The 41,508-nt window shown below is 76.0% G+C and carries 37 protein-coding genes, 1 pseudogene and 1 riboswitch (1 of these 39 cut by a window edge); of the genes and pseudogenes, 19 read left to right on the plus strand and 19 right to left on the minus strand.

Annotated features, from left to right (window positions below; genetic code table 11):
- The 5 genes from ftsR to gcvP all read left to right on the plus strand — a co-directional run.
- On the plus strand, positions 1 to 646 hold the 3' portion of the coding sequence (gene ftsR / locus IEY75_RS16135; RefSeq protein ID WP_189115227.1) for a transcriptional regulator FtsR. The gene continues 20 nt to the left of window position 1, outside the view; the window shows 646 of its 666 coding nt (coding positions 21–666); its start codon lies off the left edge, out of view; its stop codon occupies positions 644 to 646.
- Positions 647 to 883: 237 nt separating this feature from the next.
- Positions 884 to 1,348, plus strand: coding sequence for a bifunctional nuclease family protein (locus tag IEY75_RS16140; RefSeq protein WP_189115193.1), 465 nt, complete (start codon positions 884 to 886; stop codon positions 1,346 to 1,348).
- A 132-nt stretch (positions 1,349 to 1,480) separates the two neighbouring features.
- Positions 1,481 to 2,092 carry a MerR family transcriptional regulator gene (locus IEY75_RS16145; RefSeq protein WP_229789766.1) on the plus strand — a complete coding sequence of 204 codons (612 nt, stop codon included), beginning with the start codon at positions 1,481 to 1,483 and terminating at the stop codon, positions 2,090 to 2,092.
- A 126-nt stretch (positions 2,093 to 2,218) separates the two neighbouring features.
- Complete coding sequence (locus tag IEY75_RS16150) at positions 2,219 to 2,947, plus strand: SanA/YdcF family protein (protein ID WP_229789767.1); 729 nt, start codon at positions 2,219 to 2,221, stop codon at positions 2,945 to 2,947.
- 169 nt (positions 2,948 to 3,116) lie between these two features.
- Positions 3,117 to 3,194, plus strand: a riboswitch (glycine riboswitch).
- Positions 3,195 to 3,296: 102 nt separating this feature from the next.
- On the plus strand, positions 3,297 to 6,128 hold the full coding sequence (gcvP, locus tag IEY75_RS16155; RefSeq protein ID WP_189115194.1) for an aminomethyl-transferring glycine dehydrogenase: 2,832 nt from the start codon (positions 3,297 to 3,299) through the stop codon (positions 6,126 to 6,128).
- Between the two features lie 61 nt (positions 6,129 to 6,189).
- On the opposite strand, the gene IEY75_RS16160 is transcribed toward gcvP, so the two are convergent.
- Entirely contained in the window at positions 6,190 to 6,390 is a 201-nt protein-coding gene (locus tag IEY75_RS16160; RefSeq protein WP_189115195.1) for a DUF5999 family protein, read from the minus strand.
- Between the two features lie 156 nt (positions 6,391 to 6,546).
- On the opposite strand from IEY75_RS16160, the gene IEY75_RS16165 reads away from it, so the two are divergent.
- Positions 6,547 to 7,731 (plus strand): chorismate-binding protein, encoded by a 1,185-nt coding sequence (locus tag IEY75_RS16165; RefSeq protein ID WP_373290281.1) that lies wholly within the window; start codon positions 6,547 to 6,549, stop codon positions 7,729 to 7,731.
- Between the two features lie 51 nt (positions 7,732 to 7,782).
- Here the strand turns inward: IEY75_RS16165 and IEY75_RS16170 are convergent, their stop codons facing one another.
- From IEY75_RS16170 to IEY75_RS16190, 5 genes are read right to left on the minus strand one after another with little or no spacing between them, the layout of a single operon-like run.
- Positions 7,783 to 8,406: an alpha-ketoglutarate-dependent dioxygenase AlkB gene (locus IEY75_RS16170; protein WP_189115197.1), complete on the minus strand. Its 624-nt coding sequence runs from the start codon at positions 8,404 to 8,406 to the stop codon at positions 7,783 to 7,785.
- 46 nt (positions 8,407 to 8,452) lie between these two features.
- Complete coding sequence (locus IEY75_RS16175) at positions 8,453 to 9,700, minus strand: alanine racemase (protein WP_229789769.1); 1,248 nt, start codon at positions 9,698 to 9,700, stop codon at positions 8,453 to 8,455.
- Positions 9,697 to 11,271: an IucA/IucC family protein gene (locus tag IEY75_RS16180; protein ID WP_229789771.1), complete on the minus strand. Its 1,575-nt coding sequence runs from the start codon at positions 11,269 to 11,271 to the stop codon at positions 9,697 to 9,699. Before IEY75_RS16180 ends, IEY75_RS16175 begins: the two co-directional genes overlap by 4 nt.
- Positions 11,268 to 12,827: an IucA/IucC family protein gene (locus tag IEY75_RS16185; RefSeq protein ID WP_189115199.1), complete on the minus strand. Its 1,560-nt coding sequence runs from the start codon at positions 12,825 to 12,827 to the stop codon at positions 11,268 to 11,270. Before IEY75_RS16185 ends, IEY75_RS16180 begins: the two co-directional genes overlap by 4 nt.
- Positions 12,828 to 13,508 (minus strand): SDR family oxidoreductase, encoded by a 681-nt coding sequence (locus IEY75_RS16190; RefSeq protein WP_189115200.1) that lies wholly within the window; start codon positions 13,506 to 13,508, stop codon positions 12,828 to 12,830.
- A 186-nt stretch (positions 13,509 to 13,694) separates the two neighbouring features.
- Here IEY75_RS16190 and IEY75_RS16195 point away from each other — a divergent pair, with 186 nt between their 5' ends.
- From IEY75_RS16195 to IEY75_RS16215, 5 genes are all read left to right on the plus strand, one after another.
- Positions 13,695 to 15,242 carry a sensor histidine kinase gene (locus IEY75_RS16195; RefSeq protein WP_189115201.1) on the plus strand — a complete coding sequence of 516 codons (1,548 nt, stop codon included), beginning with the start codon at positions 13,695 to 13,697 and terminating at the stop codon, positions 15,240 to 15,242.
- Between the two features lie 304 nt (positions 15,243 to 15,546).
- Positions 15,547 to 16,233 (plus strand): hypothetical protein, encoded by a 687-nt coding sequence (locus IEY75_RS16200; RefSeq protein WP_189115202.1) that lies wholly within the window; start codon positions 15,547 to 15,549, stop codon positions 16,231 to 16,233.
- Positions 16,230 to 17,009 carry a lysophospholipid acyltransferase family protein gene (locus IEY75_RS16205; protein ID WP_189115203.1) on the plus strand — a complete coding sequence of 260 codons (780 nt, stop codon included), beginning with the start codon at positions 16,230 to 16,232 and terminating at the stop codon, positions 17,007 to 17,009. The genes IEY75_RS16200 and IEY75_RS16205 overlap by 4 nt, the downstream gene beginning before the upstream one ends.
- 41 nt (positions 17,010 to 17,050) lie before the next feature.
- Entirely contained in the window at positions 17,051 to 17,830 is a 780-nt protein-coding gene (locus IEY75_RS16210) for a glycerophosphodiester phosphodiesterase family protein (RefSeq protein WP_189115204.1), read from the plus strand.
- 2 nt (positions 17,831 to 17,832) lie between these two features.
- The gene (locus IEY75_RS16215; RefSeq protein WP_229789772.1) at positions 17,833 to 19,176 is read left to right on the plus strand and encodes an MFS transporter; all 1,344 of its coding nucleotides are present in this window, start codon (positions 17,833 to 17,835) and stop codon (positions 19,174 to 19,176) included.
- Between the two features lie 10 nt (positions 19,177 to 19,186).
- On the opposite strand, the gene IEY75_RS16220 is transcribed toward IEY75_RS16215, so the two are convergent.
- Positions 19,187 to 20,110, minus strand: coding sequence for a tyrosine-type recombinase/integrase (locus IEY75_RS16220; protein ID WP_373290282.1), 924 nt, complete (start codon positions 20,108 to 20,110; stop codon positions 19,187 to 19,189).
- Between the two features lie 112 nt (positions 20,111 to 20,222).
- Positions 20,223 to 21,830 (minus strand): GGDEF domain-containing protein, encoded by a 1,608-nt coding sequence (locus tag IEY75_RS21320; RefSeq protein WP_189115206.1) that lies wholly within the window; start codon positions 21,828 to 21,830, stop codon positions 20,223 to 20,225.
- Between the two features lie 549 nt (positions 21,831 to 22,379).
- Between IEY75_RS21320 and IEY75_RS16230 the strand changes: the two genes are divergently transcribed.
- On the plus strand, positions 22,380 to 23,423 hold the full coding sequence (locus IEY75_RS16230; RefSeq protein WP_189115207.1) for a hypothetical protein: 1,044 nt from the start codon (positions 22,380 to 22,382) through the stop codon (positions 23,421 to 23,423).
- A 292-nt stretch (positions 23,424 to 23,715) separates the two neighbouring features.
- Here the strand turns inward: IEY75_RS16230 and IEY75_RS16235 are convergent, their stop codons facing one another.
- Together IEY75_RS16235 and IEY75_RS16240 are read right to left on the minus strand one after the other, a co-directional pair.
- Complete coding sequence (locus IEY75_RS16235) at positions 23,716 to 25,899, minus strand: MMPL family transporter (RefSeq protein WP_189115208.1); 2,184 nt, start codon at positions 25,897 to 25,899, stop codon at positions 23,716 to 23,718.
- 22 nt (positions 25,900 to 25,921) lie between these two features.
- On the minus strand, positions 25,922 to 26,494 hold the full coding sequence (locus tag IEY75_RS16240) for a TetR/AcrR family transcriptional regulator (protein WP_189115209.1): 573 nt from the start codon (positions 26,492 to 26,494) through the stop codon (positions 25,922 to 25,924).
- Between the two features lie 184 nt (positions 26,495 to 26,678).
- Between IEY75_RS16240 and IEY75_RS16245 the strand changes: the two genes are divergently transcribed.
- From IEY75_RS16245 to IEY75_RS16255, 3 genes are all read left to right on the plus strand, one after another.
- Complete coding sequence (locus tag IEY75_RS16245) at positions 26,679 to 27,599, plus strand: alcohol dehydrogenase catalytic domain-containing protein (RefSeq protein ID WP_189115210.1); 921 nt, start codon at positions 26,679 to 26,681, stop codon at positions 27,597 to 27,599.
- Between the two features lie 273 nt (positions 27,600 to 27,872).
- Entirely contained in the window at positions 27,873 to 28,439 is a 567-nt protein-coding gene (locus tag IEY75_RS16250) for a GNAT family N-acetyltransferase (protein ID WP_189115211.1), read from the plus strand.
- Positions 28,440 to 28,478: 39 nt separating this feature from the next.
- Complete coding sequence (locus tag IEY75_RS16255) at positions 28,479 to 29,549, plus strand: winged helix DNA-binding domain-containing protein (RefSeq protein ID WP_229789773.1); 1,071 nt, start codon at positions 28,479 to 28,481, stop codon at positions 29,547 to 29,549.
- Positions 29,550 to 29,647: 98 nt separating this feature from the next.
- Here IEY75_RS16255 and IEY75_RS16260 read toward each other — a convergent pair whose 3' ends face one another.
- From IEY75_RS16260 to IEY75_RS16275, 4 genes are all read right to left on the minus strand, one after another.
- Entirely contained in the window at positions 29,648 to 30,403 is a 756-nt protein-coding gene (locus IEY75_RS16260; protein ID WP_189115212.1) for a MerR family transcriptional regulator, read from the minus strand.
- A gap of 104 nt (positions 30,404 to 30,507) precedes the next feature.
- Positions 30,508 to 31,272 (minus strand): putative protein N(5)-glutamine methyltransferase, encoded by a 765-nt coding sequence (locus tag IEY75_RS16265; protein WP_229789774.1) that lies wholly within the window; start codon positions 31,270 to 31,272, stop codon positions 30,508 to 30,510.
- A 208-nt stretch (positions 31,273 to 31,480) separates the two neighbouring features.
- The gene (locus tag IEY75_RS16270; protein WP_189115214.1) at positions 31,481 to 32,287 is read right to left on the minus strand and encodes a GNAT family N-acetyltransferase; all 807 of its coding nucleotides are present in this window, start codon (positions 32,285 to 32,287) and stop codon (positions 31,481 to 31,483) included.
- 132 nt (positions 32,288 to 32,419) lie between these two features.
- Positions 32,420 to 33,394 carry a hypothetical protein gene (locus IEY75_RS16275; protein WP_189115215.1) on the minus strand — a complete coding sequence of 325 codons (975 nt, stop codon included), beginning with the start codon at positions 33,392 to 33,394 and terminating at the stop codon, positions 32,420 to 32,422.
- Positions 33,395 to 33,510: 116 nt separating this feature from the next.
- On the opposite strand from IEY75_RS16275, the gene IEY75_RS16280 reads away from it, so the two are divergent.
- Both IEY75_RS16280 and IEY75_RS16285 read left to right on the plus strand, forming a co-directional pair.
- Positions 33,511 to 34,677 (plus strand): serine/threonine protein kinase, encoded by a 1,167-nt coding sequence (locus tag IEY75_RS16280; RefSeq protein WP_189115216.1) that lies wholly within the window; start codon positions 33,511 to 33,513, stop codon positions 34,675 to 34,677.
- A 152-nt stretch (positions 34,678 to 34,829) separates the two neighbouring features.
- The gene (locus tag IEY75_RS16285; protein ID WP_189115217.1) at positions 34,830 to 35,171 is read left to right on the plus strand and encodes an RNA polymerase-binding protein RbpA; all 342 of its coding nucleotides are present in this window, start codon (positions 34,830 to 34,832) and stop codon (positions 35,169 to 35,171) included.
- A 3-nt stretch (positions 35,172 to 35,174) separates the two neighbouring features.
- On the opposite strand, the gene IEY75_RS16290 is transcribed toward IEY75_RS16285, so the two are convergent.
- From IEY75_RS16290 to IEY75_RS16305, 4 genes are all read right to left on the minus strand, one after another.
- A complete protein-coding gene (locus IEY75_RS16290) occupies positions 35,175 to 35,666 on the minus strand; it encodes an FxsA family protein (RefSeq protein ID WP_189115218.1) in 492 nt (163 codons plus the stop codon).
- 13 nt (positions 35,667 to 35,679) lie between these two features.
- On the minus strand, positions 35,680 to 36,435 hold the full coding sequence (locus tag IEY75_RS16295; RefSeq protein ID WP_229789775.1) for a polyprenol monophosphomannose synthase: 756 nt from the start codon (positions 36,433 to 36,435) through the stop codon (positions 35,680 to 35,682).
- Positions 36,432 to 38,057 (minus strand): apolipoprotein N-acyltransferase, encoded by a 1,626-nt coding sequence (gene lnt / locus IEY75_RS16300; RefSeq protein ID WP_229789776.1) that lies wholly within the window; start codon positions 38,055 to 38,057, stop codon positions 36,432 to 36,434. Before lnt ends, IEY75_RS16295 begins: the two co-directional genes overlap by 4 nt.
- Positions 38,058 to 38,462: 405 nt before the next feature.
- Positions 38,463 to 39,029, minus strand: coding sequence for a GNAT family N-acetyltransferase (locus IEY75_RS16305; RefSeq protein ID WP_189115219.1), 567 nt, complete (start codon positions 39,027 to 39,029; stop codon positions 38,463 to 38,465).
- Here IEY75_RS16305 and IEY75_RS16310 point away from each other — a divergent pair.
- Positions 39,028 to 39,429 (plus strand): DUF3224 domain-containing protein, encoded by a 402-nt coding sequence (locus tag IEY75_RS16310; protein ID WP_189115220.1) that lies wholly within the window; start codon positions 39,028 to 39,030, stop codon positions 39,427 to 39,429. The two genes, IEY75_RS16305 and IEY75_RS16310, sit on opposite strands and share 2 nt — an antisense overlap.
- On the opposite strand, the gene IEY75_RS16315 is transcribed toward IEY75_RS16310, so the two are convergent.
- Entirely contained in the window at positions 39,417 to 40,967 is a 1,551-nt protein-coding gene (locus tag IEY75_RS16315) for an amidohydrolase (RefSeq protein WP_189115221.1), read from the minus strand. The genes IEY75_RS16310 and IEY75_RS16315 overlap by 13 nt on opposite strands.
- Positions 40,968 to 41,148: 181 nt before the next feature.
- Here IEY75_RS16315 and IEY75_RS16320 point away from each other — a divergent pair.
- A pseudogene (locus IEY75_RS16320) lies at positions 41,149 to 41,508 on the plus strand (lysine 2,3-aminomutase); the annotation flags it as partial.

A 41,508-nucleotide genomic window follows, 5' to 3' on the forward strand; every position in this document is an offset into this window, starting at 1 on the left:
GTCGGCGCTGCGCGCGGAGTTCCCCGACGCGACGATCTCCAAGCTGCGGTTCCTGGAGGCCGAGGGCCTGGTGGAGCCGCAGCGGTCGGCGTCGGGGTACCGCAAGTACACCGCCGCCGACGTGGAGCGGCTGCGCTTTGTCCTCACCGCGCAGCGTGAGCACTACCTGCCGCTGCGGGTGATCCGCGAGCAGTTGGCGGCGGCGGACCGCGGCGCGCCGCCGGTGGTGCGCCCCCGCCCGGCCCTGGCGTCGGTGGACGGCCGCCCCGCAGCGCCGGACCGCGCCGACCGCGCGACGCTGCTCCAGCGCTGCGGCCTGGCCGAGCGCGTCCTGCGCCAGTTGGAGGCCGACGGGCTGGTGGTCCCCGGGCCCGGGGGCTGGTACGACGCGGACGCCCTGGCGGTGGCCCAGGCGGCGGCGGAGCTGGGTCGGTACGGCATCGAGCCGCGGCACCTGCGCGCCTACCGCGCGGCGGCGGACCGCGAGGTGGGCCTCTACGCCCAGCTCGTCACGCCGCTGCTGCGCCAGGCGGACCCGTCGGCGCGGGCGCGGGCGGACGAGGTGGTGCGGGAGTTGCTGGCGTTGTCCGCGCGGCTGCACGCGGCGCTGGTACGCACGGGCCTGCGGAGCACGTTGGGGCGGTAGGGGCCGGCCGTGGAGCGCGTGCACTGTCTGTCACGGCGTGTACCGTGCAGAGAGGACACGGAGCGCGGGCGACACCCGTGCGGACCTGCCTGCCCGGAGCGCACGTGTGCCGGGACCGGCCGGTCCGCGCGGACGGCGTGCGCGGGTCCGGGGCGTGGACGTTGGCACAACGCCGGACCGGGCGGCGCGTCGTGGGGCGTGCCCGGGTCGGGCTGGACGGTGCAGGAGGAAAGCGCGGTGCGCGAGCTGAACGTGGTCGGGGTCAGGGTCGAGCTCCCGAGCAACCAACCCATCGTCCTGCTGCGGGAGGCCGACGGCGACCGGTACCTGCCGATCTGGATCGGCGCCGTCGAGGCGACCGCCATCGCGTACGAGCAGCAGGGCGTGAAGCCGGCCCGCCCGCTCACCCACGACCTGCTCCGCGACATCCTGGCGGCCCTGCAGGCGCCGCTGAAGGCGGTGGAGATCCTGGAGTTGAAGGACAACATCTTCTACGCTGACCTCCTGATCGGCGACGACGTGCGGGTGTCCGCCCGGCCGAGCGACTCGATCGCCCTGGCGCTGCGGGTCGGCGCCCCGATCCGGTGCGCGGAGGCGGTGCTCGCCGAGGCCGGCATCGTGATCCCGGACGAGCAGGAGGACGAGGTCGAGAAGTTCCGGGAGTTCCTGGATCAGGTGAACCCGGACGACTTCGCGAGTTGACGCGCGGTCGGTGGACCTCGCCGGTTCGCGGCGTGTCGCGGCGAAGCGTGCCCGCTGCGGACCGCGCTGCGCTATAGGGTGAACAGCGTCGGCAGCGCCAGGGGAGGCTGCCCCCAGGGGAGGTTGGTCGTCATGGACGAGCGAGTCCCGCAGCCGGAGTCCGCGCCCGCCGCGCCCGCTCCGCCCGCGGCGGCGTCCCCCGACGGCACCGTCGCCGGCCCGGCCGCCGCGACGCTCGCCGACGGCACGGTCGGGTACCGCGGCGTCACCGCCTGCCACGCCGTCGGGATCAGCTACCGCCAGCTCGACTACTGGGCCCGGACCGCACTGGTCGTCCCCGGCGTCCGGGACGCCTCCGGCTCCGGTACCCAGCGCCTGTACTCGTTCCGGGACCTGGTGGTCCTCAAGGTCGTCAAACGGCTGCTGGACGCCGGGGTCTCCCTCCAGAACATCCGCCGGGCGATCGAGGCGCTGCGCTCGCGCGGCGTCGCCGACCTGGCCGGCATCACGCTGATCTCCGACGGTACGACGGTGTACGAGTGCCGGTCGGCGGAGGAGGTCGTCGACCTGCTCCAGGGCGGCCAGGGCGTGTTCGGCATCGCGATCGGCGGCGCCTTCAAGGAGATCGAGGGCTCGCTGTCGCACCTGCCGGCGGAGCCGGCCGCGGGCGTGGTCGACCCGCTCCCGCAGGCGTCGCCGTCCGACGAGCTCGCGGCCCGCCGGGCCCGCCGCCGCGCCGGCTGATCACCCGCTCGTCCGCGTCGGCCCGCCGCCGTCCCGCCCGTCCCGCGCGCCGGTCGACCTGGTCCGGCGCCGGCGCCTGCCGGCTGGCCGACAGTCCCGGTGGCGCGCCGCTGGGACAATCGCGGTATGCGTCTTCGCCGCCCACGCCCGCCCCGCCCGACCGCCGCCGGTACCGGACCGCGCTGGTGGCGGATGCTGTGGCGCGGCGGGCTCGCCGCGGTGGCGGTGGTGCTGGCGGCGGTCGTCGCGGCGACCGCGTGGATCCGGGTCGGGGCCGCCGGTCGGGTGCACGACCTGGCGGCGGCGCCGGCCGCGCCGGTGGCGATCGTGCTGGGTGCCCAGGTCGACCACGACGGCATCCCGTCGGCGTTCCTGGCGGCGCGGCTGGACATCGCCGCGGCGCTGTACGCCCGGCGCACGGTGTCGGCGGTCCTGGTCTCCGGCGACCACGGCCGGTGGTCGTACGACGAGCCCGGCGCGATGGCCCACCGGCTGACCGCGCTGGGCGTCCCGCAGGCGCGGATCGTCCAGGACCACGCGGGCTTCGACACCTACGACAGTTGCCAGCGCGCGTACCGGGTGTTCGGCGTGCGCGAGGCCGTCGTGGTGACGCAGAGCTTCCACATCGCGCGCGCGGTGACCCTGTGCGCCGAGGCGGGCATCCGCACCACCGGCGTCGGCGACGACTCGGTCCGGGTCCACGGGCTCCAGTGGCGGCGCGGCGCGGTCCGGGAGTACGGCGCGGCGGTCAAGGCGGCCGTCGACGTGCTGTCCGGGCGCGACCCGGTGTTCCTGGGCCCGGTGCAGCGCTCGCTGGAGACGGCGACCGGGCCGCCTGAGCGCGCCGCACGGTGACCGTCGGGGGCGGGATGCCCGGTTTGGGGTGGTGGGACCGCGCGCGACGTCACAATCCGTGTACGCGGGGCCGCGCGAGTCGATGTCCGGCGGCGGCGCTGGTACCGTGGCACCCGCCGTAACACCCCGCGCGGGAGAGTCCGCGTCACCGGCGCCGACGGCGGCTCCCGCGGGAGCCGTCCCCGACGCCGCCAGCCGGCGCCGAAGGGGCAATTCCTCCCCGGAACCTCTCAGGCACCAGGACCGCCGCGGGGCATGGCGATCTGGAGCGACGCGCGGTGCCGCCGGTGGCGTGGCGCGGGGCGACAGAGGGGGAGGGTACGCCCGTCCCTCGTCGCAGGAGTGCCCCATGAGCGCAGCCCCCCGCCCCACCGGTGACCTGTTCGCCCGCCGCCACATCGGGCCGCAGCCGGCCGACCGGCAGCACATGCTCGACGTCGTCGGGTACCCCGACACCGACGCCCTGATGGACGCCGCGATCCCGGAGGCCATCCGCTGGACCGGCGGGCTGGACCTGCCGCCGGCGGCGACGGAGGCGCAGGCGCTGGCGGAGCTGCGCGAGCTGGCGGGTCGTAACACCGTCGCCACGTCCATGATCGGCATCGGCTACCACGGCACCCACACCCCGCCGGTGATCCAGCGTAACGTCCTGGAGAACCCGGCCTGGTACACCGCCTACACCCCCTACCAGCCGGAGATCAGCCAGGGCCGGCTGGAGGCGCTGCTGAACTTCCAGACGATGGTCACGGACCTCACGGGCATGGCGACCGCCAACGCGTCCATGCTGGACGAGGGCACCGCCGCCGCGGAGGCGATGACGCTGGCCCGCCGCGCCGCCAAGACCAAGAGCCCGGTGTACGTGGTGGACGCCGAGACGCTGCCGCAGACCCTGGCGGTCATCCGCAACCGGGCCGAGCCGCTGGGTATCGACGTGCAGGTGCGGGACCTGGCGACGCAGGAGCTGCCCGCGCAGTTCTTCGGCCTGCACCTGCAGTACCCGGGCGCCTCGGGCGTCGTCCGCGACCTGGGCGGCCCGGTGGCGGCGGCGCACGCCCGCGGCGCGCTGGTCGCGGTCGCCGCGGACCTGCTGGCGCTGGCGCTGCTGCGCACGCCGGGGGAGTTCGGCGCCGACATCGCCGCCGGCACGACCCAGCGCTTCGGCGTACCGATGGGCTTCGGCGGCCCGCACGCCGGCTACCTGGCGGTCCGCGCCGGCCTGGAGCGGCTGCTGCCCGGCCGGCTCGTCGGGGTCTCCCGCGACGCCGACGGCGCGCCGGCCTACCGGCTGGCGCTGCAGACCCGCGAGCAGCACATCCGCCGGGAGAAGGCCACCAGCAACATCTGCACCGCGCAGGTGCTGCTGGCCGTCATGGCCTCGATGTACGCCGTCTACCACGGCCCGGACGGGCTGCGCGCGATCGCGGCCCGCACCCACGGGCACGCGACCCGGCTGGCGGCGGCACTGCGGGCCGGGAACGTGACGCTCGCGGCGGCGGACTTCTTCGACACCGTGACCGCGGTCGTGCCGGGCCGCGCCGCGGCGGTGGTCGCGGCGGCGGCCGAGGCCGGCGTCAACCTGCGGCTGGTCGACGAGGACGCGGTCGGGATCGCCTGCGACGAGACCACGGTCGACGCCCACCTGGCGGCGGTGTGCGCGGCGTTCGGCGTCGCCGCCCCGCCGGAGTCGGCCCCCGACGCGCTGCCGGCGGCGCTGCGCCGCGACTCGGACTTCCTCACCCACCCGGTGTTCACCGCGCACCACTCGGAGACGGCGATGCTGCGCTACCTGCGCCGCCTGGCCGACGCCGACTACGCCCTGGACCGCGGCATGATCCCGCTGGGCTCGTGCACGATGAAGCTCAACGCCACCGCGGAGATGGCGGCGGTGACGTGGCCGGAGTTCGCGCAGATCCACCCGTACGCCCCCGCGGCGCAGACCGGCGGGTACGCGGCGCTGGTCGCCCAGTTGGAGGGGTGGCTGGCGGAGGTGACCGGGTACGACGCGGTCAGCGTGCAGCCCAACGCCGGCTCGCAGGGCGAACTGGCCGGCCTGCTGGCGATCCGCGCGTACCACCGCGACAACGGCGAGGCCGGCCGCGACGTCTGCCTGATCCCCTCCAGCGCGCACGGCACCAACGCGGCCTCGGCCGTGATGGCCGGGATGCGCGTGGTCGTGGTGGCCTGCGACGCCGAGGGCAACGTCGACCTGGCCGACCTCGACGCCAAGATCGCCGCGCACGCGGCGTCGCTGGCCGCGATCATGGTGACGTACCCGTCGACGCACGGCGTCTACGAGACCGGGATCGCGCAGCTCTGCGCGAAGGTCCACGACGCGGGCGGCCAGGTGTACGTCGACGGCGCCAACCTCAACGCGCTGCTCGGTTTCGCCAAGCCCGGCCGGTTCGGCGCGGACGTCTCGCACCTGAACCTGCACAAGACGTTCTGCATCCCGCACGGTGGCGGCGGCCCGGGCGTCGGGCCGGTCGCGGTCCGCGCCCACCTGGCCCCGTACCTGCCCGGCGACCCGCTGGCCGGCGACGCGCACGCGGTGTCGGCGGCGCCGCACGGTTCGGCGGGCATCCTGCCGATCTCGTGGGCGTACCTGCGGATGATGGGGCCCGACGGGCTCACCGACGCCACCGCGGTCGCGGTCCTGGCGGCCAACTACGTCGCGGCGCGGCTGCGCGGGCACTACCCGGTGCTGTACGCGGGCAACAAGGGCCTGGTCGCCCACGAGTGCATCCTGGACCTGCGCCCGCTGACCCGGTCCACCGGCGTGACCGTCGACGATGTCGCCAAGCGCCTGATCGACTACGGGTTCCACGCGCCGACGATGTCGTTCCCGGTCGCCGGCACCCTGATGGTCGAGCCGACCGAGAGCGAGGATTTGGCGGAGCTGGACCGGTTCTGCGACGCCATGATCGCGATCCGGGCGGAGATCGACCAGGTCGGGGCGGGCGCCTGGCCGGCCGGCGACAACCCCCTCGCCAACGCCCCGCACACCGCGGCGATGGTGACCGCCGACGAGTGGTCGCACCCCTACCCGCGGACCCTGGCCGCCTTCCCGGGCGGGGCCGGCGCGGCCGGCAAGTACTGGCCGCCGGTGCGCCGGGTCGACGGCGCGTACGGCGACCGGAACCTGGTCTGCGCGTGCCCGCCGCCGGAGGCGTTCGCCCCGTGACACACCGCCGCCGCGCCGGCACCCACTCTCCGTGACGTGGGCGCCCGCGCGGCGGCGGGTTTCAGGCGGCTATGGCGTGCGGTGCGGGACCCCGGTGCGGGTCCACGCAGCTCCCGTCAGGAAGCAGCTCGCCGGTGTCCTCGAACATGATGACGCCGTTGCACAGCAAGCTCCACCCCTGCTCAGGATGGGCGGACACGCAACGGGCGGCTTCCCGGTCGGGGGCGGCGGCGGTCGGGCAGGGTGGCTGATGCGGACACATCGTGGCCTCCTGGGTCCTGCGAGAAGCGGGTGGGGGGTGTGTCATGCCTCACACGACGTGGCGTCACGCTAGCACCGTCCATCGACGGCGCTGACGCCGGTGCCCGGAACCCGACACGATTTCACTGAACAGCCGAGAGGGAACGGTCCATTCGTCGTGAGCGCGTTACCGTTGACCACTCCACCGGCGGCCCCGCGTGGCGAAACGATCACCGAGTGTGCCCGGCTGGAGTGGCGGTCCGGCGCACCGGGCGACCCGTTGGGCCTGCTCGCGGCGTTCCTCGCCGACCACGGCCTGCTTGCCGCCGACCTGTGCCGCCCCACCCGGCCCGGCCCGACGGTCGGCGCCGCCGTCTACGTCTCCGCCGCGGCCGCCGCGACCGCGATCGGCGCGCCGCCCGGGGCACCCACCCCGGCGCCCGCGCTGCCGGACGTCGTCGCCGTCGCCTACCGCCGCGCCGCCCGGACCGCCCCGCCGGGGGACCGGCGCCCGGCCGCTGACGGCGCCGCCTGGCGGCTGGGGGAGTGGGCCGCGAGCTGGACCGACGCCGCGCACGCCGACGCCGTCCGCGCCCTGCGGGCCGCCATCGCCCGCGGCGACGTCTACCAGGCCAACCTCGTCGGCCACGCCCGCGCCCGGTACCGCGGCGACCCGGGGCCGGCGCTGGCCGCCGTCGCCGCGCTGCCCGGCGCCCGGTACGGCGGGGTCCTCACCGGCGCCGGCTGGGCGCTGGCGAGCGCCTCGCCCGAGACCCTCGTCGAGGTCCGCGGCGGCGTGGCGACGACCCGGCCGATCAAGGGCACCCGCCCGGCCACCGCGGCCGGCCGCGCCGCCCTGCGCGACTCTGCCAAGGAGCGCGCCGAACACATCATGATCGTCGACCTGGCCCGCAACGACGTCGCGCACGTCGCCCGCACCGGCGGCGTCGCCGTCGAGTCGCTGTACGCCGTGCGCCGCTGGTGCGACCTGTGGCAGGCCGAGTCGGTGGTGACGGCGGCGCTCGCCGACGGCGTGGACCTGCCCACCCTGCTGCGGGCGCTCGCCCCCGGCGGCTCGGTCACCGGCGCGCCCAAGCGGGCGGCGCTGGCGCAGATCGCCGCCCTGGAGCCGGTCGGCCGGGGGGCCGCCATGGGCGTGCTGGGCTGGGTCGGCCCCGACCACCTCGACCTGGGCCTGACGATCCGCACGGTCGCCGCCGACGCCACCCACCTGCACGTGTGGGCGGGCGGCGGCATCACCTGGGGGAGCGACCCGGCGGCGGAGGTCGCCGAGGCGGCGGCCAAGGCCGCGCCGCTGCGCCGCGCCCTGGCCGGCCCGGGCGGCGTCCCGCACCGCCGGTGACCGGTTCCCGGCGCTGCCGGGACGGGCGCGCCCAGCGGGCGGCGGCGCCGGTCAGCGCACGCCGACCGGCCGGAACTGGACGCTGATCCGCGGGCCGCACGGCCGCGCCGTCCTGGGTACCGCGTGGTCGAAGGTGCGCTGGCAACTGCCGCCCATCACCAGCAGGTCGCCGTGGCCGACCTCGAAGCGCAGCGGCCGGCCGCCGCCGCCGCGGCGGCGCAGCGCGAGCGTGCGGGGAGCGCCGAGCGAGACGATCGCCACCGTCGTGTCCGCGGTCGCGCCCCGCCCCACCCGGTCGCCGTGCCAGGCGACGCTGTCGCGGCCGTCGCGGTACAGGCACAGGCCGGCCGTCGCCAACGGCCCGCCCGGCTCCGCGCCGTACCGCGCGTCGAGCGACGCGCGGGCCGCCTCCAGCGCCGGGTCGGGCAGGGCCGCGCCGACGCCGTAGAAGGCGAGCAGCCGCGGGACGTCGACCACCCGGTCGTACATCTGCCGCCGCTGCGCCCGCCAGGGCACGACCCGGTGCAGCCGGTCGAACAGGGCGTCCGCCCCCAGCATCCAGCCCGGCCGCAGGTCCAGCCACGCGCCCACACCCAGGGGGAGGCGCCGCACGGTGTCGCCCAGCGGCCCGGGCCGGACCTGCCCGCCGCCGCCCAGCAGTGAGGGCTGGAACATCACCCGGCCACGGTACCGCATATTCGTACAGGCGTACGAACGGCCGCTAGAGGACCACCGTGTCCGGGTGCCGGTGGCGCAGGAAGTCGTGGTGGGAGATGTCCCACCCGTACGCCCCCGCGTCGCCGAACACCAGCACGTCACCCACCCGCACCCGGGCCACCGGCACGTCCCGCGCCAGCACGTCGCGGGGGGTACACAGCTCACCGGCGACCGTCACGGCCGCGTCGCGCACCTGCGGCCGCGGCCACGGGTACGGCCAGTGCGCCACCGGCAGCACCGCGAACGGGTGGCTGTACCCCCAGGCCGCCGGCAGCCGGAAGTGGTGGGTACCGCCGCGCAGCACCGCGAACCACCGCCCGTGCGTCCGCTTCACGTCCAGCACCTCGGCGGCGTACCAGCCGGCACCCGCCGCCAGGTACCGCCCCGGCTCCACCACCAGCTCCGCGCCGGCCGGCAGCGAAGCCGCCGCCGCGGCCAGCCCCGCCCCGAACACCGCCAGGTCGAACCGCGCCCCGCCCGCGTAGTCCACGCCGAGCCCGCCGCCGACGTTCAGGTACTCCAGCCGCAGCCCGTGCGCCCCCGCCAGCGCGCCCGCCCACGCGGCCGTCGCCGTCACGTAGCCGGCGTGCGCGGCCGCGTCCAGGTTGTTCGACACCGCGTGCACGTGCAGCCCGTCCACCGCCAGCCCGGGCGCCGCGGCCGCCACCGCCAGCGCCGCGCCCACGTCCGCCTCGTCGAACCCGAACGGCGTCGCCGCCCCCGCCATCCGGTGGCTGCCGGCCGGCGCGGCCGCGGCCCGGTTCACCCGCAGCGCCACCGGCAGGCCCGGCCCGGCCCGGCCGGCCGTCAGCGCCGCCAGCCGCCGCAGCTCGTGCAGCCCCTCCACGTGCACGCGGGCGCCCGCCGCCGCGGCCGCCGCCAGCGCCGCGTCGGTCTTGGCCGGCCCGCCGAAGGCGATCCGCCCGGCCCCCACCTCCCGGGCCAGCGCCAGCTCCCCGGCCGAGGCCACCTCCAGGCCGTCGACCAGCGCCGCCAGCGCCGCCACCACCCGCCGGTCGCTGTTGGCCTTCACCGCGTACAGCAGCCGCACCCGCGGCGGCAGCACCGCCCGGACCCGGGCCACCGCCGCGGCCAGCGCCGCCCGCCGGTACACGTACGCGCACCGCGGCGCCGGCAGCGCCAGCACCGCCGCCGCCACCTCCGCCGGCACCCCGCCCACCCCCGGCCGGTCTCCCGCCGCCGCGCGGTCCGGTGCCGCGCCGCCCGGCCCGCCACCCGCCGCGGGGTTCACCGGCCGCTCCGGCACAGCGGATTGGACACCGGCACGTACAGATCGCCGCCACCGGCCAGCCGCATCCGCACCAGCGCCTTGTGCGGCACCGTCGGCGCCGTCCACGCCCCGTGGTCGGCCGTACCGCCGGCCAGCCCGTCGACGACCTCCCGCACCCGCGCCCACACCCCGTCCTCGGCCAGCCCGTACGCCCCGCACACCTGCCGCACCAGCTCCGCCAGGTGCGCCTGGAACGCCGTGTAGCAGACCTTCGCCCGCAGCACCGCCACGTCGTCGGTCCCCACGACCGAGTCCGGGTGCAGCGCCACCGACAGGCCCGCCGCCGCCAGCCGCGGCCGGTGCAGCCGCAGCCCCGCCAGATCCCGGAACACCATCCGGTGCGGGACGCCGTCCACGAACGTCGGCAGGCAGTTCTGCAGGTGCGCCTCCAGCCCCACCCCGTACGCCGTGGCCAGCCGCAGCACCGGGGCCAGCAGCAGCTCCGCGTACGCGGCCAGCCACGCCGCGGCCGCCGCGGGCCCGTCGGCCGCGCCGCCCCGCCGCGCGTACGCCGCCACCAGCCGCGCCGCGGCCGGCCGCCCCGCCGCGTCGGGGACCGCCAGCGCCGTCGCCGGCCACACCGCCTCGCCCGGCTCCAGCCGCCCCGCCAGCGGCTCCCGCAGGATCGCCGACGCCGCCCGCCCGTCGCCGACCCCCGGCGCGGCGGCCGCCGCCGGCTCCCGCAGCAGCAGCGCCCGCGCCCCCGCCGCGTCCCGGCCCAGCACCTCCTCCAGCAGCGCCGAGATCCCCGGGCCGTTCGCGGCGCTCGCGGGCGAGATCGTCCGCCGGGTCGAGGTGATCAGGACGTCCAGGGACAGCTTCAGGTAGGCCGGCGGCCCGTCGAGCAGCAGGGTGCGCACCGCCAGCGTCGCCGTCGCCCCGATCCGCCCGTCGAGCAGCCGCACCCCGTCGGGCCGGCAGCGGCGCAGCCGCTCCCACTGCCAGGCGTGCACCGGCTGGACGACGTGGCCCGGCGGCGCCGCCGGGACCTGCGGGCGGGTGGCCCGCAGCAGGGCACCCAGGTCGTCGCCGCGGTGCGCCGCCGCCGGGACGGCGACGAAGCCGACCGCCGTCCCCGGCCCCTCCAGGTCGTGGGCCAGGACGTCGGCCGCGGACCAGCCCAGCCGGGTCCGCCCGCAGGGGTGCAGGTTGTGCCCCTCGGTCGCCGACCGCTCGGCGGCCGCCACCGCCGCGTCCGGCCCCGCCGCCGGCGGCGGCCCGCCCGGCGCCCGGGCGTAGGCGACGGCCTGGTTGACCACCGCGTCCTCCAGTTCGGCCGCGAGCCCCGCCGCGCCGGGCGGCAGCAGCGCCGCGAACGGCACGTCCGGCGCGTCGTCGAACGTGACGTGCCCGAAGCCCGACCACCGCCCCCGCGCCCCGTACCGCTCCCGCGCGTCGCCGACGTCCTCGCGCACCAGCGCGGCCAGCAGCCGCCGCCGGACCGTCGCCGCCGCCCGCGGCAGCGCCGCCGCGACCGCGTCCGCCAGCTCCGGCGCGGCGGCGTGCAGCCCCCCGCCGACCGTCGTGGTCACCACGGCCCCTCCCATCCGTACGGCATCCGCGCCCACTGGTTGGCCAGCGGCGCGTCCGCCAGCCGCATCGCCGTCGTCGCCTTCACCGGCAGCGGCGCCGCCCGCCACGCCGCCTCGTCGGCGGCCGCGCCCGGCACCCCGGCGAACGCCGCGGCCAGCGCCGCCGACACCGCCGCCCAGCAGCGCTGGGGCGCGGCGTACCGCCCGAGGACCGCCACCAGCTCGCCGACGACCACCCCCACGGCCGCCGCCAGCGTGGTGCGCAGCTCGTCGGCGTCCTCGCACCACAGGTCGCCGCGCAGCGGCGGCACCTCCAGGCCGGCCGCCCGCAGCCGCGCCGCCGACACCCGCACCCCGCCGAAGTCCCGGTAGTACACCCGCACCGGCCGCCCCCCGGCCAGCGCCACGAGCGTGTTCTGCCCGTGCGCCTCCAGCGCCACCCCGGCGTGCAGCAGCGCCACCAGCGGCGGCAGCAGCACCTCCAGCAGCGCGGCCAGGAACGCCACCGGGTCCCCGCCGTACCCCGCGGCCGCCGCCTGTACCGCCAGCGGCGGCCGCCCCGCCGCCCCGTCGGCGCACAGCGACCCCAGCGGCAGCACCACCTCGCCCGGCCGGCGGCGCGGCCCGACCCGCCGCAGGTAGGCCAGCGACGGCACCGGCGCCCCGTCGGCGCAGGCGGCGCCGCCGCCGACCTCCGCCAGTACCCGCAGGCCCGGCAGCCGCCCCGCCAGGCCGCCCAGCAGCGCCCCCAGCAGGGGGCCGTTGTGCAGCGCCGCCGCCGACACCCGCCGCACGGCACTGGTCATCTGCACGTCTAGCGCGAGCTTCAGGTGCGTACCGTCGCCCGCCGCCACCGTCCGCAGCGACATCAGCGGCCGCGTCGCGGCCACCCGGCCCGTCGGCCGCAGCCAGGGGTACGCCCCGACCAGCGCCGCGGCCTGCCACGGGTGCAGCGGCAGCTCCGGCGGCGACCCGGTCGGACTCCACCAGCGGCCCGCCGGCACCGTCCACCAGCGCACCGGGACGACCGGCCGGTGCTCGGGGGCGTACGCCCGCACCTGGGCCCGGCTCATCCCGGTCCGCGTCCGGCAGCCGGGGTGCAGGGGGTGCCCGGCGACCGCCACCTGCTCACCCAGCACCGCCGCCGCGTCCGCGGGCAGGGCGGCCAGCGCCGCCAGCGTCGGCGGCGGCGGCGCGTGGGCGTACGCGTCGGCGAGGTTCGCGGCGCTGTCGGCCAGCTCCGCGGCGAACCGCGCCCGCCGCTGTGGCGGCACCGGCAGCGCCGCCACCAGCGCCGCCGCGTCCTCGTACCGCCGCCCCCCGCAGTCCCGCACCGCCAGGCCCGGCCCGGCCCGCGCGAACGGCGCCAGCGCCGGACCGGCCAGCACCCGCCCGTCGGCCAGCCGCACCCGCGCCGCCGACCCCGCCACCTCGACACCCGCCACACCCGGGCAGGGCTCGCGCAGCAGCGCCGACCACAGCCGCCCCAGCACCGCCGCCCGCGCCCGCGGCCCCTCCGGCGAACCGCCCGCGGCCGCCGCCCCGGCGGGCGCCACTCAGCCGAGCCCGGGGCGGATCGTCACCTCGGTCAGGTGCGCCTCCACCGGCAGGTCCAGTGCCGTGCGCACCGCGGCCGCCACCGCGGCGGGCTGGATCCACCGGCCCGGGTCGTACTCCCGGCCCTCCTGGGCGTGCACCGCGGCCTGCATGGCGGTGGCGGTGCGCCCCGGGTACACGGTGGTGACCCGCACCCCGTGTGCCGCCTCCTCCGCGCGCAGCGCGTCGGCCAGCGCCCGCAGGCCGAACTTGCTCGCCGCGTAGGCGCTCCAGCCCGGCCCGGCGTGCAGCCCGGCGCCGGAGTTGAGGAACACCACGTGGCCACGGGCGGCGCGCAGGGCCGGCAGCGCGAGCCGGGTGAGGACGGCCGGGCCGGTGAGGTTGACGGCCAGGGTCCGCTCCCACACCGCGGCGTCGGCGTCGGCGACCGGCCCGAGCGCCACGACACCGGCGCAGTGCACGAGCACGTCCAGCCTCGGTGGCAGGCCGTCCGCGCTGAGCGTGCCGGGGTCGCCGAGGTCGGCCGGGAGGACCCGCGCCCCGGGCAGCCGCCCGGCCAGCTCGCGCAGCCGGTCGGGGTCCCGGCCGCCGAGGACCAGCCGGTCGCCGCGGGCGGCGAGATTCTCGGCGACGGCGGTGCCGATGCCGCCGGTGGCGCCCGTGATCAGGGTGGTCCGCATCCGCAGATCGTAGCGACCGGACTGTCGTCCTAGGACGCCTGGCGCATGTGGCGCACGTCTCCCCGGAAGGGGTCAAGGTGAGGGACGACGCCCCGGCGTTACCCCCCTTGTAGTCGCCCTTAAATACCTGTTTTGCCGTTTACGTGGGTCTACGGTTGAGTTGTCGCCATTGCCTGGGAGGTTGCGATGCCCGATCTGTCGTCGAAGCTGCGCGGTGACCACGGGCAGCTCCCGGAGTTGCTGGACAGTCTCGGTTTGCCCGCGGTGGGCTGCGGACGGCACGGGCAGGCCTCGTGGGCGAACGCGCACGCCCGTCAGCTCTTCGACGTGCCTGGGCGGCCGAGGTCGGCTGACCTGATGCGGGGCTGGGGCGTCTGGCGCGACGCCGACGGTGAGCCGTTGACGGACGAGCAGATGCCGCTGGCGCGGGTGTTGGCCGGCGAGAGTGTCCAGGGCATGGAGGTGGTGATCAAACCACCTGGCGCGGCGGCGCGGTTCTTCCTCGCCAGTGGTCGGAGCCTGGGCGACAGCGATCCGGGCGGCGGCGAGGCGCTGGTGGTCTTCAACGAGGTCACCGCGAGGCGGCGGATGGACCAGATCAGCGCCTGCCAGCGGCGGGTCGGCGAGTTGCTGAGCGCTCGTGATCCGGTGGAGCAGATCCTGCCCGAGGTGCTGGACACCATCGGAACGGCGCTGGACTGGGCCGCCGGGGAGTTCTGGGTGGTGGACTTCGTGGGCAAGGTGCTGCGCCGGCAGGTCCTGTGGGACCCCCGCGGTCAGCTGCCGGCCGGCAGCAACGAACAGCTACGCCGCGGTGAGGGGCTTCCCGGGCAGGCCTGGCAACGAATCAGTCCGGTGTGGGCCCATGACCTACGCACCCACGCCGGCAGCTCCACCCAGACGGTGGACTGGGCGGGTCTGCAGGCGGGCCTGGCCGTCCCGGTGCCCAGCGGCAGCATCGTGATCGCGATCATCGTGCTCTACAGCGCCAGCCCCGAGGACAGCGCGGACACCCGCGCGGCGCTGCTGCCCGCGCTGGCGGGCATGATCGGACAGATGCTGGAGCGGCGCCGCGCCGAACGCCTCGACACGGAGCTGGACCAGAGCCGGGTCGAGTTCATCAACCTGATCGGGCACGAGGTACGAACCCCACTGACAGCCATCGAGTCGTGCACCGACCTGCTCGCCCAGGACCCGCGGCTGGCAGACGACCAGGATGAACTCCTGACCGTGATGCAGCGCAACACCAAGAACATGCACTCCATGATCGACAAGCTGCTGGACATGGCGGCCCTGCGCGCCGGGGACACCACCGTCGCCCGACTACCGGTGAACCTGACCGCGATCTGCCGCGACACGGCGCGATCGGCGCAGGCGGCGGGTCTCTCCGTGGACCTCAACACCCCTGCCGACGACGTGATCCTCGACGGCGACGCCGCCCGCCTACGACAGGTCATCGACGAACTGGTGCACACCACCGCCGATACCGGTGGCGTCGGGCTGAACCTGCGGACCGACAGTCTGAGCACGGTGCTCACGGTGACCGCCGAGCGGGCGACCGGTGCGGCCCACGCCCCCGGCCCCGGCGTCCCGGGCACCGCCCTCGGGTTCACCCTCATCCGGGCCATCGTCGAAGCACACGACGGCGACGTGACCCTCAACGACAACACCGACCCCGTAACCACCTACACGATCCGACTCCCGACCCACCGGCCCGCCAGCGTCAGGCCCTGAGCGAACGGCGGCCGCCACGCCCCGTCCTCGCCCCCGGAACGAGCCGGTAGACACGACGACCCTCCCGACAACCACCTACAGGGCATCAAACTCGACCTATTGTCCTAGGATGCCCTACACGGTGTGCTCCGCACACCCGAAGAACCAACAAGGTGCTTCGCACCGACCATCAGAAATTTGCGTAGCGGACCAGCGTCGCCGTCGAATCCGATCACGCGGGTACGGGCGCGTCGTCCGGCCTGTCGGTCCGGGGTGCTATGAAGCTGTCACCTGTTCTGACGTACGTACGAGATGAGGTTCCACGATGGCGACGCGCGTAGACGCCGGCCTGACCGCCGACGATCTGGACACCCTGCGGTCGGCCCTGGCGGCCGGGCGCCGGCCGAAGGTGATGTTCACCGAGGCCGCCGGGCAGATTGTCGGCCAGTTCGGCCAGGTCGCCGCGGTGGAGGAGGCCGACGGCGAGACGACGGTGGTGGTCCGCTTCGGCCGCGACGAGCTGCCGTTCACCCCCGCCGACGTCGTGATCCCGCCGCGGGGCGCGGCCTCGGCGGCGAAGAAGGCCGCGGGCGCCCCGGTGACCGAGCAGGCGGCCCCGCCGGCGCCGTCGGGCCCGCCGCTGCTGCCGCCGGCGCCCCGGGCGGCCCCGCCAGCGCCGGCTGCCGGGCCGGAGGCGGCCGAGGTGCGGCCGCGGCGGCCGAAGGCGGCGAAGGTGAAGCCGGCGGCGGGTGTCACGGTGACGCTGTCGTATGTGGAGGGTGAGTGGTCGGTGGCGGCGGCGGCGGGTTCGCGGACGCTGGCCAGGCCGTGTGCGGTGCGGGCGGCGGAGGCGCTGCGGGTGGTGCGGCTGCTGGACGTGCCGGCGCTGTCGGAGGCGGTGGAGCAGATCGTCGCGGCGGAGCGGTCGCGGGCGCAGGAGCGGGCGGAGCGGCTGCGGGCGGAGTTGGCGGAGGTGGAGGCGCGGCTGGCGGAGTTGCCGGCGGGGGCGTGAGCGGGCCGGCGTCGCCGGCCGGTGCGTCGCGGGCGTGGCGGGCGGCGGTGGTGCTGGCGCGGCTGGCGGTGGCGTCGGTGGGTCGGCTGCGGGTGTCGGGGGCGGTGCCGCCGGGCCTGCGGTCGGGTCCGCTGCTGCTGGCGGCGAACCATGTGGGGCCGGCGGATCCGGCGGTGCTCGTGGCGGCGGCGGCGCGGGTGGGGCTGGCGCCGCGGATCATGGCGACGGCGGGGGTGTTCCGGGCGCCGGTGCTGGGTTGGTTGATGCGCCGGGCGGGTCACGTGCGGGTGGAGCGGCGGTCGGCGGCGGTGCGGGAGTCGCTGGCGGCGGCGGGTGCGGTGCTGGCGGCCGGGCACGTGGTGCTGGTGTACCCGGAGGGGCGGATCGGCCTGGATCCGGGTTTGTGGCCGGAGCGGGGTAAGACGGGTACGGCGCGGTTGGCGCTGCGCACGGGGGTGCCGGTGGTGCCGGTGGCGCAGTGGGGGGCGCACGAGCTGCTGCCGTACGGGGTGCCGCGGCGGCTGCTGCGGACGCTGGGTCGGGCGGTGTGGCGCCGGCCGGTGCTGCGGGTGCACTTCGGCGGGCCGGTGGACCTGTCGGGTCTGTCCGAGGGGGATGCGGTGGAGGCGACGGAGCGGATCGTGGCGGCGATCGCGGGGGACCTGGTGCCGTTGCGGGCGGCGGAGCCGGTCCGGCCGGCGTGGGTGGACCGGACGCGGCCGGTGAGTGCGGCGCGTTCGCGGCGGGCGGGCGACGGCGGCGTGTCCGGTCGGTGAGGCGCCGCGTGTCGGCGGCGGGTGGGGCGATACTGCGGGGCATGGCCGTGGATGGTGGGTTTCTGGACGCACCGCTGCCGTTGGCGTTCGCGCACCGGGGCGGTGTGGTATCGGCGCGGGCGGCGGGGTTGCCGGAGAATTCGGCGGCGGCGTTCGCGGCGGCGGTGGCGGCGGGCTACCGGTATGTGGAGACGGATGTGCACGCCACGGCGGACGGGGTGCCGGTGGTGTTCCACGACGCGTCGCTGTGGCGGGTGGCGGGGGTGCGGGGCCGGTTGTCGCGGCTGCGGTGGGCGGATGTGCGGTCGCTGCGGGTGGGCGGGGAGCCGGTGGTGCCGCGGTTGGCGGACGTGCTGGGGGCGTGGCCGCGGGTGCGGTTCAACGTGGATGTGAAGTCGGCGGCGGTGGTGGGGCCGGCGGTGGCGGCGGTGCGGGCGGCGGGGGCGCAGCGGCGGGTGTTGTGGGCGTCGTTCTCGGATGCGCGGCTGGCGGCGGTGCGGCGGCTGGCGGGGCCGGGGGCGGTGACGTCGCTGGGGGTGCGGTCGGTGGGGCGGCTGCGGGTGGCGGCGGTGCGGGGTTGGCGGGTGCGGCTGCCGGCGTCGGTGGTGGCGGCGCAGGTGCCGGTGTCGTTCTTCGGGGTGCCGGTGGTGGGTCGTCGTTTCGTGGAGTACGCGCACGGTCTGGGCCTGCAGGTGCACGTGTGGACGGTGGACGACCGGCGGTCGATGGAGTGGCTGCTCGACCTGGGGGTGGACGGGATCATGACGGACCGGTTGGACGTGCTGCGGGACGTGTTGGCGGGGCGGGGGCTGTGGGTGTGAGCGTGCTGGGGTACGCGGACCGGCGGGAGCGGGTCGGCTGGTACTTCTACGACGTGGCGAACTCGGCGTTCTACACGTCGGTGGTGACGGTGTTCCTGGGGCCGTACCTGACGGCGGTGGCGAAGGAGGCGGCGGGCTGCGCGGAGGGCGGCTGCGCGGGCCGGTCGGTCGGGGTGCTGGGGTTGTCGGTGGCGCCGGAGTCGCTGTTTCCGTACACGGCGTCGCTGTCGGTGTTCCTGACGGTGTTCGTGCTGCCGGTGGTGGGGGCGGTGGCGGACCGGTCGGCGCGCAAGAAGCAGTTGATGGCGGCGTGCGCGTACGTGGGGGCGGCGGCGACGGCGGGGATGCTGTTCCTGACCGGTGACCGGTACCTGCTGGGTGCGGGCCTGTTCGTGGTGGCGAACGTGGCGTTCGGGGCGAGTGTGGTGGTGTACCACTCGTTCCTGCCGCAGTTGGCGGGGCCGGACGAGCGGGACGCGGTGTCGAGTGTGGGGTGGGCGTTCGGGTTCGGCGGCGGCGGGGTGCTGCTGGCGTTGAGTGTGGTGGCGGTGCTGTCGGCGGACTCCTGGGGGCTGTCCACGGGCGAGGTGGCGCGGTACTGCATCGTGGCGGCGGGGGTGTGGTGGGCGGCGTTCACGACGGTGCCGCTGGTGCTGCTGCGCAACCGCCCGCCGTCGGCGGGCCCGGCGCGCGGCAATCTGGTGGCGGACAGTTTCCGGCAGTTGTGGGCGACGCTGCGGTCGCTGAAGGGGTATCCGCTGACGCTGTTCTTCCTGATCGCCTACCTGGTGTACAACGACGGCATCCAGACGGTGATCGCGATGTCGTCGGTGTACGGGGTGGAGGAGCTGGGGCTGTCCGACGACGTGCTGGTGCCGACGATCCTGATGGTGCAGTTCCTGGCGCTGGGCGGGGCGCTGGGGATGGGGTGGCTGGCGCGGCGGATCGGGGCGTGGAAGACGATCCTGCTGTCGCTGGTGCTGTGGTCGGCGACGGTGGTGGCGGCGTTCTTCCTGCCGCGGGGCGAGGCGGTGCCGTTCGTGGTGCTGGGCGGCGCGATCGGGGTGGTGCTGGGCGGTTCGCAGGCGCTGTCGCGGTCGCTGTTCTCGCAGCTCATCCCGGCGGGCCGGGAGGGCGAGTACTTCGGCCTGTACGAGATTTCCGACAAGGGGACGAGCTGGCTGGGGCCGCTGCTGTTCGGCCTGGCGATCCAGACGACGGACTCCTACCGGGTGGCGCTGCTGTCGCTGATCGCGTTCTTCGTGGTGGGGTTCGTACTGCTGGCGGCGGTGCCGGTGCGGCGGGCGATCGTGGCGGCGGGCAACACCCCGCCGCGGGTGCTGTAGCGGGGGCGGGTCAGCCGCCGCGGCGGGCGCGGGCGGCCCAGAGGACGTAGGCGGGGTCCCGGTCGAGGTTGTGCCGGTCGCGGTCGTAGCGGCGGGTGGTGCGCGGGTCGGCGTGGCCCATGGCGTCCTGGACGTCCTCCAGGGGTACGCCCTCGTCGCGGGCGGCGGTGGCGAAGGCGTGCCGCAGCGAGTGCGGGGACAGGTGCGCCCAGTGGGGGATGCCGGCGCTGCGGGCGAGGGTGCGGATGAGCCGGAACACGGCGTGCCGGTCGAGTCGCCGCCCGGTCCGGGTGGTGAGCAGCGGCCCGGTGAGGGAGTCGGCGCGGACTCCGGCGATCTGGGCGCGCTGGGTGAGGTAGTCGTCAACGGCAGCGGCGCAGCCGGGGGTGAGGGCGCGGCGCCGGTGGTGGCCGCCTTTGCCGGTGAACCGGATGCTGCGGTGGCCGCGCTCGGTGGTCAGGTCCTCGCAGTTCAGGGAGGTGAGTTCGCCGACGCGCAGGCCGAGGTCGGCGAGCAGGGTGATGGCGGCGCGGGTGCGGGCGGCGGTGGGTCCGAGGCACTGGCGGGCGGAGTGCAGGACGGCGTCGACCTCGTCGGCGGACAGGCCGACGGTGGCGGAGTGGTCGCGGTGCAGGCGGGGCCGGTCGGCGGCGGAGACGGGGTTGACGGCGACGGCGCCGACGCGGTGCAGGAACGTGTACCAACTCGACAGGGCCGACAGTTTGCGGGCCACGGTCGCGGGGGTCAGAGGCTTGCCGGTGCGCGGGTCCAGGGTCGCCTCCAGCTCCCGGGCGTACGCGTTGACGTGCAGGAACGTCGCGGCCCGCGGGTCGAGTGCGTGCTGGGCGCACCAGTGCAGCCAGCCGGTGAGGTCCCGCCGGTACGCGGCGCGGGTGTGCGGGGACAGCCGCCGGTTGTGCAGCCACGCCTCCAGTACGTCGGCGGGTGTGGCACCGGCGAGCGCCGCCGCGGTGCCGGCGAGCGCCGCCGCGGTGCCGGCGAGTGCGGCGGGGATGGCGGGGACGTTGTCGGGCACGGTGGGGAATCTACCGGGCGGGGACGGGTGCGCCGTCGAGGCAGGTCTGGTTCCGGCCGCGGTTCTTGGCGGTGTACAGGTGGGTGTCGGCGGCGGCGAGGAGCTGGGCGGCGCTGTGCCGCCGGCAGGTGGCGGCGCCGATGCTGACGGTGACGGGCAGGGTGCCGGTCAGGGGCGGCCAGTAGTAGTGGGCGACGGCCTGGCGGAGGTTGTCGAGGGTGTCGGTGGCCCGGCCGGGGCTGTGGTCGCGGAGGACGAGGAGGAATTCCTCGCCGCCGACGCGGGCGGCGAAGCCGTCGGTGTCGGCGGCGACGGCGGTGGTGAGGATGGCGGCGACGGTGACGAGGACCCGGTCGCCGATCTGGTGGGAGAGGGTGTCGTTGATCTGTTTGAAGTGGTCGAGGTCGACGAGTGCGGCGGTGAGGTTGTCGGGGTGCTGGCGGACGAGGTGGGGGAGTTCCTCGTCGGTGTATCGGCGGTTGCGCAGGCCGGTGAGGGGGTCGCGGCGGGCCTGTTCGCGGAAGCGTTCGGCGTCGGCGCGGGCTTCGGCGGTTTCGAAGAGGACCTGGCGGGTGCGGGCCTGGGCTTCGCGGTGGCCGGACATGAGGTCGCGGTCGGCGAGGTGGTGGGCTTTGAGGTTCTCCCAGGCGGCCTGCCAGTGGCCGCGGGCGGCGTGGAGTTCGGATTGTTCGTAGAGCTGGCGGGCGTGGGCCCAGCCGAGGCCGCGGCGTAGGCACAGGTCGCGGCACCGGTCGAGGCTGCGTTGGGCGTCGTCGTGGTCGCCGAGGTGGCGTTGGGCGCGGGCGAGGGTGAGCAGGAGGTCGGCGAGCGCGTCGGCCTGTTCCCAGCCGTCGGCGCCGTAGGTGGTGATGGCGTGTCGGGCGGCGGTGGCGGCTTTGGTGTAGTTGCCGGCGGCGAGGTGGACGTTGGCGATGGTGTCCAGGTAGGGGGAGTGGCTGTCGAGGTTGATGCCGGCGGCGGCGGCGACGGTGCGCATCCGGGCGGCGGCGGTGGCGGCGTGGTCGAGGGCGCCGGAGTCCAGTTCGGCGCTGGCGAGGTTGTTGAGGATCATGACGCGGAGTTGGTGGTCGTGGTGGGCGGCGGCGATCTGTTCGGCCTGGTGGAAGCGGGCGCGGGAGGGTGCGGGGTCGGCGCCGCCGCGGGTGGCGTCGCCGAGCATCATCAGCGGGTAGGCGCGTTGGCGGGCGGTGGCGTCCTCGGGGAGGGTTTCGACGCAGCGGACGGCGTGTTCGAGGAAGCCGGCGTTGTCGCCGATGCTGCGCAGGAGCAGGGCGAGGAGGCGGTGGCTGCGGGCGGTGAGGTGGGGGTGGCGGTGTTCGGTGGCCCACCGGTTGACGGTCCACAGGACGGGGGCGGCGGCGGCGCTGTCGCCGCGGCGGTGCCGGACGTCGGCCTGGATGAGGCGGGCGCGCAGGGCGAGGGCTTCGTCGCCGGTGGCGTGGGCGGCGGCTTCGATGCGGCGGGCGTCGCGCTGCCAGCGGTCCAGGTCGAAGCCGAGGTCGTCTTCGATGGTTTCGAGCTGGCGGTGCAGGGCGGCGGTGTCGGGTTGCGGGCATGGCGGGGGCGGCGTCGGTGGACGCGGTTCGGGTCCCGTCATGGCGCCTCCGTCGGCGTGGATGTCCGGGACGATACCGCGGTGTCCGGTTCGGCAGGAGGGGTTGCGTTGGGTCGGTGCGGGGTCGGTTGTCGGGTTGGGGGTGGGCCGGTGCGGGTGGTGGGCTGGCTGGTTGGACGGCAACCGGGTCGCAACCGGGGGGCGCTCGCCTCGCACTCGGGCGCCTGTTAGCTGAGTCACATCGGCGGTTCGCGGTGGGGGAGGCTCGGATGGTGGGGTTGCAGGAGAACGTGGTGGCGCAGGCGCTGTTCCTGTCGGATCTGCAGCCGTCGGCGTGCCCGGACGCCGCGGCGGTGTGGGGTGCGGTGGAGCGGGCGCTGGCGCGGTACGGCAGCGAGGGGTGCGGTCCGGCGGTGGCAGGGGAGTACGGGAGCGGGGCGAGTCGGCGGCGTCGCGGATGCGGTGGGCGCGGCGGCTGGTCGCCGACTGCCGGCCGGTGGCCGCCTGAGCGGGTGCCGGTGTCGGCGAGTGCCTGTCTGGTCGGCCTGGCCCTGTCTAGGGTGCCTTAAGGTCTGATGATGGGGGCGCGACATGGGTGAGCGGCGGGTGGCCCGCATCGGGGGCCGGATTCTTCCCTCGTACCGGTTCGATCTGATTTCTGCCCTGCTGGGCCTGTGGATGTTCGTCGGGCTGCTGCTGGATGCGTGGGCGCACAGCATCTACGGCGTGGAGTCGTTCTTCACGGCCTGGCACGCGGTCCTGTACACCGGTTTCCTGGCGACGAGCGCCTGGCTGGGGTGGGCGGTCCTGCAGCCGATGCTGGCCGGCGCGCGCGGCCTCCAGGCGGTGCCGTACGGCTACGCCCTGGCGGTGGCGGGGCTGGTCCTGTTCGGCGTCTGCGCGGTCGCGGACCTGGTCTGGCACGAGATCTTCGGCATCGAGAACGGCTTCGACGTCCTGTTCAGCCCCTCCCACCTGGGGTTGATCACCGGCGGGGTCCTCATCGGTACGGGTCCGGTGCGGTCGCGGTGGGGCCGCGGGGTGGGCCGGGGGCTGCGGGTGGAGTTCCCGCTGCTGCTGGGGTTGACGCTGAGCGTGATGCCGGTGTTCATGTTCCTGGAGTACGGCGACGCCCTGGTGTGGGATCCGCGGGCCGTCGTGGAGGTCCTGTCGGTGCGCCCCGACTTCGGCCCGAACACCCGCGGGACCAGCGCGTTCTCCGCCGCCGTGGTGATCACCACGCTGATGCTGCTGGGTCCGCTGCTGATGCTCTCGCGCCGCGGTCCGGTCCCGCCGGGCGCCGCGGTCGGGGTGTACGCGACGGCGACGCTGGTGCAGGTCTCCGTCACCGGCGCCGCGTTCCCCCACGTCAAGATCGCCACTGTGGTCGCGGGGGTCCTGGTGGAGGTGCTGCTGTACTGGTGCCGGCCCACCTACCTGCGCCCGCACGCCACCGTCGGGTTCGCCGCGGCCGCCGCGTTGGGGACGTGGGTGGTGGTGTTCGCGGCGATGTACGTGCCGGAGCGGTTCCCGCGGGTCCCCGAGTACTGGGCGGGTCTGCCGTTCATCGCGGTCGCCGTCGCCGTGCTCCTCGCCCTGCTGGTCACCGCCCCCAGCCCGCCGCGCCGCCGCTGAGGCGCGGGAAAAGCGGTTGTCGGCGGGGCCGCGGCGGCGGCAGAGTGCGGCCATGCTGCCTGCCGAGGTGACCGCGTTGCCAGCCGAGGTGACCGCCTACTACCAGGCCGGCGGCGAGCGCCACCGGCTCGACCGCGGCGTCGGCCGCTGGGAGTTCCTGCGCACGTGGGACGTCCTGGGCCGGGTCCTGCCGCGGCGCGCCGCGGTCCTCGACGTGGGCGGGGCGACCGGCCGGTACGCGGCGCCGCTGGCGGCCGCCGGCCCCGCCCTCCGGCGGCCGGCCCGGTTCCGCTCAGGCGTCGGCGGTCACCGGTTCCCGCGCCGCGGTGGCGGCGCCGCGCCGCAGGGCCGCGCCCTCCACGTCCAGGACCGGCAGCCAGGACAGCGCCCGCGGCAGCCGCCACGCCCGCGCGCCCAGCAGCGCCAGCGCCGCCGGCACCGCCACCATCCTGACCACGATCGCGTCGAACGCGATGCCCGTGGCCAGCGCGAACCCGATCGGTTTGATCGCCGCGTCGCCGTCGGGCACGAACCCGGCGAACACCGCGAACATGATCGTCGCCGCGGCCACCACCACCGGCGCGGCCTGCCGGAACCCGGTCACGATCGCGTCCCGGGGCCCGGCCCCGTGCGCGTGCGCCTCGTGCATCCGGGCGACCAGGAACACCTGGTAGTCCATGGCCAGGCCGAACAGGATCCCCACGATGATGATCGGCGACAGGCTCATCAGCGGCCCGGTCGCCCCGGCATCGACGACGTCGGCCAGCCACCCCCACTGGAACACCGCCGTCGTCGCGCCCAGCGTCGCCCCGATCGTCAGCAGGAAACCCAGCACCCCGACCACGGGCACCCACACCGACCGGAACACGAGGACCAGCAGGACGAACGCCAACCCGACCACCAGCGCCAGGTACACCGGCAGCGCCTCGCGCAGCTTCTGCGACACGTCGATGCTCACCGCGGTCGTCCCCGTGACGTACACGCGGGCGCCGTCGGTGTCGGCGACCTGGGCGCGCAGCGCGTGCACCAGGTCACTGGTCGCCGCCGAGTCCGCCGCTTCGACCGGCACGACTGTGATCAACGCCGCGGCGGCGCCGCGCGGCGCCGGCCGCGGGGGCAGCGCCACCGCCACCCCGGGCAGGGCGGCCACCTGCTCCCGGACCGCGGCCGCGCGGGCCGCCGCACCGGCGCCGTCGACGAGGACCAGCAGCGGGCCGGCCGTGCCCGGCCCGAACCGGTCGGCGATGATCGCCGCGGCGCGGGCCTCGGTGCTGCCCGGCACCGGCCGCGGGTTCAGCGCCGTGCGCATCGACAGGACCGGTACGGCCACCACCGCCAGGACCGCCACCGCCGCCAGCAGGCTCGCCCACCGGTACCGGGTGACGGTGTGCGCCCAGCGCAGGTAGAAGCCGGGGCCGGTGTCCGCGGCGCTCGCGGTGCCGGGTGCGATGCGGCGGGCGCGGCGGGGCAGGGCCCGGACGCCGACGAAGCCGAGGATGGCCGGTACCAGGGTGACGGCGACGAGGACGGAGATGATGATGGTCGCGGCGGCGGCGAGGCCCATCTCGGTGAGGAACGGGATGCCGGCGACGGCGAGGCCGGCGAGCGCGATGACGACGGTCAGGCCGGCGGTGACGACGGCGGAGCCGGCCGTGCCGACGGCGAGCGCGGCGGCGTCGGGGACGGGTTGGCCGGCGCGCAGTTCGTGGCGGAAGCGGGTGACGATGAACAGGGCGTAGTCGATGCCGACGGCCAGGCCGAGCATGACGGCCAGGACGGGGGTGGTGGACTGCAGCGGGGTGAAGCCGCTGAGCGCGGTGATGCCGAGGGCGCCGATGCCGACGCCGACGGCGGCGGTCAGCAGGTTCATGCCGGCGGCGAGCAGGGAGCCGAAGGTGACGGCGAGGACGATGAGGGCGACGAGGACGCCGACGGCCTCGGCTGGTCCGCCGACGGCGCCGGAGGTGTCCAGGACCGCGCCGCGGACCTCGACGGTGAGGCCGCCGGTGCGGGCCTGGGCGACGGTGTCGCGCAGGGCCTGCCGCTGGGCGGCGGTGACCTCCCGGGCGGGGGCGGCGTAGGTGACGGTGCTGTAGGCGGCGCGCTGGTCGGGGGAGATCGTGGGGGTCTGCGGGGCGAGCGGGTCGGTGGCCGAGGCGACGCCGGGCAGGCGCCGCAGCCGGTCGACGATGCCGGCGACGGCCGCGGCGGCGGGGGGTGCGGTGACCCGGGTGTCGCCGGGGGCCTGGATGACGACCTGGGCGGAGCCGGCGGTGGCGGTGTCGCCGAACCGGTCGGTCATCAGGTCCAGGGCGACGGTCGACTCCTGCCCGGGGATCTTGAACGAGGACACGGTCGGCCCGGACAGGGTCGCCGCGCCCACCCCGCTGGCCAGGAGCAGCCCCAGCCACAGCGCGGTGACCAGGACCCGGTGCCGGACGCAGGCCAGTCCGAGCCGGTGTAGCAGTCGTGCCATGGCAGGTACTCCCGTGGGACGGTCAGTGCGCGGTCGGGGCCGGGTGGCCCAGCGCGTCGTAGCTGACGTTGATCAGGTGCGCGGCGGCGTCGCCGGCGGTGAGCAGGTCGCCGAGGGCCGTGCGGGCGACGGCCAGGGCGCCGACGGCTCCGGCGACCCGGACGGTGCGGTCGAGGTCCGGGTCGGCGGGGTTCAGGGCGAACATGTCGACGATGACGTCGCCGACGGGGGTGAGCAGGGCGCTGCCGGGGTCGGCGGGGTCGCGGAGCAGGGTGGACAGCAGCAGCGCGAAGAACCCGGGCCGGCGCAGGGCCAGTTCCGCCAGCCCGGTGAGGGCGGCGCGGTCCTTGGCGGGGCCGGGCGGCCGGTCGGCGACCTGGCGGGCGACGTCGGTGAGTTCGGCCAGGCAGCGGGTGGCGACGGCTTCCTGCAGCGCCTCCTTGGACGGGTAGTGGCGCAGCAGGCCGCTCTTGGAGTAGCCGACGGCGTCCGCGATCCGCTGCACCGAGGCTTCCTGGAAGCCGTGGCGGGCGAAGAGGGCGGCGGCGCAGTCGACGATCTCGTCGTCGATCTGCTGCCGGGTCTGGCGTGGCATGGGGACCAGCGTAGACGCGGCTGCGACCGTTTCGGTCGCGGAGCGACCGTGATGGTCGCCACCGCGGCGAGTTCTCAGGTCACGGGGTACCAAGCCGGCGGTCTTCGTCGCGTTCGGCAATCGGCGCGCGGGTGCGACGGCCAGAATGGGAGGTCCCTTCCCCCGGCCGGCGTGAGGAGAACAGATGCGTGCGGTGGTGACCGCCGAGCAGGGTGCGGCCGCGTCGCTGGCCGAGGTGCCGACGCCGCGGCCCGGCGCCGGTGAACTGCTGGTGCGGGTACGGGCGTCGTCGGTCAACGGCTTCGACCTGTCGGTGGCCACCGGCTACCTGGTCGGGATGATGGAGCACCGTTTCCCGGTGGTGCTCGGCAAGGACTTCGCCGGCACCGTGGCCGGCGTCGGGCGGGGCGTGTCGCGCTTCTCGGTCGGCGAGGCGGTGTTCGGGGTGGTGACCAAGCCGTTCCTCGGCGACGGCGGGTTCGCCGAGTACGTCACGGTGCCCGAGGCCGTCGGCGTCGCGGCGCTGCCCGCCGGGGTGGCGCCCGCCGCCGCGGGCGCGGTGGGCCTGGCCGGTACGGCGGCCCTGGACTGCCTGGCCGCCACCGCTCCGCAGCGGGGCGAGACGGTACTGGTCAGCGGGGCCACCGGCGGGGTCGGGGCCATCGCGGTCCAGTACGCGGCCGCGGTCGGCGCCCGGGTCGTCGCCACCGCCCGCCCCGGCGCCGAGGCCGACTTCGTCCGCGGACTCGGCGCCGCGCACGTCGTCGACCACGCCGGCGACGTGCCGGCCCAGGTCCGGGCCGTCGCCGGAGACGGGGTGGACGTGGTCCTGCACTTCGCCGGGGACGGCCCGACCGTGGCCGGCCTGCTGGCGGAGAAGGGGCGCCTCGCCAGCCTCCTGGGCTTCGGCGCCGACCAGCACCCGGCCGCGACGTTCGTCATGGCCCACCCGGCCGGCGACACCCTCGACCAGCTCGCCGCGGACCTGGCGGCCGGCCGCCTCACCGTGCCGGTGTCGCGGACCTACCCGCTGGCCGAGGTGCCGGCCGCGTTCGCCGCGTTCACCGCCGGCACCCACGGCAAGATCGCCATCACGGTCCCCTGATCTGCTACGCCGGCCCGGGCTGGCGGTCGGCCGCATGGTGCGCCACTACGCCGTCATCAGCCGGCTGCACCCTGCCCACATCCACTTGAGCGATCCCACGAAGACGTCGCGGGCACTCCGCCAGCCAATTAATAGATTGCTGATTTATGTAATTTATTAATTGGCATCGCGCACTTTAAGTGAGCGTGACTCACAAAAATTCGTTGCACCATAATGACCGTTATGGTGCAACGAAGGTTCGAGGGGGAGAGGGCCGGACCCTATGCTGGCGGGATGCCGCTGATGCGACCCGCGACCGACGAGGACCTGCCCGCCGTCCTGGCGATGAACGCCGACGACGTACCCAAGGTCGCTGCCATGGACCGAGACCGCCTCGCCTACCTGCGCGCCCTGGCGCACCGCTTCCACGTCGTCGACGTCGACGGCACCGTCGCCGGCTTCGTCGTCACCCTCCGCGCCGGCACCGCCTACGACTCGCTGAACTACCGCTGGTTCGCCGACCGCTACGGCGACGGCTTCCACTACCTCGACCGGATCGTCATCCACCCCGGGTACCGCCGCCGCGGCCTGGCCGGCTTCGTCTACGACCAGGTGGAGCAGGACGCCGCCGCCGCCGGCCGACTGGCACTGGAAGTCAACCTGGTACCCCGCAACGAACCGTCCCTGGCCTTCCACACCCGGCGCGGCTTCGCCCCGGTCGGCGAGCGCGGCGACCCCGACCACCTGCTGTCGATGCTGGTCAAGCCGCTGCCCGGCACCACCGGTAAGGGAACTGCCGCGGGCGTGGCCCACTCTCCCCGTGCCGGCGCGGGTCGGGGCCGCGAGCGCCTGTGGCCGTGAGCGCGGCCTGTTGTCGGGTGTCTGTGCCAGGATGCGGTGGTGACACGTCGGACCCCGTTGCAGGAGTTGGCGCTGCTGCGGCTGGTGGCCCAGCGGCTGGTCGGCGGTGGTGCGCCCACGCCCGCGCAGGCCGTGGGCGGCCTGCTGGCGGCGCAGGGCCAGGATCTGCCCGGGGTGTTGACGTCGATCGCGCTGCGGACGGCCGGCCGGTCGGTGGACGAGGTGCGGGCGGCGTGTGACGCGGGGCTGCTGGTGCGGTCGTGGCCGATGCGCGGCACCCTCCACGTGGTGCTGCCGGAGGACCTGGGCTGGCTACGGGAGTTGACGACGGCGCGGCTGGTGGCGGGGGCGGCGCGGCGGCGGGCGGCGCTGGAGCTGGACGAGCGGGTGTTGGAGCGGGCGCGGGAGTTGGCGTTGGCGGCGCTGGCCGGCGGGGGGCGGCTGAGCCGGGAGGCGCTGTACGGGGTGTGGGCGCGGGGCGGGGTGGGCACGGACGGGCAGCGCGGCTACCACCTGCTGTGGCACATCGCGCAGACCGGCAGCGTGTGCTTCGGCCCGTTCGACGGGCGTGAGCAGTTGGTGGTCCGCTGCGACGAGTGGATCGCCGGGTCGCGGGTGTGGGAGCGGGAGGCGGCGCTGGTGGAGCTGGCGCGCCGGTATTTCCGGGGCCACGGGCCGGCGACGGTCAAGGACCTGGCCCGCTGGGTGGGCCTGCCGCTGGGCGAGGTGCGGCGGGGGCTGGCGGACGCGGCGGGTGACCTGGCGCAGCGGCAGGTGGACGGGGTGACCTACTACCTGGATCCGGCGGTGGTCGACGGGTTGGCGGCGCACCGGCGGGAGGCCGGCGGGGTGCTGCTGCTGCCGGGGTTCGACGAGTTCGTGCTGGGGTACGCCGACCGGTCGGCGTGTCTGCCGGCGGAGTTCGCGGAGCGGATCGTGCCCGGCGGCAACGGGATGTTCCGGGCGACGGTGGTGGCCGGCGGGCAGGTCGTGGGGGTGTGGCGGCGGGAGGGGCGCGGGGCGGCGCGGGCGGTCGAGGCGACGCCGTTCACGGCGTTCACGGCGGCGATCCGGCAGGGCGTCGTCCGTGCGTACGACGCCCTGCCGTGATCCCCCCGTGCGCCCGGGTGCCCCTGCCGATGCGTCGCCGTCGGCGAGCTGTTCGGCGGCCGGCAGCGCGTCCCGGGCCTGACTGCCGGCTCCGGCGGCTAGTCGGTCAGGTGGCGCTCGGCGTAGACGCGCATGGCGTCGCGGACGAACTCCACGGTCCCGTCGCCGGGCTCGCCGTAGTTGGCGGCGAACCGCGGGTCGGCGACGTACATGTCACCGAGCCCGACCAGGTAGGTGCGGCTGGGGGTCTGCTGGGTGGCCGTGCCCAGCCAGCGGACGTGCCGGGCGGTGACGGCCTGGACGTCGGCGGCGTCGGCGGGCCTGCCGGCGGCGTGGGCCGCAGCGTAGTCGCGGCCGATGTCGCGCTGGGCCTGCTGGAACTGCTGCTTCTCCGTCTCGGACAGCCCCTGCCACCAGCGGTCGCCGCTGCGGTAGGCGTCCTCCCCCCAGCGTGCGATGACCTCGTCCTTGTACCGGGTGTGGTCGAATCCGTCGAACACCTCTGCGGGCATGAGTGCTTCTCCTCTCTCGGTCTTGCGCAGTGTGGTCCGCACGGAGGCGATCTGCCGGTCGATCCGGTCCCGTTCCTGTTCGAGCCACCGCAGGTGGCCGTGCAGGGCCTCGCGGGTGTCCGGGGTGCCGGCGTCGAGGATCCGTGCGATCGCGTCGAGGTTGAGGCCGAGGTCGCGCAGCAGCAGGATGCGCTGGAGGCGGACCAGGTTGGTCTGGTCGTAGTAGCGGTATCCGTTGCGTCCCACCCGGGCGGGTGCGAGCAGGCCGATCTGCCCGTAGTGGCGCAGCGTGCGGCTGGTCGTCCCCGCTTCCCGGGCGATCTGCTGGATGGACCACTCCACGTCCGTCCCCTTCCCTTCGTGCGATAACTACACGGTAGAAGTTGACGCAACGTCAAAGTCAAGGGTGGAGTGCGGAGGAATCGGCGGACGCCGTCCGCCCCGGCTCAGGCGGCGCCGACGACCACGGTGGCGCCCAGGTCCGCGCAGGTCACCACCGTGGCCGCCAGTCCCCCGCCGGCCACCAGCGCGGCGCTCGCCGCGGCCTGCCCGGCGCTGGTCTCCAGCAGCAGCCGCCCGCCCGGGGCCAGCCAGGCGCCCGCCTGCGCGGCGATGCGCCGCTGGATGTCCAGCCCGTCGGCGCCGCCGTCCAGGGCCGCGCGCGGCTCGTGGTCGCGGGCCTCCGCCGGCAGCGTGCCCAGCGCCCCCGTCGGCACGTACGGGGCGTTGGCGGTGATCACGTCTACGCGGCCGCGCAGGTGTGCGGGCAGCGGCGCGAACAGGTCCCCCCGGTACACCCGGCCCCGCCGCCCCAGGTTCGCGCGCGCGCAGTCGACGGCCGCGGCGTCGATGTCCACGGCGTGCAGGGTCACCGGCCGCCGCCGCGCGGCCACCACGGCGGCGCCGACGGCACCGGTACCGCAGCACAGGTCCACCAGCACCCCGGCGTGCCCGCGCGCGTACCGGACCAGCAGGCCGGTCCGGCGGCGCGGGACGAACACCCCCGGGTGGACGGCGACCCGGGTACCGCAGAACCGGGCCCAGCCCAGCACCTGCTCCAGCGGGGTGCCGGCGACCCGGCGGGCCAGCAGCCCGGCGAGCGCCCCGGGCTGCGGTGCGGCGGCGTGCAGGAGGCGGGCCTCGTCCTCGGCGAAGACGCAGCCGGCGGCGCGCAGCGCGTGGACGGTGGACAGCAGAGACGATGCCGACAAGGGACACCTTCCGGGAGAGCGGGACGCTCCCGGGCCGCCTAGCGGCGGCCGCGCCGCGACGGCGAGGGAGTACCCGGGCTGACAGTGCCGTTGATGGGTCTCACCTCCTCGTCCGACGTTCGCGCCCCACCATACGCCCGGTGGCCGGCGGTGCGCGGCGCCGTGCCGGCCGCACCAGCCGGTCGGGGTGCCCCGCGGGGCGGGTGGGTCACGGGCGGGTGGCATCCGGTGGGGTCCACACGAACGGGGTGGTCGTCGTCAGCGCCGCGAACCCCAGCCGCCGCAGGATCGGCCGGCTCTGCGCGGAGGCGTCCACCTGCAGGTACGGCACCCGCGCCGCCGCGGCGACCTGCGCCCGGTACGCCACCAGCGCCCGGTACACGCCCCGCCCCCGCCAGCCCGGCAGCGTCGCCCCGCCCCACAGCCCCCCGAAGTCCACCCCCGGCGTGATCACCAGCCACGCCACCGCGACCATCCGCGGCCCCGCCTCCGCCGCCACGACGTGCAGGCGCTCGCCGGCGCCGTCGCGGCGCTGGCGCAGTTCGGCGGCCAGCCAGCCGAAGTCGGCGCCCCACACCCGGGCCTGCAGCCGCGCCAGCCGGTCCAGGTCGGCGTCGGTGCCGACCTCCCGCAGCACGACACCCCGCGGCGGGGTCGCCGGGCGCGCCGCCACCGCCCGGGTCGGCGCCACCAGTACCGTCTCCTCGTCCTCGGCGACGAAACCCGCGGCGCGCAGCCGGGCCGGCAGGTCCGCCGGCCGGTCGTGGCCCCACACCTTCCACTCGACGGCCTCCCCGCGGGCCGCGAAGAAGTCCCGCTGCCGGGCGATCAGCGCGTCCAGGTCGGCGCCCGCCACGCCCAGGTCGGCGGGCCCGGACACGAAACCGCGGTGGTGGCCCGCCACCCGCAGCACCGGCCCGTCCCACCGGGCCACCACGCCCGGCGGCAGCGTCGCCTGACCCGCCAGCCGCAACTGCGCGTCGTACGCGGCCAGCAGCCGCTCCACATCCGCCACCGGGCCAGCGTAGAAGCGGCGACCCGGCCGCGCCCGCAGCGGCGCGCGGCGCCGCCGGCCCCGACCGGGGGCCGCCCGGTCGGGTGCCACCGGGGCTGCCCGGACCCGCCGCCGGCCCGCCCCGGCCGCCGGTCAGGTGTCGGCGCGGGTCCGGGAGGCGAAGCCGCGGGTGGCGGCGTGCCCGGCGGAGGTACCGGCGTGCACCAGGACCGGGTTGCCCGACAGGTGCCGGACCACCAGCGCCACCTCGACCCGCGCGCAGCCGGCCAACCGGCTGCCGGGCACTTCCGCGGTGTGGGTGGCGCTCAGGTGGTGCTTGGCCGTGCTGATCCGGTGCTCGGGGGCCAGGGCCGGCGCCCCGCAGTCCCCGCCGTCGGCCGCCCGCGCCCGCACCTCGACCCAGGTGTCGACGGTGCTGCCGTCGAAGTCGGCGCTGCCCCCGGCACAGCCGGGAATCGACGAGGTGGCCTTGCACGTACTCAGGGCCGCGTCCTGCACCACCCGCACGCCCGCGCCGCCCCGCACCGGGTACACCGCCTCCAGTACCCGCACCGACTCGCCGGCCCCGACCAGCCGCAGGTCCGCCGCCGCCAGCGTCCACCGGTCCGCGCCCGGCGCCTTCTCCCGCGTCAACCGCGCCCCGGCCGGGATCCGCATCGCCACCTTCCGGCCCGCGTCGACGATCGTGGAGTACGCCGACACCTTCAGCCCGCACCGGTACGCCCCCGCGGTCGGCGCCACCAGCAGCCACCGCAGCTCCGGCGTGACCTGCTCCTCGCCCGGCGGCACCAGGTTCGCCGCCCAGTAGCCGCCCAGCTCCGCGCCCGGCCCCAACTGCGGCCCGGCGCACGAGACCGCGAACGTGTTGCCCACGTTGTCCCCGGCCGCCAGCGCCGACACCGGCCGGGCGGACAGGTCCTGCGCCGTCAACCGGAACGCCTCGCCCGCGCGGGCGTCGACGCGCAGCTCCGTGCCCGGCACGTCGCGCAGCGTCGCCCGGCCCGTCACCTCGTAGACGAACTCCGGGGCCGGCGGCCCGGCCGGCGGCGCCCACCACGGCAGCGCACCCGCGCCCAGGGCCGCGATGACACCCCACCGACCCCACACACCAGCCACCCCAACCCACATCGACGTCGGCGAATACTAGCCGGTACGGGCGCTGCGGCAACACCACGCGAACGGTCACGCCGGCACCGCCGACACCCCACTAAACTCCCACACCGATGGACACCCTCGACGACACCGCCGCCGACACCGACCCGGCCCCCACCCGGCCCTGCGCCCACTGCGGCCGCCCCGTACCCCAACGCCACGCCGCCGGCCGGCCCTTCCGGTACTGCCGCGACAACGACGGCGCCTGCCAGCGCGCCACCCGCAACACCCGGCTGCGGCAGCGCACCTCCCCCGGCCTCGCCGGCCACGTCGCCCGCACCCACGAACTCGTCGAACGCCTCGAAGCCGCCGCCGACACCCTCGCCGCCGCCCTCGACGGGGAACTGTCCCCCACCGGCGTCGAACGGCAACTCGCCCAGATCCGCGCCGAAGCCGCCCACGCCGTCGCCGCCGCCCACACCGAACGCGACGACGCCCGCCGCGACGCCGACACCCAACGCGCCGCCCGCACCGCCGCCGACGCCACCGCCGACGCCGCCCGCGCCGACGCCGCCCAGGCCGCCGACGCCGCCCGCCGCGACGCCGCCGACGCCGTCCAGGCCCGCGCCGACCGCGACGCCGCCGCCACCGACGCCGAGGACGCCCGCCGCGCCGCCCACGCCGCCGACACCCGCGCCGCCGCAGCCCGCGACGCCCGCGACGCCGCCCTCGCCGACGCCGAGACCGCCCACCAGCAGCGCGCCGCCGCCGACACCCTCGCCGCCGCCCACGCCGCCACCGTCGACGAACTGCGCGCCGCCCTCGCCGACGCCCACACCGAACGCGACGACGCCCGCGCCCAGGCCCACACCGCCCGCACCGACACCCAGGCCGCCCGCACCGCCGCCGCCGACGCCGCCGAGGACGCCCGCCGGCAACGCGCCGCCCAGGCCGACGCCCAGGCCGACGCCCGCGCCGCCACCGCCGCCCTCGCCGAGGCCCGCGCCGACATCGACGCCCTCCGCGCCGACCTGGCCGCCGCCCACACCGACACGCAGACCGCCCGCGCCGACCACCAGCAGGCCCGCGACGCCCACCTGCGCGCCGCCGCCGACGCCGCGGCCGCCACCGACCGGGCCGCCCACCTCGCCGCGGCGCTCGCCGCCGCCGAGGACCGGCTCGCCCCCCTGACCGCCCAGGTCAGCCAGCTCGCCGCCGCCCTCGCCAGCCTCGGCGGCCCCCACCCGGGAACACCGCCCGGGCGTTCCGCGCCGGCCGACGCGCCCCCCACGGCGTAGGATGGTCCGGCCGCCCACCCGCCGCGGGCCACCAGCACACCGGTGCGGCCGCCTCCGGTGGCCACCCGCCAGCGGGGGCACGGCGCCGGGAATCGCGGCGGCGGCACCGCCGTTGCACCGGCGGACACCACGATCGAGGGGAAACAGCCGACATGGGTGAACGTATGCTGCGCGGCAGCCGACTGGGCGCGGTCAGCTACGAATCCGACCGCAACACCGAACTCGCGCCGAGGCAGACCCGCGAGTACCTGTGCGCCAAGGGACACCAGTTCGAGGTCCCGTTCGCCGTCGACGCCGAGGTACCCATCACCTGGGAGTGCAAGTTCGACGGCTCCGTCGCCCGCCTGGTCGACGGCAGCGAACCCGAACAGAAGAAGGTCAAGCCGCCCCGCACCCACTGGGACATGCTCCTGGAGCGGCGGTCCATCGCCGAACTGGAGGACATCCTCGCCGAACGGCTCGACGAGGTCCGCGCCCGCCGCGGCGGCGTCTGACCCTCACCGGTCCAGGATCTCCCCCTCCACCACGGCACCGGGCCGCGGTCGGGCGTCACCGCCCGGCGGCGGCCCGCCGCGCTCCCGGCCCACCCGCGACCGGACCCGCCGCGCACCGAACCAGCCCACCAGTGCCCCCGGCCGGGCCGCCACCACCGCCGCCACCAGCCGCCGCACCGGCGGCGACCACAACACCAGCCCCAGCACGTCGCCCAGCAGCCCCGGCAACGCGATCAACACCGCACCGGCGAGCGCCGCCGCCCCCGCCACCGCCGGCAGCCCCGGCGGGCGGCCCGCCGCCAGCTCCGCGCGCAGCCGACGCCACGCCCGCGCACCCTCCCGGCGGGCCAGCCACAGCCCGCACCACGAGGTCAGCAGCGACACCGCCACCGGCGGCCAGAACCCGAACCGGTGCGCCGCCGCCACGAACACCGCGAACTCGGCGACGGCCAGCACCAGCCCGGCCACAGCGACCGCCGACACCAGCCGCCGCACGCTCACACCCCCGCTACCGGCGCTTGTCGCCGCGCAGCCGGGCCAGCCGCGACGACGTACCCCACACGGCGACCTTCCACATCGCCTCGCCGATGATCGACGAGCTCATCTTCGACACGCCGCGCTCGCGCTCCACGAACCGGATCGGCACCTCCGCGAACCGGAACCCGGCCCGGAACGCCCGCCACGACAGGTCGACCTGGAAGCAGTAGCCCTGCGACTCCACCGCCGAGAGGTCGATCTTGTCCAGGACCGCCATCCGGTAGAGGCGGTAGCCGGCGGTGGCGTCGTGCAGGGGCATCCCCAGCATCATCCGGGTGTAGAAGTTCGCGCCCCGGGACAGGACCAGCCGGTGCATCGGCCAGTCCACCACCTGGCCGCCGCGCACCCAGCGGGACCCGACCACGACGTCGGCGTCGGCCGCCGCGGCCAGGAGCTTGGGCAGCTCCTCCGGCGCGTGGGAGCCGTCGGCGTCCATCTCCACCACGGCGTCGTAGTCGTGCTCCCTGGCCCACCGGAACCCGGCGATGTACGCGGCGCCGAGGCCCTGCTTGTCGGTGCGGTGCAGCACGTGCACCTGCTTGTCGGCGGCCGCCAGTTCGTCGGCGACCGCGCCCGTGCCGTCGGGGCTGTTGTCGTCGGCGATCAGGATGTCGACGTCGGGCGCCGCCGCGCGGACCCGCCCGGTGATCTGCCGGACGTTGTCGACCTCGTTGTAGGTCGGAATCACGACCAGGACTCGACCCACTGCCGGGTACCCCTCGCTCACCCTCGCGCTCCGTCTCTGCGACCGGCCGCCGGCTGCCGCCGACGCACCACCACGGCGCCGACGGCCATCACCGCCGCCCACGCCACCAACACCAGTTCGGGCCAGTAGCCCAACCGGGTTGCCAGGGTACGCCCACCACCTGGGCGGACCTGATGTACCACCACCGCATCGGTGTTGAAACCGGTCGCCCCGACCACCGTGCCGTCGGCATCGACGAACGCCGACACCCCCACCGTCGAGGCCATCAGCGCGTCCCGGCCGTGCTCCACCGCCCGCAGCCGCACCATCGCCAGCTGCTGCGTGGCCTCCGCGACGTCGAACGTCGCGTTGTTCGTCTGCACCACCAGCACCTGGCCGCCGCCGGTGACCGCGTCCCGGACCACCTCGTCGTAGGCGACCTCGAAACAGATCACGTCGCCGACGGTCAGCGGGCCGGTGTCGATGACCCCCGGCGCCCGCCCGGCCACCATGTCCGAACCGACCCGGTCGACCTCCGCGCTGACCGCCCGCGCCAGCCGGCGCAGCGGCACGTACTCGGCGAACGGCACCGGATGCCGCTTCACGTACAACTGGGCGGTGTCGGCGCCCCGCTCCGGCGACCACAGCAGCCCCACGTTGCGGACCTGCCCCCGCCCCGGCCCCCGCAGCACCGCCCCGACCAGGATCGGCGCGCCCACCGCCGCCGCGGCCGCCGAGATCTGCACCGCCGCGTCCGGGCTGCGCAGCGGGTCGATGTCCGAGGAGTTCTCCGGCCACACCACCAGCGCCGGCCGGGCCGCCCGCCCCGCCGCGACCTCCGCCGCCAGCCTGCGGGTACCCGCCACGTGGTTGTCCAGGACCGCCCGCCGCTGCGCGTTGAAGTCCAGCCCGAGCCGGGGCACGTTGCCCTGGACCAGCGCCACCGTCACCGGCGCCCCCGCCGGCCGGGCCGCCGGGACCGCCGCCGCGGCCACGCCCAGCGCCACCCCGGCCGCCGCCGGCACCCAGCAGCGCGCGGACCGGCACCACGCCCACCACGCCCACCACGCCGCCCGCCGGTCGGCGGCGGCCCGGATCCGCGGCCACGCCCGCACCGCCTCGGCCAGCAGCACCGCCAGCAGCCCCCCGGCCAACGCCACCCCCGCCGTCACCAGCGGCGCCCCGCCCAGCGCCGCCAGCCGCAGCAGCGGCGACCCGTCCTGCCCGAACGCCAGCCGCGCCCACGGGAAACCGCCGAACGGCGTCCGGTCCCGCGCCGCCTCCTGCGCCACCCACAGCAGCGACGTCGTCACCGCCGGCCACCACCAGGCGCGCGCGCCCCACGGCGCCACCCACGCCAGCGCCCCGCCCAGCGCCGCCACGTACAGCGCCTGCAGCGCTGCCAGCAGCAGCCACGGCAGCAGTCCCGTGTGCAGGTTCGACCACGCCAGCACCGGCGCGAAGAACACCCACCCCGTCACCAGGCCCAGCACCGCCCCGGACCGCACCCGCGCTCCGGACACTGCCACCGTCAGCAGCGCCACCGCCACCGGCGCCAGCCACGACCAGCCGTACGGCGGGAACGACACCAGCAGCAGCAGCCCCGCCACCGCCGCCACCACCGGCCGCCACACCCGCACCGTCACCGCACGCCACCGGGGCACCGGCCAGACACCCCCCACACGACGATGGGGGCGTGGTCGCCACCGCGACCACGCCCCGCGCTCCCAGATCCTCCCCAAGACCGGTGTAGGCAGTCACCGCCGCCACGACCTTCGGACCGACCCGACGAGCGCTGGGTGCACCCGCCGCGCCGTTGTCTACTGGCCGCGCGACCCGCCTGCCCCCGCCGGCACCCGCGATCAGGCACCGGCACACCGGCAGGACACGGCCGGTCCGCGCCGCCCCGCCGACCCCCGCCCGCTGGACCTGGGAATGGTCGAGGCCCGAAGACCCGCCACGTGGCCAGCCGGCGGAGGGACGAAGCGAACAACAGCCGCTTCCCGTTGTGAGGACCACCAGACGGTACGCGACCCCACCGACCCAGCGTCAACCGGGACACGCCCACATCACCCCCGCACGCCCACACCGTCGAGTGACGACACCAGCACCCGCCGCATCACCAACCGCGGCCACGCCGTCAACCCCTCACGCTCCTCGCACCGCCACAGCTCCCGCAACCCCGCGCCCCAACACTCCCGCGGCCACTCCACGAACCCCTGCCCCGCATAGAACGGACCGTTCCACGGCACGTCCCGGAACGTCGTCAACGTCACCGCCGACACCCCCGCCGCTGCCGCCTCCGCCACCACCCGGTCCAGCAGCAGCCGGCCCGCACCCCGCCGCCCGAACGCCGGATGCACCGACAACTGCGCCACATGCACTAGGCCGTCCACCACGTCCGTCAACACGAAACCCGCCGGACGCCCACCCGGCGGCACCGCCACCCACACCGCCGCCCGCCCCACATACTCCGCCAACACCCGCCCCGACGGCGGCGGATGAGCCGCCACCTCCGCCATCCCCACCGCCCGGAACAACCGCCCCGCCGCCACGTCCACCGCCCGCAGCCGCGGCACCTCCGCCACCTCCGCCAACCGCACCCGGAACACCCGGCCCCCTACCATCGACACCATGCAGACCACCGGCACGTTCACCGTCTCCGACTGGACCCCCCAGCCCTACGCCAGCGGCATCACCACCGGCGTCGACGTCGGCCACGCCCACATGCGCAAAACCCTCGACGGCGCCATCACCGGCACCGCCCACACCCAGTTCAGCTACGCCTACGACAACACCACCGGCGTCGGCACCTACGTCGCCCTCGAAACGTTCACCGGCAGCATCGACGGCCGCACCGGCACCCTCAACCTCGCCCACACCGCCACCACCACCGGAGCCGACACCCGCCACGCCGCCCAACTCGTCATCGTCCCCGCCAGCGGCACCGGCGACCTCACCGGCATCACCGGCACCGGCGACATCCGCATCGACCCCGACGGCACCCACCACCTCGACCTCGACTACACGCTGTAGATCTCCCGGCCCCGCAGCACCGTCCGCGTACACACCGGCGCCGGCACCCCCGCCCCCACCCGCGGCAGACCGTCCGCCCAGCCGCCCGGCACCTCCCACACCGCGAACGTCGCCGGAGCGCCCGGAGCCACCGTCCCCTCCCGCTCCCGCACCGCCCGCGCCGCCGGACCGGCCACCGGACCCAACGCCCGCCACCCCCCACGCGTGTGCGCCGCGAACGCCGCCCGCACCCCCAGCCGCTGCGCCGGCACGTGATGCCCCACCGCCGCCGCCACCGCACCCCACGGATCCACCGGAGTCACCGGCGCATCCGAACCGAAAGCCAGCCCCACCCCCACCGCGTGCAGCGACCCCAGCGGATTCGTCGCCAACGCCCGCGCCACCCCCAACCGCTCCGCGTACATCCCCGCCGACCCGCCCCACCACGCGTCGAACACCGGCTGCACCGACGCCGTCACCCCGAACTCCACCAGCGCCGCCACCAACTCCCGGTCCAGCACCTCCAGATGCTCCATCCGGTGACCACCCGCCCGCACCCGCGCCACCCCCAGCCGGTCCGCCGCCCACCGGAAACCCGCCAACACCTCCCGCACCGCCGCGTCCCCGATCGCGTGGAAGCCGCCCTGCACCCCCACCCCCGCACACTCCACCAGATGCGCACCCACCTGCGCCGCCGTCACATACCCGTGCCCACACCCGCCCGAGGTGTACGGCTGCGACACCCACGCCGTCCGCGAACCCAACGCCCCGTCCGCGAACAGGTCACCCGCCGCACCCACCGCCCCCAACTCCCGCGCCCGCACCGCCCCGCCCAACTCCCCCCAGTAGCCGTACACCTCCGGCAATCCGTCCCCCGACAACGCCAGCACCCCCAACAGATCCGCCTCCGACGAAATCTCCGGCCCCGCGCACTCGTGCACCGCCGCCACCCCCGACGCCGCCGCCCGCCCCAACATCACCCGCTGCGCCCGCGACCGGTCCCCCGCCGACAACCCCGCGAACGCCGCCCGCCGCGCCACGTGATGGGCCTCCCGCGACAGCAACCCCGACGACGACCAACCACCCGCCGACGCCGGCACCTCCGCCAACAGCGCCGAGGACACCAACGCCGCATGAACCGACGCCTGCGACAGGTACACCCGGCGACCGCCCGACACCCGGTCCAACTCCCCGGCCGACGGCGGCACCCGCGCCCCCACCGGCCACCCCGACTCGTCCCACCCGTGCCCCAGCACCGTCGCCCCCGCCGGCAACCCCCGCGCAAACGCCGCCACCGCCGCCAGCAACGCCCCCGCCCCGTCCACCCCCGACAGGTCCAGCCCCGACAACACCAGACCCGTGTCCGTCGCATGCACGTGGGCATCCACGAACGCCGGCGCCAGCCACGCCCCCGCCAGATCCACCACCCGCTGCGCCCGCGGCGCGTCAGCCACCTCCCCCACCCACGAGAACACCCCGTCGGCGACCACCACGGCGCTCGCGGACGGGACGGCGCAGTGGACGACAGCGTTGCGGTACAGCGTCGAAGGCTCGCTCATAACGCCACAGTCTGCCCGCGCCGACGGCGCGCTCCAACCGTCCGGCGGTTCCCGGCTGCACGTGACCCGCGAGGCAACTCTGGCCACGCGCGGTGACGATTTCCTCACCAAAACCACGTGCGACAGCAGATTTTGCGGCCTCGCGCTATCACCGCCGGAAGATTTTCGGTACCCTGCAATGATGACCGCAATCACCAAGGCTGATGGGCACAGCACCCTGGGCCAGCCGTACTACTACCGCCGCCGCCCGCTGGCGGAGCCGGACTGGACACGCTTTCCCGGCTGGCGCGACGTCACCCGGGAGCAGTGGGAGTCCGCGCAGTGGCAGCGGGTGAACTGCGTGAAGAACCTCGCCCAGCTCCGCAAGGTCATGGGCGACCTGCTCGACGACCGCTTCTACGACGACCTTGCCGCCGACCAGGCGCAGATGGCGACGATGTCGATGTTGGTGCCGCCGCAGATGGTGAATACGATGGTGCCGTTTGAGGTGATGTCGACGGAGGCGTTTTATGCGGATCCGGTGCGGCGTTACATGATTCCG

Origin of the sequence: Pilimelia terevasa, assembly GCF_014647915.1 — a bacterium.
Taxonomy (GTDB): Bacteria; Actinomycetota; Actinomycetes; order Mycobacteriales; family Micromonosporaceae; genus Pilimelia; species Pilimelia terevasa.

Excerpts from the sequence above, each read along its gene's own strand:
- IEY75_RS16315 (WP_189115221.1), bottom strand. The coding sequence starts at position 40,967 with ATGAGCGAGCCTTCGACGCTGTACCGCAACGCTGTCGTCCACTGCGCC.
- IEY75_RS16245 (WP_189115210.1), top strand. The coding sequence starts at position 26,679 with ATGCGTGCGGTGGTGACCGCCGAGCAGGGTGCGGCCGCGTCGCTGGCC.
- IEY75_RS16190 (WP_189115200.1), bottom strand. The coding sequence starts at position 13,508 with ATGCGGACCACCCTGATCACGGGCGCCACCGGCGGCATCGGCACCGCC.
- IEY75_RS16280 (WP_189115216.1), top strand. The coding sequence starts at position 33,511 with ATGGACACCCTCGACGACACCGCCGCCGACACCGACCCGGCCCCCACC.
- IEY75_RS16160 (WP_189115195.1), bottom strand. The coding sequence starts at position 6,390 with ATGTGTCCGCATCAGCCACCCTGCCCGACCGCCGCCGCCCCCGACCGG.
- gcvP (WP_189115194.1), top strand. The coding sequence starts at position 3,297 with ATGAGCGCAGCCCCCCGCCCCACCGGTGACCTGTTCGCCCGCCGCCAC.
- IEY75_RS16305 (WP_189115219.1), bottom strand. The coding sequence starts at position 39,029 with ATGGTGTCGATGGTAGGGGGCCGGGTGTTCCGGGTGCGGTTGGCGGAG.
- IEY75_RS16150 (WP_229789767.1), top strand. The coding sequence starts at position 2,219 with ATGCGTCTTCGCCGCCCACGCCCGCCCCGCCCGACCGCCGCCGGTACC.
- IEY75_RS16235 (WP_189115208.1), bottom strand. The coding sequence starts at position 25,899 with ATGGCACGACTGCTACACCGGCTCGGACTGGCCTGCGTCCGGCACCGG.
- IEY75_RS16170 (WP_189115197.1), bottom strand. The coding sequence starts at position 8,406 with ATGTTCCAGCCCTCACTGCTGGGCGGCGGCGGGCAGGTCCGGCCCGGG.
- IEY75_RS21320 (WP_189115206.1), bottom strand. The coding sequence starts at position 21,830 with ATGACGGGACCCGAACCGCGTCCACCGACGCCGCCCCCGCCATGCCCG.
- IEY75_RS16250 (WP_189115211.1), top strand. The coding sequence starts at position 27,873 with ATGCCGCTGATGCGACCCGCGACCGACGAGGACCTGCCCGCCGTCCTG.
- IEY75_RS16145 (WP_229789766.1), top strand. The coding sequence starts at position 1,481 with ATGGACGAGCGAGTCCCGCAGCCGGAGTCCGCGCCCGCCGCGCCCGCT.
- IEY75_RS16240 (WP_189115209.1), bottom strand. The coding sequence starts at position 26,494 with ATGCCACGCCAGACCCGGCAGCAGATCGACGACGAGATCGTCGACTGC.
- IEY75_RS16310 (WP_189115220.1), top strand. The coding sequence starts at position 39,028 with ATGCAGACCACCGGCACGTTCACCGTCTCCGACTGGACCCCCCAGCCC.
- IEY75_RS16230 (WP_189115207.1), top strand. The coding sequence starts at position 22,380 with ATGGGTGAGCGGCGGGTGGCCCGCATCGGGGGCCGGATTCTTCCCTCG.
- IEY75_RS16210 (WP_189115204.1), top strand. The coding sequence starts at position 17,051 with ATGGCCGTGGATGGTGGGTTTCTGGACGCACCGCTGCCGTTGGCGTTC.
- IEY75_RS16200 (WP_189115202.1), top strand. The coding sequence starts at position 15,547 with ATGGCGACGCGCGTAGACGCCGGCCTGACCGCCGACGATCTGGACACC.
- IEY75_RS16285 (WP_189115217.1), top strand. The coding sequence starts at position 34,830 with ATGGGTGAACGTATGCTGCGCGGCAGCCGACTGGGCGCGGTCAGCTAC.
- IEY75_RS16195 (WP_189115201.1), top strand. The coding sequence starts at position 13,695 with ATGCCCGATCTGTCGTCGAAGCTGCGCGGTGACCACGGGCAGCTCCCG.